Here is a 57671-nt window from a genome sequence, read left to right as displayed (position 1 = left end):
GATATCTGGGACGTGTTCCGCAAGGCCTACCGCCTTGACGAGCCCCAGCGCTTCCACCTGATCGACTGGGACGAGGCGCGCAGCGCCGACGGCACGCGCGTTTTCGCCGGCAAGATCGGCGTCGACGGCAAGGAGCAGTCGGTCTCGGGTCGCGGCAAGGGGCTGATCTCCTCGATCGTCGCCACGCTCGATGAAGGTTTCGGCGTCAAGCTCGACGTGCGCGACTACGCCGAGCATTCGATGGGCAAGGATTCGAACGCCAAGGCGGCCTCCTATGTCGAATGCGTGACCCCCGACGGGCGCGTGATCTGGGGCGTGGGCATCGACGAGGACGTCGCCACCGCGAGCGTGCGCGCGCTGCTGAGCGCGGCCAACGCCGCCGCCTAGGCGCCGCAATGGCGCGCCGCGCCGCTGCCTGAAACGAAATGAAAAATAGGCCGTAGCCGCGCTGATCCACAGCGCCGCTGCGGCCCTTTTTTTTGCGCCCCGAAAACATCCCTATAGGTCAATAGCCTTCCCTATAGGGAAAGTTCGCTCGACACGCAGCTCCGCTCCGCTTATCGTCGCGGCAAAGCAAAACTGCCGTGGAAGAGAGAACCCTGTGACGCACCCCACCTCCCGCCCGCTGCCGGGCGCGCTTGGCGCCTCGCTGCGCCTGCCCGTCATCGCCGCACCGATGTTCATCGTCTCCTCGCCCGAACTGGTCATCGCGCAGGTCAAGGCCGGTATTATCGGCAGCTTTCCGGCGCTCAACGCCCGCCCGGCCAGCCAGCTCGACGATTGGCTGGCGCGCATCACCGACGAAACCCAAGGCTGCGCCGCCCCCTATGCTGTCAACCTGATCGTCCACAAATCGAACACCCGGCTCGAGCAAGACCTCGCCGTGCTTGCCCGGTGGAAGGTCCCGCTGGTCATCACCTCGCTCGGCGCCAAGGCCGAGGTGAACGCAGCGGTCCACGGTTGGGGCGGTGTCGTTTTGCATGATGTGATCGACGATTTCTTCGCGCACAAGGCGATCGACAAGGGCGCCGACGGCCTGATCGCCGTGGCGGCGGGCGCCGGAGGCCACGCCGGACGGCAATCGCCGTTCGCGCTCGTGCAGGAAATCCGCCGCTGGTTCGACGGCCCCTTGGCGCTCTCGGGGGCCATCGCCAACGGCGGCGCGGTGCTGGCCGCCCAGGCCATGGGGGCCGATTTCGCCTATATCGGCAGCCCATGGATCGCCACGCCCGAAGCGCAGGCGAGCGACACCTACAAGCAGGCGATCGTCGATGGGCACGCCGCCGATATCGTCAATTCGAGCCTGTTCACCGGGGTCCACGGCAACTACCTGCGCGCCTCGATCGTGGCCGCCGGGCTCGACCCCGACAATCTGCCCGAAGGCGAGCGGTCGGCCATGGACTTCGGCTCGGGCGGCAACACCGCGGCCAAGGCCTGGAAGGACATCTGGGGATCGGGCCAGGGGATCGGCGCGGTCGACGCGATCGAACCGGTCGCCACCCGCGTCGCCACGCTCGAACGCGACTACTGCGCCGCGCTCGAACGCCTCGCCCTGCGCTGAGGCATGGCGCCTAGCGCCTCCTCGGCCGCCAGCGCGCCGGACGGCGTGGCGCTCCACAGCGCCTCGGCCATCTGATCAAGTTCGGTGAAGTCGCGCAGGACCGGATCATAGCGGTTGAGAAGCGGCCGTTCGCCCCGCGGCGCGAGCAGCCGCCGCCGCAAGGCGCGTTGCAGCAGCGACAGGCGCATCTGGGCCTGAAGCGCGGCCGCGGCGGCGTCGGCCAGACGCTGGCGCGACCAGTCCGCCTCGATCTGCCCGACCCGCTGCGCCACAAGCTCGCTGTAGCGCCGGTGCGGCCCGCGATGCAGCGGCAGTCCAAGACGCAGCGCGGCAACCTCGCGGCAGGGCAGCAGGAGCCCGTTTTCGCGAAAGTCCTCGAACCGGAAACGGTGATCGCCCAATTCGTGGAACATGCGAGCCAGACCATCGTCGGTGAGCAACTGGCGCGGCAGGAGATGGTGGCGCTGAAGCCCCGGATCGTATCCCGGAGCGTTCAGGCGGTTGACGCTGCGAAACGAAAGATACGTGCGTTCGCGGCGCATGCCCCCGTCAATCGGCGCGCCAGACCCATACGCGTTTTCCCTGGCGAGAACGCTCAAGCACGAGCGCGTGATTATCGACCTGGATTTGCGCATCACCGGCCGGAACCCCGTTCGTGACGAGATAGTCGACGACGCGGATCGCCAGCTTGAAATCAGCCGCAGCGTCCCGATCGGGGCCCGCTTCAAGCTGCATTTCGACCCCGGTGAAAAAAGCCAGCCCGAGACTGGCCACGCTGCCGTCAGGCGCCGCCTCGAGCGCGGTCAGGCCAAGCGCCGGGAACGCGCCTCCGGCCAGCCAGTTGAGGACGATGCGCACGAAATAACCCGGTTCCATCGCGCTGCGTGCCGGGGGCCATAGCACCGCGCAGACCGGCAGGCGCGCGGCAAGATTAGCAGCGAGACCAGCCATCGTGCGAATCACCGGCGCCAGCGCGGCGCCTGCGGCGATATGGCCCGCAGGCCCGAGGCTGATGGCCCCGCCACGGCCGCCAAGCGCCTGCGCTACAGTGCCCGGCGCGAACCCGTAGTCATGCCGGGGCACGATACAAGCGGTCCCGCTGGCCGGGCTCAAGCCGCGCACGTCGAACGTCAGCCCGCTGGCCAGTATCTCGACCCACCCTTCCGCTTCGCCTGGCACATGGCTGAGGCTAGCGGGCAAGCCCTCCAGGCCGGTGCCATCGAACAGCGCGGCAAGGCCCGCCTGATCGGGGCGCGCACCACTGGCGAAGACGAACGAAAAGGCCTGATCGTCTGCCGTGAGGTCATGAAGTGGACTGGACTGCGTCACGTCTTGCTATTTCCCGCTCATGACTGCCGATGCGCTGACCAGCAACTAGGCACAATTAAATAGTGTTCGTCGAGTCCTTCGCGTCACCTTTCCCCGTCACAGGATCAAAAGATGCCCAGCGCGAGCCCTTCGGCCATCGCCCTGCCCAATGCAGCGGCCTCATCGAGTACCGCGCGATCAAGCCGCTTGGGTGCCGCAATCTCGGCGGCAGTCTGTGCGCCGGTCACCACGATCATCCTCTCGGCGACACGGCGAAGCCGCCATCCGGTGACGATCCGATCGACTTGCCCCGCTGCGCCCGTGCCGTCCGACCCTGCCGCGATCACGCTGGCATAGGGACGTCCCTCGATCTGGCCAAGCAGCGGGTAGTAGGTGCGATCGAACATGTCCTTCATCACCCCACTGAGCGTGCCCAGGTTTTCCGGCGCGACGAAAACGTACCCCTGCGCACCAAGCAGATCCCCCGGCTCCACCTGCTCCGCCGCGATTCGGCGCACCGCGGTTGCGCGAGAGCCAGCCTCGCCCTGCCCCTGTTCGCCCGCCCCCGCGTCGCTCGCATCCGCCTCGATCGCCCCCGTCTCGACCGCCTCGGCCAGCGCGCGCGACGCACCGGTGCGGCTGTGCCAGATGATCGCGAGATAGCCCATGTACGTCACACCTCCTGCCATCGCGCCCGCGCGGCCCCTTTCCGTGGCGCCGCAGGTAGTCTAACCGCTGCGCCATGGCATCGCGATCCGCAACCGTATTCGGCATCGAACGCTCGCTGACCGGCAAGTCCTGGCTCTGGCGCGGCGGCAACATGGACATCTCGCAAGGGGGCTTTGGGCAAGGCAGCGCGGACGGTCCCGGCGGGCTGGAAGACGACATCGTCACCCAGCTGCTGCTCTCGCGCGGGGTTGCGCGTGAGGATCTGGAACGCCACCGCAGCCCCAAACTCGCCACGTTCCTGCCCGATCCATCGGCCTTCCAGGACATGGACCGCGCCGCCGAGCGGCTCGCCCGCGCGGTCGAGACCGGCGAATCGATCACCGTCTACGGCGACTACGACGTCGATGGCGCGACCAGCGCGGCCCTGCTGATCCTGCTCCTGCGCAGTCTGGGCGTCTCGGCGCGGTACTACATTCCCGACCGTCTGCTCGAAGGTTACGGCCCATCCGGCGAGGCGCTGGTGCGGTTGGCAAAGGAAGGGTCCAGCCTCATCGTCACCGTCGACTGCGGAGCGATGGCCTACGAAGCACTCGACATGGCGCGCGAGGCCGGGGTCGACGTGGTCGTCGTCGACCATCACAAGTGCGCGCCCCAGCTTCCCTGGGCGACCGCGCTGGTCAACCCCAACCGGCTCGACGAAAGCGACACCGCGGCCGCGCACGGCAACCTCGCCGCCGTCGGCGTCGCCTTCCTGCTGGCCATTGCCACCAACCGCACCTTGCGCCAGCGCGGCTATTTCAGGACCCGCCCCGAGCCCGACCTCAGGGGCCTGCTCGATCTCGTCGCGCTGGGCACGGTGGCCGACGTTGCTTCGCTCCACGGGCTCAACCGCGCGCTTGTCGCACAGGGGCTCAAGGTCATGGCCCGGCGCGAGCACATCGGCATGGCCGCGCTGATCGATGCGAGCCGCCTCAGCCGCGCGCCGACCTGCTCGGACCTCGGCTTCGCGCTTGGCCCCAGGATCAACGCGGGTGGACGCGTGGGCGAATCGACCCTCGGCGTGCGCCTGCTCACCACCACCGACCCGGCCGAGGCCGAGGCCATCGCCGCCCAGCTTTCGCGCCTCAACGACGAGCGCCGCGCGATCGAACAGGCCGTGCAGGAAGCCGCCGAGGAACAGCTCGCGCGGCAGGACAACCGCTCGGTGCTGGTGCTCGCGGGGGCCGGCTGGCATCCCGGCGTCATCGGCATCGTCGCCGGTCGGATCAAGGAGAAGACCGGCAAGCCCGCGCTGGTCATCGCGCTTGAGGCCGACGAGGCGGGCCATGGCAAGGGCTCTGGCCGCTCGATCGCGGGGGTGGACCTGGGCGCTGCAATCATCGCCGCGCGCGAAGCCGGGCTGCTCGTCGCGGGCGGTGGGCACGCGATGGCCTGCGGCCTCACCATCGCGCCCGACAAGCTCGATACGCTGGCCGACTGGCTCGACGAGCGCCTCGCCGCCGACGTCGCGCGCGCGGGCGCCAGCCAGACGATCCGGCTCGACCTTGCCCTGGCACCGGCCGGGCTCACCCCCTCACTCGTCGAGACGCTCGAAGGCGCCGGGCCCTACGGCATGGGCTGGCCGGGGCCGCGCGTCGCGGTAGGGCCGGTGCGCGTTCTCAAGGCCGATGTGGTAGGCACCGATCATGTCCGCCTGATCGTGGGTGGGCAGGATGGCGGGCGGTTCAAGGCCATGGCCTTCCGCAGCGCCGAGACCGATCTTGGCCAGGCGCTGCTCCACGCCAGCCAGGGCCGCCGCCTGTGGCTGGCCGGGCGCACCAAGATCGACGACTGGGGTGCGCGTCCGCAAGCCGAACTGCACCTCGAGGACGCCGCTTTCGCCGACTGAAAATCCACAAAAAGCGGGTTTTCGCGAGGGTTTTGACGTGATCCGTCCCCCCTTGTGACCTGGCAATGTCATTTTTCTTCAAGCCGGGGCTTGACCCCCCACCGCACCCCCGCTAGAGGGCCGGTCCTGCCTCCGGCGCAGCTCGGAATGGCCCCTTCGTCTAGCGGTCTAGGACGCGGCCCTTTCACGGCTGAAACACGGGTTCGAGTCCCGTAGGGGTCACCATCCGGTGCGGCGCCTGGCAGGCAGAAAAATGGCTTTTCGGCCCCTTCGTCTAGCGGTCTAGGACGCGGCCCTCTCACGGCTGAAACACGGGTTCGAGTCCCGTAGGGGTCACCATCTCTCGTTCGCGAGGCGGTGTTTCGAAAAGTTCGTTGAAAATGGCTTTTGGCCCCTTCGTCTAGCGGTCTAGGACGCGGCCCTTTCACGGCTGAAACACGGGTTCGAGTCCCGTAGGGGTCACCATCCGGTGCGGCGCCTGGCAGGCAGAAAAATGGCTTTTCGGCCCCTTCGTCTAGCGGTCTAGGACGCGGCCCTCTCACGGCTGAAACACGGGTTCGAGTCCCGTAGGGGTCACCATCTCTCGTTCGCGAGGCGGTGTTTCGAAAAGTTCGTTGAAAATGGCTTTTGGCCCCTTCGTCTAGCGGTCTAGGACGCGGCCCTTTCACGGCTGAAACACGGGTTCGAGTCCCGTAGGGGTCACCATTTCCGGCGCCAGAAAGCGCCTCTCCCCTGATCCATCATCAGACATTTACGTAGCGCTCCCGCGCGTGCTAGCGCGGCACGGCCGCTCATCCTGAGCGCGCCCGGAGACAGGCTGTTGAGCGAACGCGAATTTTCCCGCCTGCGCGCGGTCAGCGATGCGAATCACTTTCCCGCGCTGGACCCGCGCTATCTGCACGAACGTCCGGCTACCGGGCTCGGTCCGCTCGCCCCCGCGCCGCGCATCCTGCTGCTTTACGGTTCGTTGCGCGAACGCTCCTATTCGCGTCTCGTGGTCGAGGAGTGCGCCCGGCTGCTCCAGCTCATGGGCTGCGAAACCCGCATCTTCGATCCCAGCGACCTGCCCTTGCCCGATCAGGTGGCCAGCGACGACCACCCCGCCGTTCACGAACTGCGCGAACACGCGCTGTGGTCCGAAGGGCAGGTCTGGTGCAGCCCCGAGCGGCACGGCCAGATCACCGGCATCATGAAGACCCAGGTCGACCACCTGCCGCTCGCTTACAAGGGCCTTCGCCCCACGCAAGGGCGCACGCTGGCCGTCATGCAGGTTTCGGCCGGGTCGCAATCGTTCAACTCGGTCAACACCTTGCGCATCCTGGGGCGCTGGATGCGGATGGTCACCATCCCCAACCAGTCGAGCGTCGCCAAGGCCTACGAGGAATTCGACGAGGCCGGGCGGATGAAGCCATCGTCCTATTACGATCGCATCGTCGACGTGATGGAGGAACTGGTGCGCTTTACCGTGCTGGTTCGCCCGCACGCCGACCAGCTCGTCGATCGCTATTCCGAGCGCCGCGAGCGCGACCGGCCTGTTGCCACCCCGGCCGACGCTGCAGGCCTCACCCGGCCCTGAGCGCACGGCGACGCGTTTGTCGCATCACCGCTCGGAGGTCAGCGCGAACATCGCCCACGCCAGCCCCGTGCCCAGCAGGAACAACGGCCAGGACCAGAAGAACGGATGGGTGTCGATCGTAGCTTCGTGCAGCTGGAGTATCCCTCCCCGCACGCCTTGCGAGCCAAGCACGCCCGCCACCAGCCAGGTCAGGATAAAACCGGGAAACAGGGCCTTGATGAACGCCATTTCTCACGTCCTTGCAAAACGATAGCGACGCACCCTCATGCCCTCGTACTACACCCCCTTTCCGGTTAAATTACGGCAAAAGCGATCGCGCCCTGTCGGTGCATTTCGCCGTTTCAAAGGAAGCCATCATGCGCCACGTCCTGCGCCAACACCGTGCTCTTCGCGATGACATCGCCGATCTGACCACGCGGCGCCCCCTGCCCAACCCCGCGCTGCCGCAGCTCGATCCGTTTCTTTTCCTCAACCACCATGGGCCCCAGGTCTATCCCCCGCACAACCGCGGCCTTCCCTTTGGCCCACACCCCCATCGTGGGTTCGAAACGGTAAGCTTCATCCTCAAGGGCGAAATGGCCCACCGCGACAGCGGCGGCCATGAAAGCGTGATCGGGGAAGGCGGGATTCAATGGATGACCGCCGGTTCGGGGCTCGTCCACGCCGAAATCTCGCCCGCCAGCTTCAAGCAGACGGGTGGTCCGCTCGAGATCCTCCAGCTGTGGGTCAATCTGCCCGCGCGCCTCAAGTTCACAGCGCCCGCCTATACCGGCCTGCAGCGCGAAGACATCCCGGCGATCGCGGTGCCCGGCGGGACGGTCAATCTCATTTCGGGCACCTTCGGCGGCGACGAGGGGCCGTTCCACTCGCTCACAGGGGTCGCAATGATGACCGTGACGCTTGATGCGGGCGCGCAGCTCACGCTGCCAGCCCCAAGGGGACGCACGGTGTTCCTCTACGTCGTCGCGGGCAATCCGAGTGTCGCGGGCACGCCCGTGCGCGAGGCGCACCTGATCGAGCTCGACCAGGGGGGCGACAGCGTGGACATCGCGGCGAGCGAGCCCGTCACGCTGCTCTATGGCCATGCCGACCCCATCGGCGAGCCCACCGTCGCCCACGGGCCCTTCGTCATGAACACGCGCGAAGAGATCATGGACGCGATCCGCGATTACGAGGCCGGAAAATTCGGCGCGATCCCGGCCTGACGAACCCCGGACATTCCACATGGCCTGTGGACAAATCTGTTCACAGGCCATGGAAACGGCGTGGAGTTACCGGGGACATTCCGCCAGGCACCAGAACGCACGCACAAAAAAGGGGGCCGAAAGGCCCCCTTTTCTCGTCCGGCAAGCCGCGCCTCACTCGATCGGCGGGACCGGCTGGGGCGGCGTGTCGCGGTCCCCCTCATGGACTTCGACCAGGCCGCGGCCCACGTGGCTGCGCGAACGGCTGTAGGCGTAGTACACGATGAGCCCCAGCGCCGCCCAGCCGAAGAACAGGGCGATCGTCTCGAACGACAGGCTGAAGAACAGGTAGATGCAGCCCAGGATCGCAAGCGGCGCCGTGAAGGTGACCACCGGGGTGCGGAACGGACGCGCGCGCGTGGGATCGGTCCGACGCAGCACGAGCACCGCGATCGACACCGCCGCGAAGGCGAACAGCGTACCCGAGTTCGACACGTCGGCCAGCAGACCGACCGGGAAGAACGCGGCGAACAGCGTCACGAAGACGCCGGTCAGGATGGTGATGACGTGCGGCGTGTGAAAGCGGGGGTGCACGCGCGAGAAGAACTCGGGCAGCAGGCCATCGCGGCTCATCACGAAGAAGATGCGGGTCTGGCCGAACATCATCATCAGGATGACCGAGGGCAGCGCGAGGATCGCGGCCGCACCGATCAGCCAGCCGACGAAGGGATAGCCAACCTGCTTGAGCGTCCAGGCGAGCGCTTCCTTCGAGCAGACCACGGCGTTGTCGTGGATCGCCGAGCAGGCGTGCGCCAGCGCCGGGGTTCCGGGCGACAGCGCCTCACCGGCCGCACCGGTCACGGGCTGCGCGCCAACGGTGCCGATCACGCCGGCAGCGACCAGCATGTAGAAGATGGTGCAGATCGCGAGGCTGCCGATCAGGCCGATCGGCATGTTGCGCTGGGGATTGCGGGTTTCCTCGGCCGCGGTCGAAACCGCGTCGAAACCGACGTAGGCAAAGAAAATCGAAGCGGCGGCGGCCGAAATACCGGCAAAGCCCATCGGCGCGAACGGTTCGAACTGGCCGGTCTTGATGACCGGAATGGTCAGCGCGATGAACAGCGTGAGCGCGAGGATCTTGATGCCCACCAGCACCGCGTTGACCGTCGCGCTTTCCTTGGTGCCCTTGACCAGCAGCGCGGTGACCACCATCGCGATGAGCATCGCGGGAAGGTTGATCATGCCGCCGTCGAACGGACCACGGACAAGCTCCTTGGGCACGTCGATCGCGAAACTGGTGTGCAACCAGCCCACGAAATAGCCCGACCAGCCCACCGACACCGCGCCCGCGGCGATCGCGTATTCCAGAATGAGCGCCCAGCCCACCATCCAGGCCACGACTTCGCCCATCACCGCATAGCTATAGGTATAGGCCGAACCCGAAACCGGCACCATGGCCGACATTTCGGCGTAGCACAGCGCCGCGACCGCGCAGACGAAGCCGGCGATGACGAAGGAGAGCATCATCCCCGGTCCGGCCTTCTGCGCCGCTTCGGCGGTCAGCACGAAGATACCGGTGCCGATGACGGCGCCGATGCCGAGCATGGTGAGCTGGAAGGCCCCCAGCGAGCGATGTAGAGATTTCTTTTCCGCTGTCGCCAAAATGGCATCAAGCGGCTTTACCCGTCCAAACATGCGTGGATCCCCGATTTCCTTGATGGCGCGACGCTAACCATCCCGAAATTATTGGCAAGGGGTAAGCAAGAAAAATGCCTCACTCTCAGGCCGCTTGCGCGCGGGTTTCCCCGATTTCCTGATTTCCCGCCCCGCCACAGGGGCCATCCAGCAAGGTTTGCCCGCAAGCGCGCGGAGCGCTAGAAGCGCGCTCATGTCCACGACCTTCCAGCTCGACACCGCCACCAGCCGCGCCCATCCCACGCCTGCGCCGATGAAGCGGCTGACCATTCCGGCCATCCGGCGCCGCAAGCAGGACGGCGTCACTGCCGAACCGATCGTCATGCTCACCGCCTATACCGCGCGCCAGGCCCAGTTGCTCGACGCGCATTGCGACATGCTGCTGGTGGGCGACAGCCTGGGTCAGGTCATTTACGGCCTGTCCTCCAGCGTGCCGGTGACGATGGAAATGATGATCAACCACGGCGCCGCGGTGGTGCGCGGCAGCTATCACGCCGCGGTCGTCGTCGACATGCCGTTCGGCACCTACGAGCAATCGCCTGCCCAGGCGTTCGAAAACGCCGCGCGCCTGCTCAAGGAGACGGGCTGCGCGGCGGTCAAGCTCGAGGGCGGGGCGGCGATGGCCGAAACCGTCGCCTTCCTCAGCCAGCGCGGCATTCCGGTGATGGGCCATATCGGACTGACCCCGCAGGCGGTCAACGTACTGGGCGGCTACAACGCGCGTGGGCGTTCGGCCGCCGAAGCCGACAAGATCGTCGCCGATGCGCGCGCGCTCGATGCCGCGGGTGCCTTTGCCATCGTGATCGAGGGCGTGGTCGAACCGATCGCGGTGGCCGCGAGCGAGGCGATCGCCTGCCCCAGCATCGGCATCGGCGGTTCGGCGCGCTGCGATGGCCAGGTTCTCGTGACCGAAGACATGTGCGGCCTGTTCGAGCGGGTTCCCCGCTTCGTCAAGCGCTACGCCGATATGGCCACGACGATCAGCGAGGCCGCCGAAACGTTCGCCGCCGAAGTGCGCGCCCGCAGCTTTCCGGGTATCGACCAGACCTACCAGCCGCGCGGCGCGTGAACGCCACCTCCGGAACATAGCTGGCCGGAACTCAGCGGAAACGCGACTCCTCGGCCAGTATCGCGCGGCCCTGCGCGATCAGCGCGGTGGGGCCGGCCATGGCCGCCGCCTTGTCGAAGAGCGCCTGCGCATCGCCGCGATGGCGCCCCAGGGCCGCTTCGGCGAAGGCCAGGGCCTGCGTCGCCTCGGGGCTCGCACGCTGGAGGCGGTAGGCTTGCATCGCGGTGATCTGCGCGCTTTGCGGATCGCCCAGCCCGGCCTCGACCAGCGCGAGGTTGGAGAGCACTTGTACGTCGCGCTGCGCTCCGGTGTCACGCAGCCAGGCAAGAATCGCCTCGGCACGCCGATAGTCGCCGCCCGCGATGGCCAGCGCCGCCGCCGCGCGCAGGGTTACGCGGCTGGTCGGGTTCTGCTGCAGCGTGCCCTCCACCAGATCGCGCGCGGCCGAAATTTCTCCTGCCGCGACGAGAGCCTGATAACGCCGCAGAAAGAGGCTGGGCGGCATACGGATCGCGGCCGCGCGCGCGTAGCGCTCGGCCGCATCGCGCGGATGACCCAGCGCCAGTTGCACGTCTCCTGCGCGCGCAAGGCTGGCATAGTTTCCCGGATCGGCCCGCAGCGCGCTCTCGGCCAACTGCGCCGCCGCCGCATCCTGACCACGCGCGAGCAGCTGCCCAATCGGCGTTTGCGCGCCCACCAGATGCAGCACTCCCGCACGCGGACGCGCCGCCGCGTCGAGCCGTTCGCCCGCGGCCATGCGCTCACCCAGCGCTTCGTGGCAGCGCGCCAGAACGGTCAGCAGATAGGGCGAGGCATCGCCGCGCGCCACATCCCCGGCAAAGCGCAGCGTCGCATAGCGGTATTGCCCCGAAAGATAGATCGCGCGCGCCAGCAGGTCCTTGGCCCGCCCGTTGTCGGGCCGCATCCGCAGCAGGGCCTCCAACGCCTCACCCGCCGTCGCCGGGTTGCCTGCCGCCAGTTCGACGATACCGCGCATCAAGAGCCCGCCCGCGCGATCCGTGATCCGGTCCCCGGCCCGGTCGAGCAGACGGCGCGCCAGCTCGAAATTTCCCGCCCGCGCGGCAATTACCGCCTGAATATAGTAAGCCTGGGCGTTCCCGGGATCGAGTTCGAGCACCCGGCGGGTCACCGTCACCGCCTCGCTCGCCCGGTCGAGTTCGCCCAGTGTCGCGGCGTATTGCAGCAGCGTGGGCACATCGTCCTTGCGGATCAGGATCGCCTGCTCGAACCAGGCCAGCGCCCCGACCAGCCCGTAGCGATCGCGCACCAGCTCGCCCTTGAACGTGAGCGCCGGAACATCGTGTGCATCGAGCGCCAGCGCGTGATCGGCCGCCGCGATGGCCAGCGTGTGCTGCCCGCCCGCGTAGCGCAGGCGGCCAATATCAACCCACAGCTCGGGGTCGTCAGGAGTGATCGCCAGAGCCTTGTCGAAGGCCCGGCCCGCCGCTGCCAGATCGCCCTCGGTCCATTCCACGCGCGCCATTGCGCGCCAGCCCAGCGCCGCCGTGTCGCGGGAAAAGCGCCCCTGCCCAAGCCAGTCGCGGGCGCTTTGCGTGTCGCCCTGGTCGAGATAGGCCTCGCCCATCCAGGCCGCGATGTCGCGCCGTGCGGCGCCCTTGTCGAGCGCGGCGCGCAGGCGCATCTCGGCCGCGATGCCATCGCCCTTCGCCAGCGCGGCGCGCGCCCTGGCAATCAGGCCCGCCGGAGCGGCGTCCTCCTGCCCGTGACCGGACCGAACCGCGAGCGGTGAAGCGCCCAGCGCCAAACCGGCCGCCAGCACCAGCCCAGCCCCTCCGCGAAACGCGAACCGGCGCCCCCTGCCCTCTCCGCCAGTTCCGGTCCTTCCACCAGCGCAGGCCCCGGGGCGGGCACCGTCAGGATTGCAGGTCGTACTGCTTGAGCAGGTCATAGAGCGTGGGGCGGCTTATCCCGAGCATCTTGGCGGTGCTCGAAATATTGCCTTCGCTGCGCGCGAGCGCATGGCGGATCACCTTGCGATCCGCCGCTTCGCGCGCGGTCTTGAGGTTGAGCGCATTGATCACCTGCTCGTCGGGATCGGCCAGATCGAGATCGGTCGCCGAGACCAGCTTCTCGTCGGCCATGATGACCGCGCGCTTCACCCGGTTCTCCAGCTCGCGCACATTGCCCGGCCAGGACCAGGCATCGATCGCGGCCAGCGCATCGGCCGCGAAGCCACGCACGCGTGGGTTCATTTCCGCCGCGTAGCGCGCCAGGAAGGTCTTGGCGAGCAGCGTGGCATCACCCGGCCGCTCCGCGAGGCTGGGAATGCGCACGACGATCTCGGCGAGACGGTAATAGAGATCCTCGCGAAAGCGCCCCTCGGCGATCATCGCTTCCAGGTCCTGGTGCGTGGCGCACACGATGCGCGTATCGACCGCGATCGATTCGCGCGAGCCGACGCGTTCGATCACGCGCTCCTGCAGGAAACGCAGCAGCTTGACCTGGAGCTGGAGCGGAATGTCGCCCACTTCGTCGAGGAACAGCGTGCCCCCGCCCGCCTGCTCGATCTTGCCCGGCGTGGTCTTGACCGCGCCAGTGAAAGCCCCCTTCTCGTGCCCGAACAGTTCGCTTTCGAGCAGGTTTTCCGGGATCGCGGCACAGTTGATCGCGACGAATTGGCCGCGCGCGCGATCGCTCGCGTCGTGGAGCCCGCGCGCGAGCAGCTCCTTGCCGGTCCCGCTCGCGCCCAGCAGCATGACCGAAACCTTGGTGTTGGCCACACGTTCGATCGTGCGCGCGACCTTGAGCATCTCGGGCGCGGCGGTGATCATCCGCCCCAGCACCTTGTCGTCTTTCTCGACCTTGGCGGCGAGACGGCGGTTCTCTTCCTCCAGCCGGTGGAGCTGGAGCGCGCGGCGCACGATCAGGCCCAGCGAATCGATGTCCACCGGCTTCTGGTAGAAATCGTAGGCCCCTTGCGCGATCGCGTTAAGCGCGCTCTCGCGCGCGCCGTGCCCGCTCGCCACGATCACCTTGGTGTCGGGCTTGAGCGCCATGATTTCGTCGAGCACCGCGAACCCCTCGCTCGTCCCGTCCGGGTCGGGTGGCAGGCCAAGGTCGAGCGTGACCACATCGGGCGTCTCGGCGCGCAGCAGCGCGATCGCGCTCGGCCGGTCGCCCGCGACAAGCACCTCGAAATCCTCATAGGCCCACTTGAGCTGCGCCTGCAGGCCCGGATCGTCCTCGACGATCAGAAGTTTGGGCAAGGACTTGGCGTGATCTTGCGGCATCAGGCTACTTTCTGGTCATTCTTCGTGAGGTTATGGTAAAGGTTGGTGGCTTCGCTGAGCGGAATGCGCACGACGAAGCGCGACCCCAGCCCTTCGCGCGATTCCACGTCGAGCCGCCCGCGCATCGCGCGCACAAGTTCGCGCGCCTCGAAGGCCCCGATGCCAAATCCTCCGCTCTTGGTTGACACGAAAGGTTTGAACAGTCCGTTGCGGACGAACTCGGCAGACATGCCGCAGCCCGAATCGAGGACCTCGAAGCGCGCATGCAGCCCGTCGGCGACCACCGAAAGGAACACCGGACTATGCGGCTCGCTCGCATCGAGGCCGTTCTGGACGAGATGGACCAGCACCTGCTCGAGCGAATGGCGGTTGGCGGTAATGTCGAGATCGGGCGATTCGACGAGAACGAACTGGCGGCTGTCGCGGTATCTGGCCGCGATCGCGCCCAGCACCTCGCGCGTGCTGACGATATCCAGCTTGTCCACCGCCCCGGTGCCGTAGCGCCCGAGGCGGGCGATCAGCGCGTTGAGCTTTTCCGAGGAATTGCGCAACGTCACCAGCATGTCGGCACGAAAGGCCGGCTTGTCGGCGTGAAGCTCGGCGTTGCGGGCGAGCAGGCTGAACTGGCTCGCCAGGTTCTTAATGTCGTGCATCACGAAGGCGATACGGCGATGGAAATCGTCGAACCGGTTGGCTTCGGCAAGCGCGATCTGGCTCGCGTTTTCGGCCAGATAGCTCGCCACCTGCTGGCCGATCACGCGCAGCAGGTCGAAGTCCTCCCAATCGAACTTGCGCACGAACTGGGGGCGCGCCAGCACCACGGTGCCGACCAGCCGCTCGTAGTGCACCAAGGGGATCACCGCCCAGGCGCGCGTGTCACCGAGCAACCAGGGGGGCGTATCGAGCTGCGGGGTGCCCTCGCCGTCGATCCCGGCGTCGCGGATCGCGTCGAGATCGACGATGAAGCCGGTGCGTTCGAGGTGCGATTGGCTCTGCATCGACATGGCGATGGCCGGAACCTCGATCTCGGCCCAGTTCCAGCGCGCGGCCAGCGTCATCTCGCCCTGGTCGCTGGGGGTGAGCAGCAGGCCGGCCGGGCTTTCGAACAGATCCGCGATCGACTTGACCACCCGCTCGCCAAGCGGCGCGGCCTCCTCGCCGCCGCTGCCGATGGTGCGGGTAAAGCGCAGCCATTCCTCGCGATAATCGTAGCGGTGCTGGAAGAAGTGCTTGGCCAGCGTCACCTTGAGCCAGCTGCGCAAGCGGCGCGAGGGCAGCACGACGAAGGCGATCGCGCTTGCCAGCGTCAGGAACGCCAGCTCGATCAGCCGGGCAAAGTTGCCACCCGCATAGGACAGCCACTGCGCCACCGCGACCATGCCCACCAGATAGGCGCCGATCACCAGCAGCGAAAAGGTCTGAAAGGTCACCGCGCGCGAGGGGCGAATGCGCAGTTCGTCCCGGTTTCCAGCCGCGGCAAGACCGATGAACAGTGCCAGGAACAGCGTCGCCAGTCCGCGAAAGGCCGCGATCTCCGTGGGCCAGCCCCCGGCCAGGTAGGAAATCGTGTAAAGGTTGAGATCGAAGGCCCAGAGCACCGCAAGGCCGATCGTTGGCCAGCGCAGTCCGGACCGCGCCTCGTGCGAACAGCCCGCGTAGAGGTTGTGCACGAGCACCAGCCCGCCCACCGTGACCAGCAGGCGGAACATCACGTTGAACTCGAACGCGACACGCTGCGCCGAAATCGGCAGCGCGACGTTGAGCAGGCCGTAGTCGATGCAAAGGTGAAGCATCTCCACGAAGCACAGCGCGATGATCACCGGGCGGATCGGCGCCAGCGTCGTATCGCGCCCGTCGCCGCTGAACAGCCGCAGCACGACGACCAGCCAGGCCAGATTGCGCGCACTCTCGAACAACGAGGCGACGATCGGCGGCAGGGTCCCGGTGGCGGCGGCGGCGAGCGTCAGGCTCCAGCACGAAGTCACGAAAAGCGCCGCGAGCACCATCGCACCGGTACGCCCGAGCCGCGCGCGGCGCGGCCAGAGCCACAGCCCGGCCGAAGCCGCGGCGATCGCGCCGGTCAGGTCGAAGGCGACGCCAACCGTCGTCCACAAATCGAGGAAACCCGCCTCGATCATCGCGCCCCCTCGCTCCAGATCACCACGCGAAGGGTCTGGAGCAGGATCAGCAGGTCGAGGAAGGGGGTGTAGTTCTTGGCGTAATAGAGATCGTATTCGAGCTTGTTGCGCGAATCCTCGACCGAGGCGCCATAAGGATAATTGATCTGCGCCCAGCCGGTGATGCCCGGTTTGACCATGTGGCGCTCAGCATAAAAAGGAATGTGTTCCTCGAGATCGGCGACGAATTCGGGCCGCTCGGGACGTGGGCCAACAAAGCTCATCTCGCCCTTGAGCACGGTCCAGGCCTGGGGCAGTTCGTCGATCCGGACCTTGCGGATGAACTTGCCGATGCGGGTTACGCGTGGATCGTCCTTGGAGGCCCACTGCGCGCCGCCCGCTTCGGCATCGGTGCGCATCGAGCGCAGCTTGATGACATCGAAGGGCACGCCGAACAGACCCACGCGCGACTGGCGGTAGAACGCAGGCCCCTTGCTGTCGAGCCGGACCAGCAGCGCGAAGAGCACGATCACCGGCCCGGTCACGACCAGCACCAGCGAACTGGCGCAGATGTCGAACACACGCTTGGCCGCGCTCGAGATGGCGCGTCCGGACGAAAAGCCGTCGGAGAAGATCAGCCAGCTCGGGTTGACCGAGGCCAGGTCGATCCGCCCGGTCTCGCGCTCGATGAAGCTGGAAAATTCATTGACGTGAACACCGGCGGTCTTGATCCGCAGCAGATCCTTGAGCGGCAGCGCGTTGCGCCGTTCCTGCAGCGCCACAACGACTTCGCTGATGCCCAGTGTCTCGACGTAGCGGGTGAGGTTGTCGATCTCGGCACGCGGGACCGCACCGGCAATGCGCGACTCGGCATCGTTCATGTTGACAAAGCCAGTGACGGTAAAGCCACTTTCGGGACGCTCGCCCAGCTCGCGTACGCGCTCGGCGCGCTCACCCGTGCCGAGCACCAGCACCCGGTGGCGAAACGCGGCCGAACCGAACACCGCGTGGAACACCAGGCGGTTGAACATCAGGAGGACGATCGCGATGGCCATCGAATAGGCCAGCGTCGAGCGCCAGAAGTGCGACCCCTGGACCACGAAATCCACGAACGAGAGCGCGATGATGCCAAGCGAAATCGCAACCAGCAGCCGCGCCCCGGCAAAGCGCATCGAACGCAGCGCATCCGAGCCGTAGACGCCGACCGCCACCATCGCGAGCAGCATGATCACCGCAAAGGCCCCATGCGCCCCCACGCGATCGAGCACACTGCCCGCCGCCATGCCGATCTGCGCCGCGCGCAGCCGCCAGGACGCTTCGTTCGCCAGGATCAACAGCACGAAATCAACGGCGCAAAGCAGGATCACGGCGTAGGATATGTAATGTTTGAAAAGACGAACCATCGTCCGCGCTCGCCACCCTCTTGTCCATTAACTCTTCCCTGCCCTGACTAGGGCAAAGGCGTAAACTGTCGGTAAAGCTAACACATATGCGCGGACAATTCTTTGCCAATCGGCACTTTTCCGCGGCCGATCCGTCGCGCAGCCGCGCGGTCCGGGGCTCGGACCGACCGTGCAATGTCGGCGCGCTTTACACGCAGACCCTCTTGGGCCGACACCACAAGGCAATCCGCCATAGCGCGAATGCAATCCTTTGCTAACCAAACCCGCACACCACGCCGATACGCCTTTTCGGCTAGGGCCTATGGCCATGTCACGCATTCATAAGCGCCAGGGAGCCCGCGCCGGGATCTCGCTCAAGACGATGTCCATGCACTTCGCCGTCGTGACCCTGGCCGTGACGGCGGGGCTGGCCATGTTCGCCGACGACGAGCGCACGCCGGACGTTGGCGGCGGCGCGGCGATCGCGCAGGCCAGCACGACCGCGCGCCCGGACGCCATCAGCCGCGCCGTGCACGGCGAAAGCGCCAACAGCATCGTCAACCGCACCAACGAGACACCTGGCAGCTTCGGCCCCGATGAGGGTCCCTCGGCCGCCAGCGCAAACTACGGCTATGCCCAAAGCGCGGGCGCTGGCTACGAGATGGGCTCGACCCTGCCTCCGGGCCTCAGCCCCTACGCGCTGCCTACCTCGCTGCCGCCCGGCATGACGCTCGAACAGTGGCTGGCGCTAAAGGAAAATATGGGCGAGATGCAAACCGCAGGGCTGCCGCAGGTCGTCCTGTCCGCAGCGGACGTGCAGACGCTGAACGCCAACGGCGCGAGCCAGCCCCCGGCGCCGTCCTCGCACTGAACCTAGCGTCCCTTCGCAAGGGATCGGGAATTCGGCCGCCGTTCCGATGTCAGCGCTTGAGAATGTCGAGCGCGGTCAGCGTCAGCGTCTGCGCGCCCGATGCGATGACCTTGTCGGCCTCGGGCGCCCATAGCGCGCTGTGGAGCGAAGGCAGCGGCGGACCGCCCGCCTGCGCCGCCGCCCAGGCCTTTTCGGGCACTCCGCCGACCCAGAAGATGATCGACTGGATGTGGTTTTCGTCCGCCCGGCGGAACTCTCCGAAATCCTCGCCTCCCATGACCGACGGCAGGACCGAAACCGCCCCCTCGCCCATCTGACCCTGGAGGCGATCAACCGTCGCCTGGGTGAATTCCGGCGAATTCCACGTCGCGCGGGTGTTGTGCGGATCGACCGTGACCACCGGCAGGTCTGCCTCGGCCACGCCCGAGGCAAGCGCTTCGCCGCGCGCGATCCGCGCAATACCGTCGAGCAGCTGCTTGCGCGTGGCATCCGAATAGCTGCGCACGGTCAGTTCGAGCTTGGCCTCGTTGGGAATGACGTTGTGCTTGGTCCCGGCGTGGAAGGAGCCGACGGTGACCACCACCGGGTCCTTGGGATCGATTTCACGGCTGGCCAGCGTCTGCAATTTCATGACGATAGAACTCGCCAGCACGATCGGGTCGATGGTGGTGTGCGGGTAGGCGCCGTGGCCGCCACGCCCCTTGACCAGGATGTCGACACTGTCGACGTTGGCCAGCGCCCAGCCCACCGCTGCACCGACCTTTCCAGCCTCCATGCCGGCCGAATCGTGGAAGGCCAGCGCATAGTCGGGCTTGGGAAAGCGTGTATAGAGCCCGTCAGCCAGCATCGCCCGCGCGCCCACGCCCATTTCCTCGGCGGGCTGGCCGATCATCACCAGCGTGCCCGACCAGTCCGCCTTGCGCGCCGACATCAGACGCGCGGTCTCAATCCACGCGGTCATGTGCGTATCGTGTCCGCAGGCGTGCATGATCCCGCTCTCGACACCCGCGGTCGACACACCGCGCATCTTCGAGGCGAAGGGCAACCCCGTTTCCTCGGTCACCGGCAAGCCGTCCATGTCGGCGCGGATGAGCACAGTGGGACCTTCGCCATTGCGCATCACCGCAACCACGCCGGTACCTCCCACGCCCTCGGTCACGGTGAATCCCGCCTTGCGCGCAGCCTCGGCCATGATCCCGGCGGTGCGGTGTTCCTGTTCGCTCAACTCAGGATGCGCGTGGAGGTCACGGTAGATCGCCATGAGCTGCGGCATGTCACCGGCAATGGCTCCGGCCAGCGCCGCACTCTGCGGCGATTGCGCCAGGACGGGCGAAGCGGTTGCCAGAAGCGAGCCTGCAAGAAGGCCCAGACGAAGCGATGCGTGAAGTCCCATGGCCAGGCAAGCTATGCGAAGGACACCAAAAGGCAAGCCCTGCCAGACGCTTCGCCCGCGCGATCGTGGTGCCCCTGGCCCGACTCGAACGGGCACGCCTTGCGACAAACGATTTTGAGTCGTTCGCGTCTACCATTCCGCCACAGGGGCAGCAGATGAGGTCGAGACGCTTAGCCGTACCGCTCTCGGCGTTCAAGGGGCCAATCGTGGCTTTTTGCGTGGAGCATCAAGAGGCCAGAGCAGGCCTGGGCTGTTCCGAGCGTTCAAAAGCTCCAGTCCAGCGCGACGTGGAGGAGTTGGCGCTTCATCGCCCCCTTGCGCGAACCAATCGAGCCGATTTCGAAGCGCGGACCGCCGGGCTGGGGCATGTAGCGCAGGCGCAGCTTGATCGGCGCATCGCCCGCCTCGGGCGGCGCACCAAGTTCGAGCCGCGCGCTGCGCGCCCGCAGCGCGCCGCTAAGCGCGCCGGACCCCAGCGCACGCATGTCGAACGCCGCACCCGATGCGCCGATACGCGCATCTGCCGGGCCGGGCAGACCCGCCTGCGCCTCCGCTTTGCCAGCCATAACGAGCAAACAGCCCGCCATGCCCAAAGACCATGTTCGTCGCACCGCCATGCCGGAAACAATATCCGGTGCCTGCGAAAGTTCCGTGGCGCGGCGATGGCACTAAAAAGACAGCCGCCCCGGAACGAACCGGAGCGGCTGACTGTGATAACCAAAGCGCAGATCATTACCGCCCCCCGAACGGGCGCGGAACCTGCCGATCAGTCCTTGAGCGCGTTGGCCAGGAGCTTGTGGAGGCGCGAGTGCAGCGTGTCGTTGCCGGCCAGGATCTGCTCGTCGCAATAGGGCAGCGAACGGCCCTTCCAGTCCGACACGAAACCGCCCGCTTCGCGCACCAGAAGACAACCTGCCGCGGTATCCCAGGGCTTGAGACCGGCTTCCCAGAAGCCTTCATAGCGGCCTGCCGCGACCCACGCGAGGTCGAGCGCGGCCGAGCCGAAGCGGCGGATACCCGCCACTTGTGGCGCGATCGACTGATAGATACGCGACCATTCGGCCACGTTGCCATGCCCGGCGAAGGGAATACCCGTAGCGATCAGGCTTTCATCGAGATGGCGCCGCGAGGACACGCGCAGACGCGCATCGTGCAGCCAGGCGCCGCGGCTCTTTTCGGCCCAGAAGCTCTCGTCGGTGATCGGCTGGTAGATGAGGCCGGCGGTCACTTCGCCCCAGCCCTTCCCGTCAAGGCGCGGTTCCTGCACCGCGATCGAGATCGCGAAGTGGGGAATGCCGTGCAGGAAGTTGGTCGTCCCGTCGAGCGGATCAACGATGAAGCGCGGCTTGGTAGGATCGCCCTCGATCGTGCCGCCTTCCTCGAACAGGAAGCCCCAGTCGGGGCGCGCCGCGCGCAGTTCGTCCCAGATCGTGCGCTCGGCGGCTTGGTCGGCCTTCGAGACGAAGTCCGCAGGACCCTTGCGCGAGACCTGAAGGTGCTCGACTTCACCAAAATCGCGACGAAGGCGGCCGCCAGCCTTGCGGGCGGCCTTTTCCATGACGCGGATGAGACCGGAAATTGCGGCCATAACCTTTACTTGCTCCTACCGCCGGACGGGACCGGCGCATCAATATACCAATGGACCGGCCATCACCACCCGGTGAGGGCGCTCAGCGTCCCTTCATGCCGGGCCCGGCCTTGGCCGGAGCCTTGGCTGCGGCGGCCGCGGCCTTGGGCTTGTAACCACAGATGAGCGCCATCACGTCGAGCACTTCGTTGGGCTTGTCGAGATGGACCTTGCCCGCGTTCTGCGCGATGGTGTTGTCCATGGCGGTGGTGATCTTGTGCAGCGAATTGTCGTACAGGCAGCCGACCAGGCGCTGCTTGACCGTATGGTCCACCTTGTCGGAGTGCAGCGCGGCGTAGAACACGTCGAGATAGAGCATCACGTTCTTCGTGTCCGGGTTCTTCGCTGGCGTACCGGCCACCGCCGGAGCCGCGACCGGCGCGGGTACGGCCGCCGAGGCCGCGGCACTCGCCACGACCGGCGCGAGCGCCAGCGTCACAGCCGATGCCAGTGCGCCCACGCGTTCGACAATTCGCTTGCTCATGATCAATCCGCCTTCTTCACGTAAGCCTTTTCGTAGACGTCGACGACGATGCGCGTACCGCTCTCGATGTGCGGCGGAACCATGACGCGCACACCGTTGTCGAGCACGGCGGGCTTGTAGCTCGACGAGGCGGTCTGGCCCTTCACGACGGCGTCGGCCTCGACGATGGTGGCTTCGACCTGCTCGGGCAGCTGGACCGAGATCGGGCGTTCTTCCCACAGCTCGAGCGCGACTTCCATGCCGTCCTGGAGGAAGGCTGCGGCATCGCCCACGAGATCGGCCGGCAGGTTGATCTGCTCGTAGGTCTCGGTGTCCATGAACACCAGCATGTCGCCTTCGGCGTAAAGGTACTGGAAGTCCTTGGTGTCGAGACGGACCTTCTCGATCGTGTCGGCGCTGCGGAAACGCACGTTGGTCTTGCGGCCATCGATGAGGTTCTTCATCTCGACCTGCATGTACGCGCCGCCCTTGCCCGGCTGGGTGTGCTGCGTCTTGGCAACCTTCCAGATGCCTTTTTCGTATTCGAGAATGTTGCCGGGACGAATGTCGACGCCGCTGATCTTCATGAAAACCTGCCTTCGATGGGAAAGAGCTGACTGGTGCCTGCGCCGTGCAGAGGTTGGTTCTGTGGGCGCAGCTGCAAATCCTGCGCCCCTTAGACCAGCGAGACGGGCATGGCAATTGCCTCGCGCCGATGCTAGCGAGCGGGACATGATCCGCACCCTCGAACCTGTCCACTCCCTGTCTCGCCCCGCCTTCGCTCTGGCGGCCCTGCTTGCGCTCGCCGCGCTCGTCCCCGGCACGGTGGAGGCCGCTGTCGCCGAGCCCGCGCCGCCGCCGGTTCCGGGCGGCCGGATCGACACGCTGAGCCTGGGCCGCTACACCTGTGAGAAGCCGGGCGATGCGGGCGGTCTCATCGGCGAGCCGATGCCCGCGTACAACTTCAGCATCGTCAACGCCTCGAGCTACAAGGCCGGTGGCGTGCGCGGCAGCTACCTGCTCACCGGCGACGATGTGGTGATGACCGGAGGCAAGCTGCAGAACATGCGTTTCAAGCGCGTGTCCAGCGGCTTCCTGCGCCTCGCGGACCCCGCCACGCCCGCCGATGCCATGCGCTGCGTGCTCGCCGGACGCAAGTAACCAGCGCCCCCGCGACCGGTCCCCGGAGCCTTTTGCCCGCTGACGGTTTTCCCTTCGCGACACGCGCCGCCGCACGGCGCGCGCGCCCGCCCTGACGGCGGGTTCAGGCGATGGGGTTCAGGAACATGACGGGCACGATCACGATCGGTATTCTCAACGATAGCGCCGATCGCGGCGGGCCGATGGGGCTCGACGACGGCGGCCCCGGCGATCTTGCCGGATGGATCGAGCGCGAGGCCCGATCGCTGATCGAGGCCGGACGGCTTTGCGGCTCCGTCGCGATCGTGCACGCTTATGCGCTGGGGCTTCCCGGTGGCACCGCCGATGCGCTCGAGGCCGCTTACCGGCGGCTCGCCGAAACGCCGGTCGATCTGGTCATCGGCCCGTTCGTGGGCGACAACGCGCGCGTCGCCGCGCCGCTCGCCGAGGCGCTGCGCCTGCCCACGCTCATCTGCACCGACGAGGATCGCGCGCGCGGCCGCCACGTGTTCCAGTTGCAGACCGGCAACCCGGCGCAGGAGGCCGCCCTTATTGCCGGGCATCTGCGCACGCTGGAATGCCGCGCGCCGCTCGTCGTCCACGATGCGACGCCGTTTGGCGAGCGGCTGGCAAGGCAGTTCGCCGGACAAGGCGCACTGCACGGTTTTGCGCCTTCCGCCATCGCCGCGCTGGACGAACGACCCGAGCCGGCAGCGCTCGATACAGTGGTAGCCGCTGCGACGGCGCCGCACAGCGCCCCCTCTTGCGACGCTCTGGTCTATCTCGGCCAGGGCCACCCGGCGCGCGCGCTGGCAGCCCGCCTGCGATCCGCCGGATTTACCGGGCCATGCCTCACCAACTGCGCCAGCGCCGCCGCGATCACGCTAGACGCCGCCGCTTGCGAGGGCTGGTTCCACGTGGCGACGGTAAGCGTGCGCAACCCGGTTCTGGCGCGCGCGCTCGAAACCCATGCCGCGGCCCTGCAGGACGCGCCCTCCATCGCGCTCGGCCACGACGTCGCGCGGCTGGTCGGCGAAGCGATGGCGCGCGCGGTCGGGCCGGGCCGGTCGGGACTGCGGCTCGGGCTCGAACAGGTCACCTGGCTCGACGCTGCGCACGGCGATCCGGGCACCAAACTGGGCTTTGGGGTCTACGAACGCGCGGCGCTGCACGGCCCCTATCTCGTCATGCGCCAGTGGCGAGGCGCACAAAGCGTCGATGTGGGCTGACTGACGGACAGTTTTTCCTTGTATTCGGCGCCTTTTCCATGCGTTGAAAGATCATGGCCCATTCCCAGACACCGAGCGATGGCACCACCGCGCTCACCCACATCCGCAAGAACATCGTGCTTTACGGCGCGCTCGCCGCGAACCTTGGCATCGCGGTCGCCAAGTTCGCCGCCGCGACGATCAGCGGCTCCTCCTCGATGGCGACCGAGGCGATCCACTCGCTGGTCGACAGCGGCAATCAGGTCCTGCTGCTCTACGGCCAGAAGCGTGCCGGTCGCCCGCCCGATGCCGAACACCCCTTCGGCTACGGCCGCGAGCTCTATTTCTGGGCGCTCGTGGTCGCCATCCTGATCTTTGCCGTCGGCGCGGGCGCCTCGATCTACGAAGGGCTGGCCCATATCCGCAAGCCGCACGCGGTCGAAGACCCGACGCTGAGCTATATCGTCATCGCCATCGCCTTTGCCCTCGAAGGGTCGAGCTGGTTTCTCGCGATGCGCGAATTCAACGCCGCGCGCGGCCGCCAGAGCTGGTGGAAGGCGATCCGGCGCAGCAAGGACCCGGCCGCGTTCATCGTCCTGTTCGAGGACAGCGCCGCGCTCATCGGCCTCGCCATCGCCGCGTTGGGGGTGTGGGGCAGCGTCCATTTCGCCGATCCGCGTATCGACGGCGCGGCCTCGGTGCTGATCGGGCTCGTCCTGGCTGCTGTCGCGGTACTGCTCGCGCGCGAGGCCAAGGGACTGCTCATCGGCGAAGCGGCGGACCCGGCGCTGATCCGTGCGCTGCGCGAGACCGTGGCGGCGCATCCCGCGATCGTCGCGGTCAACCACGTGCGCACGCTGCACACCGCACCCCAGGCGATTTTCGTCGCGATAAGCGCCGATTTCGAAGACAGCGTCACGATGGGGGACGCCGAAACGATGATCGAGGATCTCGAACAGCGTCTCAAGCGCCTCTCGCCCTCGATTTCCTCGATCTACATCCGCCCGGAGAAGCGCGAGGATGCGGTCGTCGACTTTACCCAGCCCGCGCCGCAGTCCTCGTTTTAAGCAGCGCGAGCCCGCGCCACCGCGTTCAGGACGCGGCGGCCTGCCCCCCGGTGGCAACCCCCGCAAGGCTCGGCCGCACGCAGTTGCGGCCCGCGTCCTTGGCCCGATAGAGCATTTTGTCCGCGCTCCCCATTGCCGCGACGAGCCCGCGCGGACCGTTCAGTTCGATCGGCGCGACACCGATGCTGACCGTTGCGGCAATCGTCTTTTCGCCCAGCTCCACCGGCGTTTCGGCAATCGCCGCGCGCAGCCGCTCGGCCACCTCGATCGCGCCCGCGTAGCCCGTTTCGGGCAGCAGCACGGCGAATTCCTCACCGCCCATGCGCCCGACCAGATCCTCGCGCCGCGCGGCGGAATCGATCGACCGGGCGATCGCGACCAGCACCGCATCGCCCGCCAGATGCCCGTGCCGGTCGTTGACCTGCTTGAAGTGATCGACGTCGATCAGCAGCAACGACAACTTGCGTGCGTGGCGGCGCGAGCGCTGGATTTCGGCCTCGGCGCGCGCCGTAAACGCCCGCCGGTTGAGCACCCCGGTCAGGTAGTCGCGGTCGGCCATGGTGAGCAACTGCGCGACATGGCGCGAAATCGAACGCTCCATCGGCCGGAAGATGAAGAACGCCTCGAACGTCAGCGTCATCAGGACGATCAGCAGGATCGCCCACTGGATGTCCTCCATCCGCTGCGTGCGCCCTTCGCTGACAGACTGGTGGATCGACACGACCTGCTCGAGCCCGGCCAGCAGCGGCCCGCGCGCCAGGTCCGCCAGCGTACGCAAGTCCGCCATTTCCGCAGGATTGGCCCGCACACGCTTGGCGCTTGGGCGCTCGAGAATGCGCCGCGCGGCATCCAGATAGCGGCGCGTCAGCCGGTCGACATCGCCCGCGCCGTAATAGACGTCGGATAGCCGCCGTTCACCGATCGAGGCCGCCCCGGTCCCGCTGGCGAGCGCGCGCAGCGTTTCGTGCGCCCTCGCAAACTGGTCGATCGCGTCGGCCAGCGGCGCGCGCGCCGAGGCGTTGCCCAGATGCAGGTCGACCGCGAGCCCGTTGATGCGCTGCGAGAGCATGCGCTGGCGCCCGCTCATGTTGATGATTGCGGCAGAGCCCTCGTTCGCGCGCAAGGTCTGGGTGAGCACGAGGTGCGAGATGATCGTCAGCAGCGCGATCAGGGCGAGTGCGACGATATAGCGCAGCGTCAGCCCGCGCGAGGAATACTGTGCCATGCGACCCCTGAACCCATTATCCCGTCCGTTCAGGCCATCTATGGGTGCAAGCGATTTAATATTAGGTAATCATACCTAATCTTTCCCGCGCATCCGCCCCGAAAGCGGTGGATGCGCGGGAAAAGGATCAATAGATCCCGCCCTGTTCCTCGACGAAGTTGTTCGAATTTTCCTGTGCGGCGTGTGCCGCCGCGTCCTCGCGTGCCTTGCGGGCGTTGTCGATCTCCGCGATCAGCGCGTCGCGTCGCTTGGTGAACTCGTCCTCCGCGGTGTACTGGCGCGGTTCGGTATCGGGCTTGAAGGCCTCCCAGATCACCGAGGCCTTGGGATCGTTGGTCGGCTCGACACCCATGACCTGCTTGCCGGTCACGCGGTCGATCCGCACCATGCGCACACCCGGCGGGGCAATCATCGGCTGCTGGCTCCAGCGCTCACGCGTGGCCTCGACCACATCCTTGAAGATCGGCGCCGAAATGCGCCCGCCCTGCGCCCATCCGCCCAGCGAACGCGGACTGTCGTAGCCGACATAGACGCCCCCGACATAGTCCTGGTTGCCGCCCATGAACCACACGTCGGTCGGCCCGTTGGTGGTGCCGGTCTTGCCGAACAGCGGCAGATTGAGGCTGCGCAGACGCACCGCGGTGCCGCGGATCACCACGCCCTCGAGCATGTGCACGGTCTGGTAGGCGGTATCGGCGTTCATCACCTGCTTGCCCTTGTGTCCGATGCGCGGCATCGGCTTGCCGTCCCATTCGGGCATGTTGCAGCCATCGCAGGTGCTGCGATCGGCCTTCCAGATCACCTTGCCGTTGCGGTCCTGAATATAGTCGATCACCGAGGCAGGGTACTGCACCCCGTCGTTGGCCAGCGCCGAGTAGGCATTGGCCATGCGCGCTACGGTCGTCTCGCCAGCGCCCAGGGCAAAGGAGAGGTACGGCTTGTAGTCCCCGATCCCCATCGTCCGGAAGGTCTTGATGACCTTGCCCATGCCGATGTCGTTGGCGATGCGCACGGTCATCAGGTTGCGCGACTGCTCAAGGCCCCAGCGCATCGTGTGCGACCCCGCGCCGCCTTCATTGGCGAAGTTGCGGAAGCACTTCTGGCCCAGACGACCGCCCTGGTAGACGCAGAACGTCCCGTCGAGCACTTGTGTCGCGGGGGTCATGCCATTGTCGAGACCGGTCGCGTAAACGAACGGCTTGATCGTCGAGCCGGGCTGGCGTTCGGCCTGGATGGCGCGGTTGAAGGAACCCAGACCGGAATCGAAACCGCCCTGCATCGCCATGATCCGGCCCGACCACGGCTGTTCCATGATCATGCCACCCGACACTTCCGGAATGATCTGGACCGCATAGGTCCCCGCCGAAACCGGCGCGGCGGCGACGAAGTCACCCACGCGCGCCTTGGCCGGGATCGCGGTCAGGGCCGCGATGTTGCCGTCGGCAAAGCCGATCCGTCCGCTGCCACTGGCCGCATCGAGGATCACGCCCACGCGCCAGTCCTTGTAGTTGATCGTCTTGTTGGAGACGATCAGCTGGGTCTGCCAGTTGTCGAGATCGTTGATGTGCGCGATGGGCCCGGCCCAGTCGCGGCTGCCGTGGTAGCCGATCAGCCCCTTGCGCAGCGCATCGCGCACCGCGTGCTGAAGCTCGGGGTCGAGCGAGGTACGCACCCACAGACCGCCCGCGTAGACGCTGTTGGGGCCATCCTCGGCCTTTTCCCCATAGCGCTCGATCAGGCGACGGCGCACTTCCTCGACGAAATAGCCGTTGGCCGGATCGTAATCGGGGCCACGCTGGGTGACCAGGCCAAGCGGCTCGGCCTTGGCTTCGTCGGCCGCCTGGCGGGTGGCCCAGCCGTTGCGCACCATCTGGTCGAGCACCCAGTTGCGGCGTTCGATCGCGCGATCCTCGGCCTTCTTGCGGCCGTAGACTTCAGGCGCGCGCGGCAGGATGGCAAGGAACGCCGCCTGGCTCAGCGTCAATTCGTCGACATCGCGGTCGAAATAGGCGCGTGCGGCGGCCTGCACGCCGAACGAGCGGCGACCGAGCGGGATCTGGTTGAGGTAGAGTTCGAGGATCTGCTGCTTGGACAGCACCCCCTCGATCCGGCGGGCGAGCACCATTTCCTTGAGCTTGCGGGTCACCGAATAGGCATCGCCGATCAGCAGGTTCTTGGCCACCTGCTGGGTGATGGTCGAGCCGCCCTTGGCGCGCACGCCCGAACCATACTTGCGTGCATAGTCGATCACCGCACCGGCAAGGCCGCCCAGATCGACCCCGCCATGGGTCCAGAAGGTGCGGTCCTCGGCCGAGAGAAAGGCGTTGTAGACCTGCGGCGGGATGTCCTGGAAACGCAGCTGAACACGTCTTTCACGCGCGTAACTGTAGGCGATCTCGCCATGAATATCGCGCACCATCGTGGGCAGCGGCGGCTGGTAGGCCAAGAGCGACTTGGCATCGGGCAGGTCGCGGGTCATCGCAATCCACAGCCCGGCCAGCACGACGAGCCCGGCCAGACACAGATAACCGAACCGCCGAAGCCACTTGCGCTCGCGCCAAAGCGTGCTGATTCGCCCACCCAGTCGGCCGGCAAATCCCCGCGAGGCTCCGCGGCGAAGGCTGAAGCGGGCATCTTCGGGCGTGTCCGGGCGCGATCGGGCGCCGCTCTCGGTGGTCTCTTCGCTCATCGTGATCGCCCTCTAGCACGCCCTTTTCGCGCAAGGCCAGCCGCCTTGGCACCATCCGCCGATTTCCCCGCGGCTTTCGTCACGCGCGAAGGCCCGCACGCCGGCCCCGTCCGGGCTGACCCCGGTCAGCGCCTGTACCCGTCGGCCCTTGCTGCAGTCACGTTCCGGCCTTGCGCGCAAAGAAGCGCCGGATCGCGCGCGAGGCGGCATCGGCGACGACCGCCTGCCCTTTCCGCGAACTCAGGAACGCGGCATCATCGGCGTTGTTGATATAGCCGGTCTCGAACAGCACCGAGGGGATGTCCGGCGCCTTGAGCACCGCGAGCGCGGCGGTCTGCGCCCGACGGCGGTGCAGGCGAACGCCCGCACTCGTCAATTCGTCGAGCAGCAACCCCGCCACACGCGCCGAATCCGCCTGGGTTCCGCTCTGCGACAGGTCGAGCAGGATCGCGCCCACCCGATCGGAGGTATCGGCAATCACGATGCCATTGATGCGCTGCCCTTTTTCCGCGCCGGTCTGGCGCGCGCTGGCGGCGAAACGCTGCGCCGCCTCGTCGTTGCCCTTTTCGGACAGGACATAGGCACTGGCCCCGCGCGCCTGGTCGCTTTGCGCGCTGTCGGCGTGGATCGAGAGAAACAGGTCGGCGTTCAACCGGCGCGCGATCGCAGGGCGGTCCGACAGCGCGATGAACCGATCGGTGTCGCGGGTCAGCGCCACGCGCACGTCGCCGTGGGCAAGCAGGTCGTCGCGGATCGCGCGGGCGATCTGGAGCGCGACGCGCTTTTCCTTGAGCGCGCCCTGCCCCGCCCCCGGATCGAACCCGCCGTGCCCCGGATCGATCACCACCAGCGGCACGCTCACATCGCTCGGTCCCTCGATCGCGGGAAGGTCGGCCGGGGCATCGAGCGCGGGAAGGTCCATGCGTACGACATAATCGTACCCGCCCTGCCCCCTGACCAGCGTATGGTTAAGCACGAGCACGAAGGCCAGCACCGCGAGCGGCGCCGTCAGCAGCAAGCCTATCTGAACCCTACGCGCCATGACAGCGGGTTGGTTAAGCGCTCATGCGTCCGGCGGCAATCCTCGCAGCAGCGCGTTACCCCGGTTTTCATTCCCGCCGCATACATTCGTTCGCGTATCCAAAAACCCTCACGGGCAAACCTTGTGCGCAAAACGGCACGCGCCAAGCGCGCCAGTACGGCACCTTGCGACGCAGGAGGCAAGGGACGTGGCAAGTAACTTGCCGTGCGGGAACTTGAATGCTAGGCAATTTGCATCCGCGACTGTCATCGTCGTTCCGATAGGGCGCTGCCGCTTGAACGGCACGCCGCACAAGGATCACGTTGACCGAGTTGCGCGGGAAGAATTGAGCCGGTCCTGTCGGGCCCGGCTCCAACAGGTTGACGCGAGAGATGAGAAGCCAACTGCCGCTTTGCCAGCCGACGCCCGTACGGGCGGTGGCGGTGTGGCCGCAGAATTGGGCGTGTTCGGAATCGCCACGCAAACTTCCACTCGCAGAGGCAATGACTGCCATTCGGGCAGTGCACGTTCACACGACACTCGGGGCGATGGATTGCCCCGACGCTTGTTTCCATCCGGCCGCTAACGGGAAAGCGGGTCCGCTCACGGACCCTTGCCAGACATATCCCGGCGGCCACCATGACAATCGACGCGCTCTCCAGGCTGATCCGGCCGGACGGCGGCGCGTCCGGAGAATTACCAATGGCAACGCGCATGCTCATCGATGCGCGCCACCCGGAAGAAACGCGGGTGGCGGTACTCAAGGGAAATCGCATTGAAGAGTTCGATTTCGAATCGACCGAACGCAAGCAGATAAAGGGCAACATCTACCTCGCGAAGGTTACCCGCGTGGAGCCTTCGCTGCAGGCCGCGTTCGTGGACTTCGGCGGCAACCGTCACGGTTTCCTCGCCTTCAGCGAAATTCACCCCGACTACTACCAGATTCCCAAGGAAGACCGTGAAGCCCTCCTCGCCGAGGAAGCCGCGCACGCCGAGGAAGAAGCCGCGCTGCGCGCCAGCGAGGCCGATGACGACGAGGACGAGGACAACGGCGAAGACTACGAAGACGGCGGCCTGACCGAAGTCGACACGTCCGAGAAGGACGATGTCGCCACGATCGAGGACGGCGCGGTCGAAAAGGGCTTCGAAGACAGCGACGAAGACGACGATACGGAGCGCTCGGACGGGCGTGGCCGTCGTGGTCGCCGCCGCCAGGGCAAGGCGCGCTCGAAGGAAGCCGAGGAACTGCGTTCCAAGCGCCTCGCGCTGCGCCGCCGTTACAAGATCCAGGACGTGATCCACCGCCGCCAGGTGCTGCTGGTTCAGGTTGTCAAGGAAGAGCGCGGCAACAAGGGCGCGGCGCTCACCACCTACCTCAGCCTCGCTGGCCGTTACTGCGTACTCATGCCCAATTCGAGCCACGGCGGCGGCATCAGCCGCAAGATCAGCTCGGCGTCGGACCGCAAGCGCCTCAAGTCGATCATCGCGGAGCTCAACCTGCCCCGCTCGATGGGCTGCATCGTGCGCACCGCGGGCCTCCAGCGCACCAAGACCGAAATCAAGCGCGACTTCGATTACCTCGCCCGCCTGTGGGACGAACTGCGCGAAAAGACGCTCCACTCGGCCGCCCCCGCGCTGATCCATTCGGACAGTGACCTGGTCAAGCGCGCGATCCGCGACATCTACAACCGCGAGATCGAGGAAGTCGTCGTCGAGGGCGAGGAAGGCTTCCGCGCCGCCAAGGACTTCATGAAGCTGCTCATGCCCAGCCATGCACGCCGCGTGAAGCCCTACTCGGACCCCGTTCCGCTGTTCCAGCGCTACGGCGCCGAAGACCAGCTGACCGCGATGTACGACCCCGTCGTGCAGCTCAAGTCGGGTGGCTACATCGTCATCAACCCGACCGAGGCGCTGGTCTCGATCGACATCAACTCGGGCCGCGCCACCAAGGAGCACGGCATCGAGCAGACGGCGGTCGCCACCAACCTCGAGGCGGCGCGTGAAATCGCCCGCCAGCTGCGCCTGCGCGACATGGCCGGCCTCGTCGTGATCGACTTCATCGACATGGAGTACGGCTCGAACGTGCGCAAGGTCGAGAAGGCGATGAAGGACGCGCTCAAGAACGACCGCGCGCGCATCCAGGTCGGCCGCATCTCGAGCTTCGGCCTCATGGAAATGAGCCGCCAGCGCCTGCGCACCGGCGTGCTCGAGGCGACCACCCGTTCGTGCCCGCACTGCGATGGCAGCGGCCTCGTGCGCACCGCCAGTTCGGCCGGCCTTTCGGCGCTGCGCCTGATCGAGGACGAAGCGGCCAAGGGCAAGGGTGTGGTCATCTCGCTCTTCGCCAGCACCGAAGCGGCCGTGTATCTGCTCAACGCCAAGCGCGCGGACCTCGCCGACATCGAGGCGCGCTACGGCGTGGCCGTCGAGGTCATCCCCGAGGGTGAGAACGAAGGCGCCAAGATGCGCGTTGGCTCGTCGGGCCCGCGCAACGACTTCGTGCCGCGCTTCGACCCGATCGCACAGGACGTCGAGGACGACGACTATCCCGAGGAAGAGGACGAGGAGTTCGAAGCCGAGGAACTGCGCGAAGCCGACGAGGACGATGGCAACGCGCGCCGCAGCAAGCGCCGCAAGCGCCGCCGCAACCGTGGCGGCCGCGACCGCCGCGAGGACGGCGTGGAGACGGCGGATGACGCCGTTGAACCCGCCGACGACGCGGACGAAGGCACCGAGGACGAAACCGACGAGGCGCCTTCCCAGGCAGCCGCCGAAGACGCCGACGCGCCGCGCAAGCGCCGTCGCCGTGGTGGCCGCCGTCGCCGTGGCCGCCGCAACGCCGAGGGTGAAGGCGAAACGCTTGCCGAGGACGGCAGCGATGCCGAAGCAAACGAGGACGGCGAGCCGTCCGCTGACGCTTTTGCCGAGGACGCTCCCGCCCCTGCAGCCGAGCCCGACGTGACCGTCGAAGCAGACGTGGCTGCCGAGCCCGAAGCCGTGGCCGAGGTTGCCGAAGAGGCCGCCCCCAAGCCCAAGCGGGCCCGCACGCGCCGCAAGAAGGCCGAACCGGTCGCAGCCGAGGCCGTGACCGAGGAAGCACCCGCAGAAGCGGCCGCCGAAGTCGCGCCCGTCGAAGCGGAGGAAAAGCCCAAGCCCAAACGCACCCGCCGCAAGAAGGTCGAGCCCGTTGCCGAGGAAGCCGCCGTCGAAGCGGTTGCCGAAGCCGCTCCGGCCGATGCGGAGGAAAAGCCCAAGCCCAAGCGCACCCGCCGCAAGAAGGCTGAGCCGGCTGCCGAAGAGGCACCCGCCGAAGCGGAAGCCGCTCCGGCCGAAGCCGAAGTGAAGCCCAAGCGCACGCGCCGCAAGAAGGCGGAACCGGTTGCCAAGGAAGCGACCGACGACGCAGTGACCAGCACCGCCCCGGCGCCCGAAGCCGCGGCGCCCGTCGAAGCTGAAGCCGAAGCCGAGACCCCGGCCGAAGCCGACGCGGCAAACGAAGCCGCCGCGCCGCGCCGGGGATGGTGGCAGCGCACCTTCGGCGAATAATCGCCGCCGGTCGGCTCACGCCGCACCAGGCCCAAAAAACGAAAAGGCCTCCCGAGCGATCGGGGGGCCTTTTTGCAGCTGCGCCGCGCGCAGCCACATCATGCAAGGCAGCGCTCTCCTGCAATTGCGAACGACACGCAACGACTCACGCGCGGCAGCCATTACCGATATCCCAAAAAGGTCCGACAGGTTGGCACCTGGACTCGCAGCACCCTTCCCCAGAGCGCGCAAACCGCCCTTAGCCCCGCTTTAAGCGCCGGGAAATGCAACGAACGCACTCAGCCCCCCTTGCCCCACGCGGTTGAATCGCTAGAGGGGAAGCAACGACGCGGCGTATGCCGCAATGCAAGATAACGGGGATTCGTTCATGGCGCAGTTCACCCTTCCGGCCAACAGCAAGATCAAGAAGCAGGGCCACGTCCACAAGGCCGAAGGTGCGACCCGCGTCAAGAAGTTCACCGTCTATCGCTACGACCCGGACTCGGGTGAAAACCCGCGCTACGACACTTTCGAGATCGACCTCGACAACTGCGGCCCGATGGTTCTCGACGCGCTCATCAAGATGAAGAGCGAGCAGGACCCCACGCTCACCTTCCGCCGTTCGTGCCGCGAAGGCATCTGCGGTTCGTGCGCGATGAACATCAACGGCGCCAATGGCCTGGCCTGCACGACCGCGATCGAAGACCTCAAGGGCAACGTGCGCATCACGCCGCTGCCGCACATGGACGTGGTCAAGGACCTTGTTCCCGACTTCACGCATTTCTACGCGCAGTACGCCTCGATCCGCCCCTGGCTGCAGACCGTTTCGACGACGCCTTCGGGCAAGGAACGCCTCCAGACCCCCGAGCAGCGTGAAAAGCTCGACGGTCTCTACGAGTGCATCCTGTGCGCCTGCTGCTCGACGTCGTGCCCGAGCTACTGGTGGAACTCGGACAAGTTCCTTGGCCCCGCCATTCTGCTCCAGGCTTACCGCTGGCTGGCCGACAGCCGCGACGAAATGACCGGTGAGCGCCTCGACGAGCTGGAAGATCCGTTCCGCCTCTACCGCTGCCACACGATCATGAACTGCTCGAACGTGTGCCCCAAGGGCCTTTCGCCCGCGCGCGCCATCGCCGAAATCAAGAAGATGCAGGCCGAGCGCCAGATCTGATCGGCGTCCGGTCCGTTCCGCTGGCTTACCGCGTCCGCTGCGCCATGTCTCGCCGTGCCTTTTCTCATGACGCCATGGCAGGATTGGTCCTGCCCATGGCGACCGGGGTGCACACGCTGTGACGGCGATGCTCGAACGCTACGAAGCGCTTGTGGCGACGGGCGAACTGCGCGCCGACCCCGAGCAGGCCGCAGCGGCCGAACGGCTGAACCAGCTCCAGCGCGACTTCTACAAGGCGCGCAGTTCGACGGGCTTTCTCGGCAAGCTGCTGGGCAAGAAGCCCCAGAGCCCCCGCGGGGTCTACATGTGGGGCGGCGTGGGGCGTGGCAAGTCGATGCTGATGGACCTGTTCCACCAGACGCTCGACATTCCCGACAAGCGCCGCGTCCACTTCCACGCCTTCATGCTTGAAGTGCATGCGCTGCTCAACGAGGAGCGCAAAAAGGAAAGCGGCGATCCGATTCCGCCGGTGGCCGCCACACTGGCGCGCAACCTGCAGTGCCTGGCCTTCGACGAGATGGTCGTCAACAATTCGGCCGATGCGATGATCATGAGTCGGCTGTTCACCCACCTCATCCTCGAGGAAGGCGTGACCATCGTGACGACGTCGAACCGCGCGCCCAAGGATCTCTACAAGGACGGGCTCAACCGCGAGCACTTCCTCCCGTTCATCGCCCTCATCGAGCGTGAGCTCGACGTGCTGACGCTCAACGGCCCGACGGACTATCGACTGGAGCGCCTGGGCGGCATGGCGACCTGGCACACCCCGCTGGGCGAAGAAGCGACCGAACAGACCCGCGAGGCCTTCTACCGCCTGACCGACTACCCGCCCGAAGATGCCGACCATGTCCCGCCCGCGGACATCGACGTGGGTGGCGGGCGCATGCTGCACGTCCCCAAGAGCCTCAAGGGCGTGGGCGTCTTCAGCTTCAAGCGCCTGTGCGCCGAAGCGCGCGGCGCTTCGGACTATCTGGCCATTGCGCGCGCCTATCACACGGTCATCATCGTCGGCATTCCGCGCATGGGCCCCGATCGCCGCAACGAGGCCGCGCGTTTCGTCACGCTGATCGACGCGCTCTACGAAAACAAGGTCAAGCTGATCGCGGCAGCGGATGCCGCGCCTGAAGAGCTCTACGAAGCCGGGACCGGCCGCTTCGAATTCGAGCGGACCGTCAGCCGCCTCAACGAGATGCAGAGCGCGGACTACCTGGCAATGGGCCACGGCGACAGTTGATCGCCCGCTTTCGCGTTACCATTCGCGAATCGGTTAGCTAACGAAACGATCCAGCGAAACCCATGCCGGGCGTAAAATCTCGTCAAAACTTGTCCATCATCGATGCAATTCGAGCCGCATCGTGACCGACATCACGGTTAATTTCGAATAAAGGGCGCAAAAAGCCCCGGTCAAACCCAAAGAAAAACCCTCGGAAAACTCGCTAAAGTCTCCCGAGGGCCTTTCGTTTATTGGGCAATGATGTCCGAAAACATCATTTCAGCGTCCAATTAGGCGCCGAGAGCGCCCCACCAATAACCACCAAACATTGCATTTCCCCATGTGAACCGTCGCTTATCTGCGACAGCTAACATGGATAACGATCCGTTAACGATGTATCAACGAATTTTTAACCAATTTGGCGGTGTGAATTTCCTGTAACCCGCTCCAGCATGTCCCGAAACGGGACTGGACGGCCGATATAGTAGCCCTGGACGATGTCACACCCCCGCTCCTTGAGCATTTCCATGCCCCGCGCGGTCTCAACCCCTTCGGCCACCACGGTACGGTCGAGCGAATGGGCCATGTCGATGATCGACTGCACCAGGACCAGATCTTCCTTGCTGGTCTCCATCAGCGAGACGAACGAACGGTCGATCTTGACCTCGCTCGCCGGCAGGTAGCGCAAGTATTCGAGGGTCGCGTTGCCGGTGCCGAAATCGTCGATCGACAGCCGCAGCCCCGAATGCACCAGGCGCTGGAGCATCTGGTACGTGCGCGAGCTGCGGTCGAGCCGGTCGGTCTCGGTGATTTCGAGGATCAGGCGGTCGCTCGGCAGGCCATGGACCGCCAGAATGTCCGAGATCATCCCCGGCAGGCCGGGATTGCGCAGCAGTTGCGCCGAGATGTTGACCGACATCGTCATGTCGATGCCCTTGCGCATCATCTCCACCCCGCACCGCACCGCATCGTCGACGACGAAACGCGTGATCCGCTCGATCCGATGGAACTCCTCGGCGATCCGGATGAACTTCTCGGGCGAGATCGGCCCGCGATCGGGGTGTGTCCAGCGTACCAGCGCTTCGGCGCCGCAGATGCGACTTTCGCGCAAGTCGAACTTGGGCTGGTAGGCAACCCAGACCTCGCCATTGTCGATCGCGCGGTCAAGCGAGGTCAGCAACGAGATTTCCCACTGCGCCTCGTGCTTGCGGCTGTCGTGCTGGTAGACCAGTTCGTCGTTGCGCACGGCTTCCTCGGCCGACTGCATCGCTCCGGCAACGCGCGCCGACAGCGGGCGATCGAATTCGGAATCGACACCGCAGTTGAACGACAGGTCGATGTCGAGCCCGCCGACCTGAATGCCGTTCTGAACGATCCGGTGAAGCCCCTCGAGGTTCTCGAACAGATCGAACGTGCTGCGGATCGAGGACAGCCACATGAACATGCCGCCTTCGTGGTAGACCGTTACCGTGTCGTCGCTGATCCGGATGCGGCGCACGATCTCGCGCGCGACGCTCGCCTCGACGGTTTCGGCAAAGCTGCCGATGATCGCGCCGTAATTGCGGATCTTGAGGGCGACCAGGATGCGGTTGGACTTCTCGTCCGAATTGCGCAGCGCCTGAACGCTCGGCAAGCCCGAGCCGGTGTTGGTCTCGCTCGCGACTTCGACACGATCCAGGCTGCGCATACGCAGGACCGCGATCATCGCGACCACAAGCGCGGGCGCCACGTCCATGCGAATGCGCAGGTAGTCGAGCAGGAACGGCGCGGCAACGATGACGGTCAGCAGCGCGGCCGAACGCTTCCAGTCGAGCACGCGGCCGCGGCCCGTACCGGTGACGATGATCGCAACGACGATTAACAGCGGCAGTAGCCAGCCATAATTGCGGGGTAGCCCCTGCATCAGGGTTTCTGCAGCGATCGCCTGAAGATAGCCGCCGGGGATCGTCCCATACTGTCCAGGGACCTTGTGGATGTCGTTGTAGGTAACCGCAGCCGGCGCGATGATGATGTCCTTGCCGCGCACGGTCGATGGATCGAAATTCCCGTTCAGGACGTCGATGTAGCTGAGGCCGGGGATCGAGCGGACATCGATCGAAAAGTCGGGAAGGAAGAGTTCATTCGTTCCCTTGCTAACGCCGGCGATCTTGGCCGAAAGCGTCGGAATTCGTCCGTAGGGACTCTCCGATGAGTAGGGAATCTCCAACCCGAGATTGAACGGATGGTGCAGGGTCAGCAGCGAGATCAGGCTGGATGCATCGACGAACTGCTTTTTGGGCAGCCGTCCCGCATAATTGCCCACCGGGCCATCGCCACTGGGCAAGGCGCCAATGAAAACCTTACCCCGGTTGCTGCGCAGAACATCGAGAAACCGGGCGCTCTGCGCCGGCGTGGACTGATCGGGAATGCGGCGATCGAAGAAAATGCGCCTTGCCCCGGCCTTCAGCAGCGAATTGAGAACCTGCGCGTCGTCTCCACGATTCACGTCCAGCGAATCAAGGGCTTCGAGCGTTCGATCGTCGAGCAGCACCATCACGATGCGACCGTTCGACGGGTGCAGGCGCAGCGGCGTGCGGAAGTTGCGCAGCACGTCCTCGACAATGACGCTGAGCCCGCTCGTGCCCAGCACGAGGCCGGTTACCGTCGCCCAGAAGACGATACGGAAGCGCGCGCTTTTCCAGATCTGGCGCAATCGGGCCATCATCTCAGAACGGGCTCCCCTGTCCGGGCCGTGGGGTCGAAAGGCAATCGACGTGCAGCATCACCGCGGCCGCATGCCGCTCCGGTGCCTCGGAAATGAAACCAATCTTCGTCATGGACGTCCCGTGGTGACGCTAGGTTTCTCCGGAGTAACCGTAAGTTCCTAAGAATATGTGTAGTTAACCAAGGTCCGCGCCTCTCGGACGCAAATCGGACCAAAAACCCGAAAACGCTTGCGATTCAGCCAAGTCCCAACTTGGTAAACGACCGATCGAGCATCGTAAGTTGCCACAACAGACGTGCATAATCGGCCTGGCCCGCGATATGCGCCTCGACCATCCCCTCAAGCCGGGCGGAATCGAACCATCCCGTCGCCGCAAGCGCCTTGCCCGAGGCGATACCACGGGCCGTTTCGCGCAACGGGCCGCGAAACCATTGCGCGATCGGTGTCACGAAACCCTGCTTGGGGCGATAGAGGACCTCGTCGGGCAGGCTGCGCGCCATCGCCCGCTTCATCAGCCACTTGCCCTGCCTCCCGCGCACGCGCAGCGATTCGGGCAGACCGGCCGCAAACTCGATCAGACGGTGATCGAGCAGAGGTTCGCGCGCTTCCAGGCTGACCGCCATGCTCGTCCGGTCGGTCTTGGTGAGGATGTCGCCGGGCAGCCAGACCTTGAGATCGGCGTATTGCGCCCGATCCAGCCCCGATCGCGCGGGCGCCGCGCGCATTCGATCGATAAGCGGCTGTTCGGCACGATAATCGCCGCGCAGACGCTCGAAATCAGGCGTGTAGAGGCGGCTACGCAGCTCGGGCGGGGCATAGGCCAGCGCGCGCGCATAGCCTTCCTCACTGCTCCCGGCGAGCGCCAGCAGCGTCGTTTTCGCGCGCAGCGCTCGCGGCGCCCAGTCGGCCTTGGGGTAGATCGCGCCGAGCCCGCCGAACACCGGCGCGCGCAACGCCTGGGGCAGCAGCGCGCGCACGCGATCCTCGCCATGCTGGAAGATATGCCGCCGATACCCCGCCAGCGCCTCGTCCGCACCATCGCCCGACAGCGCGACGGTGACCGATTCGCGCGCGAGCTGGCACACCCGCCAGGTCGGCAGCGCCGAGGCATCGGCAAAGGGCTCGTCGAACATCTCGGCGAGCTGGTCGATCGCGCCGTAATCGTCCGCCGACACCACCCGCGTGGCGTGATCGGTGCCGAACAGCTGCGCGACCTTGCTGGCATAGGCGCTTTCGTCGAGCGCGGCGCTATCGAACCCGATCGAGCAGGTGCGCACGGACTGATGGCTGATTTCGGCCATCAGCGCGACCACGCTCGAGCTGTCCACCCCGCCCGACAGGAAGGCCCCCAGCGGCACGTCCGCGACCATGCGCGATTCGACCGCCCGGCGCAGATGGTAGAGCAGCTCGGCTTCGAGATCCTGCGCCTTGCCCTTGTGGCGATCGGCGAAGGAGACATCCCACCACTGGCTGGGCGCGGGCAGCGGCGCGCCGTGACGCAGCAGCAGCCAATGGCCCGCGGGCATCTTGTGCACGTTCTTGAGAAACGCGCGGCTGTCGGGGACATAGCCCCAGGTCAGATAGTCCTCGACCGCCAGCGGGTCGATCTCGCGCCGCATCAGCGGGTGGGCAAGCAAGGCCTTGAGTTCGGAACCGAAGATCAGACTGCCGTTGCTCAGCTGCGCATAGTGGAGCGGCTTCACCCCGAGACGGTCACGCGCCAGGAACAATGTACGCGCCTCGCAGTCGTAAAGCGCGAAGGCGAACATGCCCTCGAGCCGCGTGACGCATTCGGGGCCCCAGCGCTGCCAGGCGGCCAGGATCACCTCGCTGTCGCCATCGGTGCGGAACACCGCCCCCATCGCCTTGAGCTCGGCGCGCAGCTCGCGGTAGTTGTAGATTTCGCCGTTGAAGACGAGCATCGCACGCGCGTCCGCTGCGGCCATGGGCTGCGGCGAACCGGCCAGATCGATGATCGAGAGCCGGCGGTGGCCGAGCCCGACACCCGGCCCGGTCCAGATCCCCTCTCCATCCGGCCCGCGGTGGGCCAGGGCATCGCACATCGCGCTCAGCCGCGCGGGATCGACGGGCTTGGGCGTATCGAGGTGGAAGATACCGGCAATTCCGCACATGGCGCCTCTCCTATCGTCCTGCCGCGATGCGGTCTATCCAGCTGGCAAGCGGCCCGCTCGCCGCGCGAAACCGCGCGATACGCGCGGCAGCGTCGTGCCGCTCGCCTTCTTCGGCCGACAGGATCAGCAGCGTCGTCGGTTCGGCGCGCAGCGCCATCTGGTCGGCGATGACCGCCAGCTTGAGCTCGAGATTGCTGCCCGAAAGCAGCCCGCCGTTGCGATACCAGGTCTGCGCCAGACGCTCGACCCGCCCTTCGGCGAGCAGACGTTCGCCCCGCCCCTGCTCGATCCCCGGTGCCGAGGACTGCCACGACCAGGACGTCTCGGGGGTCAGCGCCCCCTGCCCGAAGCCCCCCGCCTCGCGCCCTTCGCCTTGTCCCGAATAGAGCGCGACGAAGACATCGACCGTCGCGCCGGAGGCATCGGCGTAGCGCCCCAGCAGGCGGTGCTCGCTCCCCTGGGCGAGCGGTTCCCACCACACGCTCGGCGCGTAGGGCACCCGCGTCCAGCCGGGCACGTCGGGCAAGACGATCCGCGCGGGCAAGGGCGCGGCCAGATGATCGCCGCGATAGGCCCACAGCTTGACCCCCGCGAGCGCCGCAAGGCACAACGCAAGCGCCAGGACCGGGCTTAGCCGCATGCGCCGTTCGGCCCGCGCCAGCACCCTATTGGCACGCAGCGCGGCAATGTCGATCATCGGCGCCTCGCTCGGCCGGTCGAAGAAGCGCCAGGCCCCCAGGATCACCAGCGCCAGCACGATGGCAAAGAAGAACCAGCCATAGACGATGTGGTCAAACCCGGCCGCAACCCGCGTACCGACGATCTGCGCCGCGTAGATCGTCCCCCAGGCGCGCACCCCGTTGGCGAGGATCGGAACGACGAGACAGGCGAGCAGGAGCACGCCGCGCCGCCGCCAGCTGACGAAACAGACATTGGCCGCAAGCACGCCAAAAGCGATCATCGCGATGAGGAACTTTACGCCCGAACAGGCCTCGGCCACTTCGAACAGCCCGGCGGGGGTATCAATGAAGACCCCGTCGATCACCGCCGGAATGCCGCTGGCATGGGTAAGAGCGATGGTGATGTGCGCGGTGATCGTCTGGAGCGACTTCACCATCTCTTCGCCGAAGGGAACGATGAACACGAGATAGCACAGCGGGAAAAGCAGCGCGGCGCTCACCCGCAGGCCCAGCAGCAGTGGCACGCTGGCCGCGAGCAGCGCCACGGCGCCCGCCTGGCGCACGAGATCGAAGCCCGATACGCCGCCCAGCAGCCACAGCAGCGCCGCTCCTGCAAAAAGCACGAGGCCAAGCGCCGAAGCCGCCGGCTCCAGCTGCGCCAGTTCCCGGCGCCGCTGCCAGACCAGCCAGACCTCGACGATCGGGATCAGGATCATGTGGTTGTAGGTGGAAATATCCCACCACTGGCGCACCATCGCCATCCAGTCGGACGCGAAGACCACGAAGAGGAGCAGCCACAAGGCGCCCAGCCGAACGAGCGGCACGCGCCAGCCCGGCACGATGGCAAGACCGCGCATGATCGGGGCGGAGCCCGCAGATCCCGTGTCAGCCACCGTAAACCCTTTCCTCAGCCCTGCGATCATCCTCGCCCAGCCCACACCATGAGCCCAGCCCGGCGAGCGCGGCGGACCAGCTGGCGTTGGCAACGATCCACTGGCGGGCGGCATCGCCCATCGCGCGTGCCTGCGCCGGAGCGCTGGCAAGCGCAATCACCGCCTCGGCCAGCGCGGCATCGCTGCCCGCGATACGCCAGTGGCGCCCATCACTTGCCGCAATACCGGTGGCGGCCCCGCGCGAAAGGACCACGGGAAGGCCCATGGCCATCGCTTCGAGCACCTTGTTCTGGACCCCGCGCGCGATGGACAGCGGCACCAGCGCCATGTCGGCTGCGGCGAGGAACGGGCGCACGTCGGCAACGCGGCCCCACACCGTAACGCCCCCGATTGCGCCCAGCGCTTCGACCTCGCGCGTGGGATTGCGCCCGACGATGTGCAGGCTCGCCTCGGGAAAAACCGCACGAACCGCGGGGAGAACAGCGTGGGCGGCGCGCAGCACGGCCTCGACGTTGGGGGCATAATCCATCTGCCCGGTAAAGACGAGACGCGGGAAACCGGCCTCGGCCATGCCCGGATCGGCCATCACCGCCCCCGGCCTGAAGGTCTCGGCATCGATCCCGTTGCCCATCGCGTGGACCGAGGCGAGCGGCTGCGGCAGGCGTGCGCGCAGCAGTTCGGCCTCGGCCTCGCTGACCAGGAGCGTTGCATCAGCCCGCGCGGCGATGCGCGCCTCTTCGGCCGCGAGCAGCCGGGCCTCACGCGCTTCCAGCCAGGCTCGCGGACCGTGCCCGGCCTTGGCGTAAGCTTCGAACTTGGCCGAATCGACGTCGACCAGATCGGCCACCACACGTCCCTGGAAATCCTTCGGGACGTATTGCGCCATCTGGCCCGAGAAAATGTAGATTGCCGAGACCGGATGCCGGGCGAGCACGCGGGCGACATAGCCCGCGATCCGGGCATCGTGAAAGGCGCAAAGGCTGACCGGGCGGCGGCGAAGCAGCGCCTCGCCCGCCGCGCACGCCAGGGGCTTGCGCCGCGCGACGAGGCAGTGGCTTTCAGCCAGCCTGGCCAGTTCGCCCTCATGCGCCCAGTCGGCCGCATCGTCGGCAAAGGTCGCGACGTGAACCCGCGCACGCCCGGCCAGCGCACGCAGCACGTGGTGCGAGCGGATCTTGTCCCCGCGATCGGGCGGGAACGGCAGGCGGTGTGCCAGGAACAGGATATCGCCCACGGGCTCGTACCGTCCTCAGCCGATGCCGCGCGCGATAATCGGACCAAGCCGGTTGGCAAGCCCCAGCGGCAAACGCTGCCAAAGGCGGATCTGCAAGGCGAGCTTGGCGCTGGCCGGATTGGCCTCGCGGCGCGGCGCACCGGGCGCGGTCCAACTGGCATAGGTCAGTGGCTCCGGCTCGAAGCCCCAGTTGCGCTTGAAATGGTAGGCACCGCTCTGGGTCTTGGAGCGGCCGAAATCGAACCGCGTCATGCCGCGCCGGCGCGCGTGGAGCATCAGTTCGTAATACATCCGATCGTTGGCCCGCAAACGGCGCGCCTCCCAGGTGCCCCCGCCCCAATAGGGCATCACCGCGCCTTGATGGTAAACGCTGAGCACGCTGGCCACCGCGCGGCCTTCGTGGGTCACGGTGAGGATGTCAGCCTCCTCGCCAAAACCATCAAGTACGCTGTCAAGCAACGCGCGCGGAAAGACCGGAGTGCCAAGGTTGCGGTAACTCTCGCAGAACACCGCGTAATGCGCGGCGCGATCGGCTTCGCCGCGGCCGACATGCACGGTGAGATCGCCCGCCAGGCTCTTGCGCACTTCGGCGCGCTGCTTGCGCGGGATCGCGGTCAGTTCGGCCGCATCGTCCGTGGCAAGATCACGCGCGAAATTGCAGTGCGAGGCGCCTTGCAGCGCCCAGCCGCCAGCCGCTTGGGGCAAAGTCCCCCCACGCAGTTCGATCGCGGGACAAGCAAGGCGGGCCGCCAGTTCCTCGAGCGCGGCGAACAGCGCGGGTGGATCGGCGCCTTCGCTGGCCAGCAGCCCCCCGCCCACGGCGAAGCCCGAGGACGCAAGCACCGCGCCGAACACCGGCGATACGACATGGTCGAGCGGCATCAGCGCGACAAGCTCGCCCCCGCGTTCCTGCACCAGCGCATAGGCCGTGTTTCCCGTCGCGCGGGCGACCGAAACGAACCAGGCCGGACGGTGGAACGGCGTTCCTTCGTCATGAAGCGCCACGAACGCCTCGAGCCGGGCAATCTCGTTGGGATCGCTGAGATCAACGAGGCGTTCCCGCAACATGCCTATCGCGAACGGCGCGTTCACGCCGCCATCCTGACCGGGTTTTCCGCTTCGCGCCGGGCGAGTTCGTCCATCCGCCCCCACGCGAAATCACGGGTCAGACGGCGCAGCTTGGCCTCCATGCGCGCGAGGTTGGTGTAGTGGCGGAAGCGCGAGCGCAGCGGCGCCCCGGCGACGCGCGGCTGCTCGGGATCGATCTCCCAGGGGTGGAAATAAAACACCGCCGGGCGCCCTTCCTCGCGGTTGACTTGCGCAATCGCCCAGCGGGTAAAACCATAAGGCAGGACGCGGAAGAAACCGCCGCCGCCCGCTGCCAGCCGCCGTTCGCCGAGCCGCGCGGTGGTCACCGGAATTTCGAGCAGATCGTGCCCATCGACCGGATGGAACGCAAAGCGCGGCGCCTCGCGCCAGCCGTAGTGATCGTGGACCACCGGCGCCACGCTCGAGCTGTAGGCATAGCCTTCCTCGGCCAGCACCCGGTGCGCCCAGGGGGTGCGCGCGTCGATCGAGAAGCTGGGCGCGCGGTAACCGCGCACCACCACACCCGAGGCATCCTCGATCGTCTTGCGGCTGCGCGCCAGATCGGCGCGGAAAGTCTCCGGGGTCATGCGGAACACGCGTTCATGATCCCAGCCATGGCTGGCGATTTCGTGCCCGGCCGCGGCGATGCGGCGCATCATCGCAGGCGCGCGCTCGGCGATCCAGCCCAGCGTGAAAAAGGTGGCCTGAACCCCCGCATCGGCGAACAAGGCCAGGATAGCATCGCAATTGCGCTCCACCCGCAGCGAGAGCCCCGCCCAGTCCTCGCGCGTAATCACGGTCTCGAACGCGCCGACCTGGAACCAGTCCTCGACGTCGACCGAGAGGCCGTTGACCGGCGCGCCGCGCGCCGCTGCCTGCATTTGCCCGTTCATGGGGTGCGAACCTCCGTTGCGCCCTTGGTCCTGTCCGCACGGGCGCCTGCGCCCGGCCACGATGCCCGTGGGATCACGCCGCCGTGCGCTGCCCTTCGCCGCTCTCGATCCATTCGATCAGCATCGTCAGCACGTGGCGCAAGGTGCGCTCCTGCTCGCCCAGCCGGGCTTCGAGCTGGGTTGCGTGCGTGGTCACGTCGGCAAGCTGCGCCTGGAGCGCGGCGACGAGTTCGGCCGTGGCCGCGCCATCGACGCCATCGTCCGCTTCGGCGCGCGCGGCCTCCCGCTGCTCGGCCGCGTTGGCGAGTTCGACGACGGCCTGCTGAAGCTCGGAAATCTGGGCATCGCGATCGGCCAGCGCGTTCTCGATCAGCGCCACGGCCGCGGCCGCATCGAGCCCGCCGCCACCCGGCGTGGATGGCCCGGCCGGAGCGGCTTCCTCCAGTGAACGCACTGCACCCGCCTCGCCGCTTCCGGCCGCAGCGGCGGCGCGATCGGCCTGGAACAGCTGGGTTGCGGTGGGCAGCGCGGCCGAGGCAGTGGGCGCGTCGAAGGCGCGCTGCGGCTCGGCGCCCTCGGCGCCCGGTTCGTAGCCGTGGCCAATCGTGCCATCGTCCTTCATCTCGTCGAGCACTTGCGTGAGCATCGCACTGTCGATCCGGGTGCGCTGGTCGACCGAACCAAGCAGCAACAGCCGGTTGGCAAGCTGGTTGATCCGGCGCGGAATGCCGCCGGTCGCCTCGTAGATCCCCGAGAACACGCGCTGGTCGAAGCTGGGATTGCCCTTCCAGCCCACGCACGACAGGCGGTGCTCGATATAGGCCTGGACTTCCTTGGGCTGCATCGCGGTGAGATGGTGGGTGGCGATCACGCGCTGGCGCAATTGCTCGAGCCGGTCGCTCTCCATCAGCGTGGTGCGAAATTCGGGCTGGCCAAGCAGCAGCGTCTGGAGCAGCGGGTGCGAGCCAAGCTGGAAGTTGGAGAGCATGCGCAGCTCTTCAAGCGCGGTGATCGAGAGGTTCTGCGCCTCATCGACGATCAGCAGCGAACGGCGCCCGGCGCGCGCTTCCTCGTGCAGGAAGGTCTCGATCGCGGCCAGCGCGGACGCCTTGTCGTGCCCATCGACCGCGAGCCCGAAGGCGCGCGCGACGACATGGATGATCTCCTCCCCGTCGAGCGCGCTGGTCACCACGTTGGCGGCCGTCATGCGGCCCGGATCGATCGTCGCCATGAGGTAGGCGACCAGCGTCGACTTGCCCGAGCCGATCTCCCCGGTTATCGCCACGAACCCTTCGCCCTGCGCGAGGCCGTAGCCGAGATAGGACAGCGCCTTGCGGTGGGTCACGCTCTCGAAATAGAACGTGGGATCGGGGGTGAGCTGGAAGGGGCGTGCCTCGAGCCCGTAAAAATCATCGAACATCGCGAAGGTCTCCCTCGAACTCAGAAGTTGTAGCGCAGGCCAGCCAGCGCGGACGCCGACCAGATATCGTCAAGCGAGATCTCGTCATAGCTCACTCCGTACAGGGACAGCGCCACCGATCCGCGCAGGCGCGGGGTAATCAGACGGTAGTATGCCGCAGAAGCGCCAAATGCGGAAACATCCGATTGCGCCGCGTAGTTCGACACGATCCAGTTGGCATAAGCCGTGGTGGACCACCCCGCCCGGCGGCCGAGCGGCCCCGAGAGATAGGCCGTGATCCAGTAGTTTTCATCGACCGTGCCGTTCGCACTGGCCAGGATCGTGTCCTCGGCGCCGAGATAGCGGCGCCGGTCGTACCCAAGCCCGAGCCCGGCGCGCAGGCGGCCGATCTGCATGGTATAGCTTGCCGCCACGCCGCGCGCCCGGAACGCCGAGGAGCGCACCGCGCCCAGCACGCCGGTCAGGCAGTTGCTGCCTGCAAGCGTATCGACACAGCCGCTCAGCTCGCCCGTCACCGGATCGCGCACCGCCTCGAAATCGTCCGACAGGCTGGCAAGCGCGTTGTTCACCTGTCCACCGAACCCGGCGACGTTGTCATAGACAGTGATGCCCAGATGCTTGCGATCGTCGGGCGAATAGGCGAGCGTTCCGCCAAAACTGGTCGAACCGTAACGCCGCCCGAAATGCGCCGAAAGCGAGGTGCGCGGGCTTGGCCGCCACATCACCGCAACGTCCCACAGGATGCCCGAAACATCATAGGAGAGCTGGCGCGGCGAACTCTTGTCGGTGACGTACTGGCCATCGCTGCCGACCACCGCATTGCCATCGCCATCGTAGAGCACGTCGCGGTTGGAGATTTCGACATCCTCGTAACCGATCGCGCCCACGACCCGCGTCGTGCGGTTGACCGGCACGGTCACCATCGCGCGCGCCTGCATGTCGCGCACGCGCTGGTCGTAGGCGGACATATCCTCCTGGTAGAAGCTGCCCCCGACGCCAAGGCCCACCGGTGCGATTGTGCCCGGTGCGAACCCGGCCTGGAGATCGGCCGACTGGATCACGCTGTCATAGATCACGTCGACAGGATCGCTGTCCGCGCTGGCTTGATAGGCGTTGTTCTGATCAATGCGGGTGTATCCCAGGCGATAGCTGCCCGCGACGTCGAGCTTGCCGACCTGCGTCTTTACCGCCGGACCACCATAGACCGAATAGGTCTGCCGGTCGCTGCCGCGCGTGCCCGAACCCGAATAGTCCATCTGCGTCGCAAGCGCCCCCGCGTCGAGCGAGAGGCCGGGCGTAATCAGCGTCGAGGCGCGTGCGACCCCGCTCACGAGGTCCGCATCGCGCGTCTTGCCCCAGCCGATCTGGCGGGCGTAACGCGCCGAGACGGCAATCGCGGTGTTGCGCCCGCTGATCGCCGCGTCCACCCCGGCGGAAAGCTGGGTGTAGGTGAGCACGTCATCGCCCGGTGAAAGCTGCGCGGTCACGACCTGATCGACCTCGATGTAAGGCGTCACCTCGAACTTGCGCCTGGAGCTGTGCCCGACCTTGCCCGACGGGCTCGTCCCACCGGAGTCGAGCGCCGAACCGGCATCCGATCCCGATCCGGTATCGTATCCCAGCGTCTGCGCAAACAGCGTTGCGGGTACGGCGGGCACGGCCAGCACCAGCGCACCAAGCGCGCAGCGCGTGGAGAGACCGAAGGAAACGCGCATCGCCATCAGTCCTTGTACCCATAATAGGAACCGAACCGCCGTCCGCTGGGGCTGAACTGCACCGCATTGAGCAGGAGCTGGACGTTGGGGCACCCCTCCAGCAACTTGATCGCATCCTCGAGCGCGCCCTGTCCGGTCTTGTCGGCGCGCACGATGACCACCGCCTGGCCGACATGCTTGGCCAGTTCGGCTGCGGGCGATGCCGCGAGCGCCGGGGGCGAATCGAAGATCACAATGCGGTTGGGCGCCCCCTGGGTGAGCCGGTCGAGGACCCGTTTGGCGCGCGAACTGGACAGGTATTCGCTGTCGGTGTTGGTATCCTCGCCCGCAGGAAGCACCCATAGCCCCGGAATATCGGTGCCGAGCACGAAATCGGCAACGTCGAGCGCCGGATCGACCAGCGCATCCATCAGACCCGGCCCACCGGGCAGGCCGAGCATCGAGAGCACCGACGGCTTGGCGAAATCAGCGTCGACAAGCAGCACGTCGCTTTCCTTTTCCGCCGCGATCGAGAGCGCGAGGTTGAGCGCGCAGTAAGTCTTGCCCTCGCCCGGATGCGGCGAACCGATCAGCACACGCTGCGCGATCGGTCCGGCCTTCTGGCGGCGCAGGTCGGCGGCCTGGAGCAGGAGCTGGCGCTTGACGATGCGGAACTCTTCCAGAAGCGTCGTCACCTGCCCCTCGGGCACGATCAGGCCGCTGTCGCGCAGCCGCGCGCGGTCGATGGGATGGCGCGTTGCAGAAAACACCACCGGTTCCACGACCGGGTCGGGCTCGGCTGCGGGCGGCGGCGTAACAGGAAGCGGCGTCGAAGCCGGTGCGCTGGTCGGCGCGGCCGCCTCCTCGCTCACCCGCGCGCCCGGCGCGTTGTCGTTGCGCACGATCTTGGCCTTGCTGCGCGCGGCGGCCTTGGCCGCGACTTCGGGCGGCAAGGGGTCGGGACGCGCGATGAAGCTGCCGAAATCGAACCGGCGCGCGGCGCGCTCGATCAACGAGCCGCGCGGGTTCGGCGAGGCATCGCCCGCGCCTTCCCCTTCGCCTTCGCCGTCCGGCGCGGTTCCGCCGACGGGGGCGTCGTCGCGGGGCCCGTTGGTCGTGTCCTGGGGGACCGGCTTCTTGCTCTGTTCGCTCATGTCGCTGTCCCCGCTCACGCCACCATGCCCCGCTGGACGAATTCCACCGCCAGCAAGACCAGCAACAGACACCCCAGCGCGGCCGAGGCCCCGTAGAAATACTTCAGACGCCGCCGCCGCAGCGCCTTCACCTGATCGGTCAGGTTCTGCGAGATCGCGCCGAGTACGGGAAGCCCCGTCGCGCGCTCGAGCCCGGATGTCGTGGCAAAGACCGAACGCACCTTGCTTAAGCCGAACGCCAGCGCACAGCCGCCGCCCAGCCCCACGATCAGCACGCCCACCAGCAGCAGCGGACGGTTGGGCGCAACCGGGGTGCGCGGTGTCGTGGGCGGATCAACAACCTCGAACTTGACCGCCTCACGCTCGGTCTTGACCTCGCCGCGAATGCGCAGTTCCTCGCGGTCCTGCAGGAGCTTGTCGTATTGCTGGCGCAGCACGTCGTAGTCGCGCGCGATCCGCTTCGCGTCGGCGGCGAGTTCGGGATTGGAAATGGCCGCCGCGGTCATGCTCGCGACATTGGATTCCAGCGCCGCACGGCGCGAGATCAGCGCCTGCACGTTGGCGGTGCGTTCGGCCAGGATCGACTGGAGCGAGGTGTAGGCCGGATTGGGCACGCCCGCGCTGCCGGTGCGCACTTCGGCCGCGGCCGCGACCTTGAGCTGCGCGACCTGGTTGCGTGCGGCAATCACGTCGGGGTGGTTCTCGGTGAGGCCACGCGCGCGCATGCCGGCAAGATCGGACTGCGCCTTCATCAGCGCGGCCTGCGCCGAACCGGGCGTATCGCCGCCGGGCAGCATCCGGGGCGTGCTGGCGATCTGGCCGACGATCGCGGCCTTGGCGCTCTGCGCGGCGGCGAGGTCGGCATCGACCCCGCGCATTTCGGCCTGCGCGGATTCGAGCCGCTGCCCTGCCATCGAGCCGCCATCGGCCATTTCGGGATGTTGCGCCTCGAACGCGGAGCGTTTCGATTCGGCCGCTTCCAGCTCGCTCTCGCGCTGCTTGAGCTGCTGGTTGAGGAACTGCATGCTCTCGGCCATGTCGCCGCGATTGCCCGAGAGGTTTTCCTCGCGGAAGATGTCGATCAGCTTTTGCGCGACGTTCTGGGCGAGCCTCGCGTTTTCGGCATCGGAGAACGAGGACTTGTTCGCGGTCGCCTTGATCTCGAACAGATTGTCCTGCTGCGAGGTGACCGAGACGGTCTTGCCCAGGGCCAGGACTGCCGCTTCCATCTGCTTGGGCGAATCGATGCTGTCGCCCAGCCGCGTCGCGCGCACCACCTTCTCCAGGTTGACCGCGCTGGTCAGCGTCTGGCGGATGCGTTCAATGTCGCGCTTCTTGTCGGCAACGCCGATCCCCACCTGCTGCGCAAGCGCATCGTCGAGCTGGATGAAGATGCGCGCGCTCGACTGGTAGGAATTGGGAATGAGCGCCACCGCCAGCCACCCCACCAGGCAAATCGCCCAGGCGCATCCCAGCGCGATCCAGCGCCGGTGCCAGACCGAGTGGAGCGCTGCGAGCAGTTCTTCGTAGAGGGTGTTCATGACGCCGCGCGCTTCCTCAGAACATGCTCTCAGGGATAATGATCACATCGCCCGGCGCGAGCATCACGTTGGCCTTGCTGTCGCCATCCTTGAGCAGGTCGGACAGGCGCAGGCGGTATTCCTTCTGCTTGCCCGTGGTCTTGTCGAAGCGGATCAGCCGCGCGCGGTTGCCCGCAGCGTATTCGGACAGGCCGCCCACCGCGATCATCGCATCGAGCACGGTCATGTTCGCGCGATACGGGATCGATGCCGGCTTCGCGGTCGCCCCCACCACGCGGATCTGCTGGCTGAAGGTGCCCGAGAAACTGTCGACGATGACCGAGACCAGCGGGTCCTCGATATACTGCGAAAGCTGGAGACGGATGTCCTCGGCCAGCATCGAGGGGGTCTTGCCCACGGCGGGCATGTCGGTGATGAGGGGCGTGGTGATGCGCCCGTCGGGGCGGACCTGAACCTTGGTGCTGAGGTCCGGGTTGCGCCACACGAAAATCGTCAAGTTGTCGAGCGGTCCGATCACGTATTCCTCGCCCGGCCCTTCCTGCATGGCAACGAAGGTCGCGGGCGGCAGCTCGGGAACACCCGAGGAGCCCGCGCAACCCGACAAGGTCAGGCAACCGATCGCGCAGCTGGTCACAAGTCCGGCAAGGCGGTTAAACAACATGAACTCTTCCCTATTTTTCACCCGTCGTGCCTTCCCGCTTCGCGAAAACGTCGCGGAGCACGGGCAAGACCGGGCAAAATCCAACTATGCCCTATCCCGAAAAAGGGTGAACATTGCGTTAGCTTTACGCACTAACTCTTGGACGGTCCCAAATCGAGACACTTGATAACCCAAAGTGGTGCGCCGCGTTCAGACCAGTCTTTCCAGCGCTGGCCCCTGCCCCAGAAACAGGGCCGGGCTGGCGCTGGCGCCATAGGCTCCGGCGCAGAACACCGCCACCAGATCGCCCACCTCGGCCCGCGGGAATCCGCCCTTTTCGGCAAGCTTGTCGAGCGGGGTGCACAGGCACCCGACGATCGAAGCCTCTTCCTCGACCGGCGCGTCAAAGCGCGTGGCGATGGCGCATGGGTAATTGCGCCGGACCACCGTACCAAAATTGCCCGAGGCCGCGAGCTGGTGGTGCAACCCCCCGTCGGTAACCAGAAAGGTCTCGCCATGGCTCGTCTTGCGATCGAGAATGCGGGTGAGATAGACCCCCGCCTCACCCACCAGATAGCGCCCCAGTTCCATGCAGAAGCGTGTCCCGGCGAGCACCTCGGGCAGCGTCTCGAAGCGCTCGCCCAGCCGCGCGCCCACGTCGCCAAGGTCCACCGGGGTATCGGAGGCGAAGTAGGGGATGCCCAGCCCGCCGCCCAGGTTGCAGCGGGGCACGGCGACCCCGCTCTCCTCACCCAGCCGCGCGGCAAGATCGAGCGTGCGCCCTTGCGTTTCCGCGATCGCCCCCGCGTCGAGCGCCTGGCTCCCGGCAAAGATGTGAAAGCCGCACCACTCGGCCCCGCTGTCAAGGATGGTGCGCACCAGCGCTCCGGCCCGGTCGGCATCGACGCCGAAAGGCTTGGCCCCGCCGCCCATCTTCATGCCCGAGCCCTTGAGGTCGAAATCGGGATTGACCCGCAGCGCCAGCCGCGGGGTCATGCCCAGTCGGTCGGCCAGCGCGAAGGCGCGCGCGGCCTCGCCCTCGGATTCCAGGTTGAGCGTCACGCCGTGGACGATCGCCGCCTCGATCTCGGCGTCGCGCTTGCCCGGCCCGGCAAAGCTTATCCGCGCCCCGTCGACGCCCGCCGCCAGCATCGCGCGCAGCTCCCCGCCCGAGGCGATGTCGAACCCGTCGACCAGGCCCTGCATCAGATCGAGGATCGGCGCGAAGGGGTTGGCCTTGATCGCGTAATGCAGCGCCAGACGCGCGGGCATCGCGGCGCGAAATTCGGCGATCCGCGCGCGGATACGCTGGCTACTGTAAACGAACAGCGGGGTCTGCCCGGCGGCCTCGACCAGCTGCGTCACCGGTTGCCCAGCGATGGCAAGAACACCCCCGATACTCTCGAAGCCGGGCGGGATCGGGCCGAGCGGCTTCATCCGCGTGCTCCTTCGTCAAGCGCCTGGAGAAGCGCGGTCTTGAGCCCTGTCCGATCGATCTTACCGTTGGGGCCGATGGGAAGCGCGGCGCGCCAGTGGATGGCCTTGGGGTGCATGAAGTTGGGCAGGTCCTGCATCAGGCGGCGGGGCAATTCGTCGGCCGCCGCTTCGGCTGAAGGCGCCGCGCGCACGACGAGGTGAACCGCCTCGCCCAGACGCGCGTCGGGAAGGCCCAGCGCCACCGCCTCGGCCACCAGCCCGCTGGCCAGCGCCACATCCTCGATTTCCTGTGGGCTGATGCGATTGCCCGCGCTCTTGATCATCGCATCGCGCCGCCCGACGAAAGTCAGGAACCCCTCGCCATCGCGGCGCACCCGGTCGCCCGACCAGACCGCGATCCCGCCATAGCGCGAAGCGGCGGGCGCGGGACGGTAGCGCTCGGCGGTGCGCTCTGTGTCCTGCCAATAGCCCTGAGCGACGAGCGGGCCGCAATGGACCAGTTCGCCTTCGGCACCGTCGGCGGCGATAGCGCCCGCATCATCGATCACCAGCACTTCGGCGTGGGGGACGGCCTTGCCCATCGAGGTCGGCCGCGCATCGATCAGCGCCGGGTCGAGATAGGTCGAGCGAAACGCCTCGGTCAGCCCGTACATCGCAAAGAGCCGTGCTTCGGGAAACATGGCGCGCAGCCGCCGGACGAGATCGACGCTGAGCGCGCCCCCGCTGTTGGTGAGACGGCAAAGCTGCGCGGCGACCGCGCGCGGCCAGTCGAGTTCACACAACTGGACCCACAGCGGCGGAACGGCCGCCAGCGTGGTGATCGCGTGGCGGTCCACCGCCTTCACCACGTCGCGCGGCAAGAGATAATCGAGCGGGACCACACAGCCACCGGCAAGCCAGGTCGAAAAGAGCTGGTTCTGCCCGTAGTCGAACGCGAAAGGCAGCACCGCGAGCGTGCGGTCGGCCTCGGTCAGTTCGAGATAGGACGCCACGCTCTCGGCCCCCAGCCAGAGGTTGGCGTGGCTGAGCATGACCCCCTTGGGCCGCCCGGTCGAGCCGCTGGTGTAAAGGATCGCGGCCAGCGCTTGCGGGTCGGCCGTCGAGGCCTCAAGCACCGCATCGCGCGTGAAGGCCGCCGCAAGCGCCTCGCCTTCCGCGATCACCCGGCACCGCTCGGGCACGTCGCCCTCACCCAGCGTCGCCGCGCGCGCCGGCGTCGCGATCAGCATTGCGGCACCGCTGTCGCCCAGAATATGCGCGACTTGCGCGCGCTTGAGCAGCGGGTTGACCGGAACGTGGACCAACCCTGCACGCGCCGCCGCAAGCGGCAGGAGGCAGGTCAGTTCGCCCTTCGCCGCCCAGCTGGCGACGCGCGCGCCGGGCTCACCGACTTCGGCCCTCAGCCAGCCTGCAAGAAGCGCGACACGCGATCTTAAGGCCTTGTAGTCCAACACCCCTTCGCGCAGCACCAGCGCGGGCGCGGCATCGGGCTGATGCGCGATGACATGATCGATCGGACGCGGCGTTGCGGGCCGATCGCCGGCTGGCGTAGGAAGGGGCATCGCACTCATGGCCTTGGAGATAACCGCACAATCATGAACACTTCGGTTGTCGCCACCGCTTATCACCGCGACGTGCGCGAAGTCCAACCCACCAGCGCGCTTGGGCACAGGCTTTCCTCCGCCTGTGAACATGCGCCGTTCGACCGGCTGGCCTGGTGGCAGGCGCTGAGCCAGCATTGTGGGCTGGACGGATCGCTCCACGCCGCGCTCGATGGGGAGCGCTGCGCGCTGCTCGCGCTCATGCCCGCCGGGCCCGGCCATCTGACCGCGCTCGCCAACTGGTACACCTTCCGCTTTCGCCCGATCGGCGCCGAGCACGAAGACCTGCTCGAACGCCTCGCCCGCGATCTCAAGCGCGCCGCGCGGCACATTACGCTAAGCCCGGTTCCCGCCGAGGACGGCAGCGCGCAGGCGCTCGAACGCGCGTTCCGGCGCGCCGGATGGTGGGTATCATCGCGTGCCTGCGACACCAACCACACGCTCGATCTCGCCGGGCGCGATTACCAAAGCTACCTCGCCACCCGCCCCGGCCCCTTGCGCACGACGCTGAGACGCAAGGCGGGCAAAGTCGACACCCGCATCCTCACCCGCTTCGATGCCGGGGCCTGGGAGGCTTACGAGGCGATCTATGCCGAAAGCTGGAAAGGCGCCGAAGGCAGCCCCGCCTTCCTGCGCGCCTTTGCCCAGGCCGAAGGCGCTGCCGGACGGCTACGGCTTGGCCTCGCCTACGACAAGGCGGCTCCCACCGCCCCGCCCATCGCCGCGCAGATGTGGACCATCGAGGGCGGCACGGCCTATATCCACAAGCTCGCCCACCGGGAGAGAGCGCGCGCGCTCTCGCCCGGTTCGGTGCTGAGCGCGGCGCTGTTTCGCCACGCCATCGACGTGGACACGGTGCGCCAGATCGATTTCGGCACCGGCAATGATCCCTACAAACGCGACTGGATGGAGACCGTGCAGCCGCGCTATCACCTGGAAATGCTGCTCCCCACGCGCCTTGCCAACGCCCCCCGCCTCGCCCGGCTGCTGGCCCGGCAGGCCCGCGCGCGCCTTGCCGCCGATCGCGCGTCCGGCTAGACGCGCCGTCTGGACACAACCGCCTGCTTCGAGAATCCGATGGCTGATACGACCGACCTTACCTTGCGTTCCATCCTGACCGACGTGCTCGGCCTCGCGCCGGGCCAAGCGGCGGGTTTCGAGCCGGACACCGGCCTTTTCGGCCACCTGCCCGAGCTCGATTCGATGGCCGTCGCCGGGCTCCTGACCGAGATCGAGGATCGCCTCGGCATCCTCATCGACGATGACGAGATCGACGGCGAAATGCTCGAGACCTACGGCGCCCTGCTCGCCTTTGCCCAGGCCAAGCGCGCGCAGGCCGCCAAGGCCTGAGCCGCGCCGGGCCGCCGCTGATGACGCCGGTCCTCTGGCCCTGCCCCACTTTCAAGGGTCCGAGCGCCTGCGAATACGCGCTGTGCCTGGGCAACGGCACCGCAGGCCGCGTGCTCATCATTCCCGCGCTGTTCGACGAGGGCAACAAGCTGCGCCGCTTCACCGTCGAGACGATGCGCGCGCTCGCGCAGGCCGGGATCGCCAGCGTGCTGCCCGATCTTCCCGGCTGCAACGAAAGCCTGCAACCGCTCGAAACGCAGACACCCGCGCGCTGGGCGGAGGCCATACGGATGTGCGCAGCCCATTTCGAGGTCGATCTGGTGCTCGGCCTGCGCGGCGGCGCGCTGTTCACCCCCGCCGACCTCCCCGCGCTGCATTACGCCCCGACAAGTGGCGCGACGATCCTGCGCCAGTTGCTGCGCGCGCGGATCGTCAGCGCGCGCGAGGCGGGGTACAGCGAAACCCGCGACGCGTTGGCGGCACTGGCGCTGCGCGATGGGATTACCCTCACCGGATACCGGCTCGGCGCGCGATTTTTCGCGCAATTCGAAACCCTGACCCCAGCCCCGGACACCCCGCTTATCGAGCAGGCCACACTGCCGGGCGGCGGCCTTTGGCGGCGTGCCGAGCCGTCCGAAGATCCCACCCAGGCGCGCGCACTCGCGCACATGGTGGCCGATCACCTGGCCGGTCTGGCCAAATGAGCGGGCGCGAGCACCTCCTGTTCGCCTGCGAGGGCAGCACGCTGATCGGCACGCTCGATCGGGCAGCGGGTAAAACCGCGCTCCTCATCGTGAGCGGGGGCAACGAAACCCGCGCGGGCGCGTGGGACGGGCAGGCCTGGCTGGCCGCGCGCGTCGCCGCCGCCGGTTGGC

At 66.9% G+C, this 57671-nt stretch carries 46 protein-coding genes, 6 tRNA genes and 1 pseudogene (1 of these 53 running past the window's edge); 22 read left to right on the top strand and 31 right to left on the bottom strand.

Features of this window, described 5'->3' with window-relative positions:
- A protein-coding gene (gene leuA, locus MTR62_RS03135; RefSeq protein WP_244016844.1) for a 2-isopropylmalate synthase crosses the window boundary here: on the top strand, nt 1-387 show its end. Its footprint begins 1284 nt before the window's first position; 387 of the gene's 1671 nt are visible here — the last part of the coding sequence; its start codon lies beyond the left edge, outside the window; it ends in the stop codon at nt 385-387.
- Between the two features lie 289 nt (nt 388-676).
- Nucleotides 677-1561: an NAD(P)H-dependent flavin oxidoreductase gene (locus MTR62_RS03130; RefSeq protein ID WP_244016923.1), complete on the top strand. Its 885-nt coding sequence runs from the start codon at nt 677-679 to the stop codon at nt 1559-1561.
- Here MTR62_RS03130 and MTR62_RS03125 read toward each other — a convergent pair.
- The 3 genes from MTR62_RS03125 to MTR62_RS03115 all read right to left on the bottom strand — a co-directional run bounded on the left by MTR62_RS03125 (nt 1525) and on the right by MTR62_RS03115 (nt 3558).
- Nucleotides 1525-2103, bottom strand: a complete 579-nt coding sequence (locus tag MTR62_RS03125) for an AHH domain-containing protein (protein WP_244016842.1) — start codon at nt 2101-2103, stop codon at nt 1525-1527. The genes MTR62_RS03130 and MTR62_RS03125 overlap by 37 nt on opposite strands.
- A 7-nt stretch (nt 2104-2110) precedes the next feature.
- On the bottom strand, nt 2111-2890 hold the full coding sequence (locus tag MTR62_RS03120) for a hypothetical protein (protein ID WP_244016840.1): 780 nt from the start codon (nt 2888-2890) through the stop codon (nt 2111-2113).
- Between the two features lie 104 nt (nt 2891-2994).
- On the bottom strand, nt 2995-3558 hold the full coding sequence (locus MTR62_RS03115) for a flavodoxin family protein (protein WP_244016838.1): 564 nt from the start codon (nt 3556-3558) through the stop codon (nt 2995-2997).
- A gap of 53 nt (nt 3559-3611) precedes the next feature.
- On the opposite strand from MTR62_RS03115, the gene recJ reads away from it, so the two are divergent.
- From recJ to arsH, 7 genes are all read left to right on the top strand, one after another.
- On the top strand, nt 3612-5426 hold the full coding sequence (gene recJ, locus MTR62_RS03110) for a single-stranded-DNA-specific exonuclease RecJ (protein WP_244016836.1): 1815 nt from the start codon (nt 3612-3614) through the stop codon (nt 5424-5426).
- Between the two features lie 149 nt (nt 5427-5575).
- A tRNA-Glu gene (locus MTR62_RS03105) sits at nt 5576-5651 on the top strand.
- Between the two features lie 38 nt (nt 5652-5689).
- A tRNA-Glu gene (locus MTR62_RS03100) sits at nt 5690-5765 on the top strand.
- Between the two features lie 50 nt (nt 5766-5815).
- Nucleotides 5816-5891: transfer RNA gene (locus tag MTR62_RS03095), tRNA-Glu, on the top strand.
- Between the two features lie 38 nt (nt 5892-5929).
- Nucleotides 5930-6005, top strand: a tRNA-Glu gene (locus MTR62_RS03090).
- A gap of 50 nt (nt 6006-6055) precedes the next feature.
- Nucleotides 6056-6131: transfer RNA gene (locus MTR62_RS03085), tRNA-Glu, on the top strand.
- A gap of 115 nt (nt 6132-6246) precedes the next feature.
- Nucleotides 6247-7002, top strand: a complete 756-nt coding sequence (gene arsH, locus MTR62_RS03080; RefSeq protein WP_327194373.1) for an arsenical resistance protein ArsH — start codon at nt 6247-6249, stop codon at nt 7000-7002.
- 24 nt (nt 7003-7026) lie between these two features.
- Here the strand turns inward: arsH and MTR62_RS03075 are convergent, their stop codons facing one another.
- Nucleotides 7027-7230 carry a hypothetical protein gene (locus tag MTR62_RS03075; RefSeq protein WP_244016834.1) on the bottom strand — a complete coding sequence of 68 codons (204 nt, stop codon included), beginning with the start codon at nt 7228-7230 and terminating at the stop codon, nt 7027-7029.
- 128 nt (nt 7231-7358) lie between these two features.
- On the opposite strand from MTR62_RS03075, the gene MTR62_RS03070 reads away from it, so the two are divergent.
- Entirely contained in the window at nt 7359-8207 is an 849-nt protein-coding gene (locus tag MTR62_RS03070) for a pirin family protein (RefSeq protein ID WP_244016832.1), read from the top strand.
- A gap of 153 nt (nt 8208-8360) precedes the next feature.
- Here the strand turns inward: MTR62_RS03070 and MTR62_RS03065 are convergent, their stop codons facing one another.
- A complete protein-coding gene (locus MTR62_RS03065) occupies nt 8361-9881 on the bottom strand; it encodes an amino acid permease (protein WP_244016830.1) in 1521 nt (506 codons plus the stop codon).
- Nucleotides 9882-10074: 193 nt separating this feature from the next.
- On the opposite strand from MTR62_RS03065, the gene panB reads away from it, so the two are divergent.
- Nucleotides 10075-10950, top strand: coding sequence for a 3-methyl-2-oxobutanoate hydroxymethyltransferase (gene panB, locus MTR62_RS03060; RefSeq protein ID WP_244016828.1), 876 nt, complete (start codon nt 10075-10077; stop codon nt 10948-10950).
- 31 nt (nt 10951-10981) lie between these two features.
- Here panB and MTR62_RS03055 read toward each other — a convergent pair whose 3' ends face one another.
- The 4 genes from MTR62_RS03055 to MTR62_RS03040 all read right to left on the bottom strand — a co-directional run bounded on the left by MTR62_RS03055 (nt 10982) and on the right by MTR62_RS03040 (nt 17742).
- On the bottom strand, nt 10982-12751 hold the full coding sequence (locus MTR62_RS03055) for a tetratricopeptide repeat protein (RefSeq protein ID WP_244016826.1): 1770 nt from the start codon (nt 12749-12751) through the stop codon (nt 10982-10984).
- Nucleotides 12752-12845: 94 nt separating this feature from the next.
- Nucleotides 12846-14222, bottom strand: coding sequence for a PEP-CTERM-box response regulator transcription factor (gene prsR / locus MTR62_RS03050; protein ID WP_244016824.1), 1377 nt, complete (start codon nt 14220-14222; stop codon nt 12846-12848).
- Nucleotides 14222-16360 carry an XrtA/PEP-CTERM system histidine kinase PrsK gene (gene prsK / locus MTR62_RS03045; protein WP_244016822.1) on the bottom strand — a complete coding sequence of 713 codons (2139 nt, stop codon included), beginning with the start codon at nt 16358-16360 and terminating at the stop codon, nt 14222-14224. Before prsK ends, prsR begins: the two co-directional genes overlap by 1 nt.
- Complete coding sequence (locus MTR62_RS03040) at nt 16357-17742, bottom strand: TIGR03013 family XrtA/PEP-CTERM system glycosyltransferase (RefSeq protein WP_244016820.1); 1386 nt, start codon at nt 17740-17742, stop codon at nt 16357-16359. Before MTR62_RS03040 ends, prsK begins: the two co-directional genes overlap by 4 nt.
- Before the next feature lie 307 nt (nt 17743-18049).
- Between MTR62_RS03040 and MTR62_RS03035 the strand changes: the two genes are divergently transcribed.
- Nucleotides 18050-18592 carry a hypothetical protein gene (locus MTR62_RS03035; protein ID WP_244016818.1) on the top strand — a complete coding sequence of 181 codons (543 nt, stop codon included), beginning with the start codon at nt 18050-18052 and terminating at the stop codon, nt 18590-18592.
- 49 nt (nt 18593-18641) lie between these two features.
- Here MTR62_RS03035 and MTR62_RS03030 read toward each other — a convergent pair whose 3' ends face one another.
- The 6 genes from MTR62_RS03030 to efp form a co-directional block, all read right to left on the bottom strand.
- Entirely contained in the window at nt 18642-19985 is a 1344-nt protein-coding gene (locus tag MTR62_RS03030; protein ID WP_244016816.1) for an amidohydrolase, read from the bottom strand.
- 66 nt (nt 19986-20051) lie between these two features.
- Nucleotides 20052-20135, bottom strand: a tRNA-Leu gene (locus MTR62_RS03025).
- Between the two features lie 113 nt (nt 20136-20248).
- Nucleotides 20249-20551, bottom strand: a complete 303-nt coding sequence (locus MTR62_RS03020; protein ID WP_244016814.1) for a hypothetical protein — start codon at nt 20549-20551, stop codon at nt 20249-20251.
- A gap of 200 nt (nt 20552-20751) precedes the next feature.
- Nucleotides 20752-21573 (bottom strand): inositol monophosphatase family protein, encoded by an 822-nt coding sequence (locus tag MTR62_RS03015; RefSeq protein ID WP_244016812.1) that lies wholly within the window; start codon nt 21571-21573, stop codon nt 20752-20754.
- 82 nt (nt 21574-21655) lie between these two features.
- Nucleotides 21656-22096 (bottom strand): hypothetical protein, encoded by a 441-nt coding sequence (locus MTR62_RS03010; RefSeq protein WP_244016811.1) that lies wholly within the window; start codon nt 22094-22096, stop codon nt 21656-21658.
- 2 nt (nt 22097-22098) lie between these two features.
- Entirely contained in the window at nt 22099-22662 is a 564-nt protein-coding gene (gene efp, locus MTR62_RS03005; RefSeq protein ID WP_244016808.1) for an elongation factor P, read from the bottom strand.
- 145 nt (nt 22663-22807) lie between these two features.
- Here efp and MTR62_RS03000 point away from each other — a divergent pair, with 145 nt between their 5' ends.
- From MTR62_RS03000 to MTR62_RS02990, 3 genes are all read left to right on the top strand, one after another.
- Nucleotides 22808-23236 carry a hypothetical protein gene (locus MTR62_RS03000; protein ID WP_244016806.1) on the top strand — a complete coding sequence of 143 codons (429 nt, stop codon included), beginning with the start codon at nt 22808-22810 and terminating at the stop codon, nt 23234-23236.
- Between the two features lie 125 nt (nt 23237-23361).
- Complete coding sequence (locus tag MTR62_RS02995) at nt 23362-24444, top strand: ABC transporter substrate-binding protein (RefSeq protein ID WP_244016804.1); 1083 nt, start codon at nt 23362-23364, stop codon at nt 24442-24444.
- Between the two features lie 53 nt (nt 24445-24497).
- Complete coding sequence (locus MTR62_RS02990) at nt 24498-25490, top strand: cation diffusion facilitator family transporter (protein ID WP_244016802.1); 993 nt, start codon at nt 24498-24500, stop codon at nt 25488-25490.
- 25 nt (nt 25491-25515) lie between these two features.
- Here MTR62_RS02990 and MTR62_RS02985 read toward each other — a convergent pair whose 3' ends face one another.
- The 3 genes from MTR62_RS02985 to MTR62_RS02975 all read right to left on the bottom strand — a co-directional run bounded on the left by MTR62_RS02985 (nt 25516) and on the right by MTR62_RS02975 (nt 30446).
- The gene (locus MTR62_RS02985; protein WP_244016800.1) at nt 25516-26715 is read right to left on the bottom strand and encodes a diguanylate cyclase; all 1200 of its coding nucleotides are present in this window, start codon (nt 26713-26715) and stop codon (nt 25516-25518) included.
- A gap of 127 nt (nt 26716-26842) precedes the next feature.
- On the bottom strand, nt 26843-29404 hold the full coding sequence (locus MTR62_RS02980; protein WP_244016798.1) for a penicillin-binding protein 1A: 2562 nt from the start codon (nt 29402-29404) through the stop codon (nt 26843-26845).
- A gap of 157 nt (nt 29405-29561) precedes the next feature.
- Nucleotides 29562-30446: an N-acetylmuramoyl-L-alanine amidase family protein gene (locus MTR62_RS02975; protein WP_244016797.1), complete on the bottom strand. Its 885-nt coding sequence runs from the start codon at nt 30444-30446 to the stop codon at nt 29562-29564.
- Between the two features lie 681 nt (nt 30447-31127).
- Here MTR62_RS02975 and MTR62_RS02970 point away from each other — a divergent pair.
- The 3 genes from MTR62_RS02970 to zapE all read left to right on the top strand — a co-directional run bounded on the left by MTR62_RS02970 (nt 31128) and on the right by zapE (nt 36355).
- Nucleotides 31128-33971, top strand: a complete 2844-nt coding sequence (locus tag MTR62_RS02970) for an Rne/Rng family ribonuclease (protein WP_244016796.1) — start codon at nt 31128-31130, stop codon at nt 33969-33971.
- Nucleotides 33972-34338: 367 nt separating this feature from the next.
- Nucleotides 34339-35121, top strand: coding sequence for a succinate dehydrogenase iron-sulfur subunit (locus MTR62_RS02965; protein WP_244016795.1), 783 nt, complete (start codon nt 34339-34341; stop codon nt 35119-35121).
- 118 nt (nt 35122-35239) lie between these two features.
- Nucleotides 35240-36355, top strand: coding sequence for a cell division protein ZapE (gene zapE / locus MTR62_RS02960; protein ID WP_244016794.1), 1116 nt, complete (start codon nt 35240-35242; stop codon nt 36353-36355).
- Nucleotides 36356-36743: 388 nt separating this feature from the next.
- Here the strand turns inward: zapE and MTR62_RS02955 are convergent, their stop codons facing one another.
- The 13 genes from MTR62_RS02955 to MTR62_RS02895 all read right to left on the bottom strand — a co-directional run bounded on the left by MTR62_RS02955 (nt 36744) and on the right by MTR62_RS02895 (nt 55407).
- Nucleotides 36744-39038 (bottom strand): EAL domain-containing protein, encoded by a 2295-nt coding sequence (locus tag MTR62_RS02955; RefSeq protein WP_244016793.1) that lies wholly within the window; start codon nt 39036-39038, stop codon nt 36744-36746.
- 236 nt (nt 39039-39274) lie between these two features.
- Complete coding sequence (locus MTR62_RS02950) at nt 39275-41170, bottom strand: XrtA/PEP-CTERM system amidotransferase (RefSeq protein ID WP_244016792.1); 1896 nt, start codon at nt 41168-41170, stop codon at nt 39275-39277.
- Nucleotides 41171-41180: 10 nt separating this feature from the next.
- Nucleotides 41181-42743 carry an exosortase A gene (gene xrtA, locus MTR62_RS02945; RefSeq protein WP_244016791.1) on the bottom strand — a complete coding sequence of 521 codons (1563 nt, stop codon included), beginning with the start codon at nt 42741-42743 and terminating at the stop codon, nt 41181-41183.
- Nucleotides 42736-43977, bottom strand: a complete 1242-nt coding sequence (locus tag MTR62_RS02940) for a TIGR03087 family PEP-CTERM/XrtA system glycosyltransferase (RefSeq protein WP_244016790.1) — start codon at nt 43975-43977, stop codon at nt 42736-42738. Before MTR62_RS02940 ends, xrtA begins: the two co-directional genes overlap by 8 nt.
- A gap of 15 nt (nt 43978-43992) precedes the next feature.
- Nucleotides 43993-45069: a FemAB family XrtA/PEP-CTERM system-associated protein gene (locus tag MTR62_RS02935; protein ID WP_244016789.1), complete on the bottom strand. Its 1077-nt coding sequence runs from the start codon at nt 45067-45069 to the stop codon at nt 43993-43995.
- Entirely contained in the window at nt 45066-45959 is an 894-nt protein-coding gene (locus tag MTR62_RS02930) for an XrtA system polysaccharide deacetylase (protein ID WP_407672587.1), read from the bottom strand. Before MTR62_RS02930 ends, MTR62_RS02935 begins: the two co-directional genes overlap by 4 nt.
- A gap of 73 nt (nt 45960-46032) precedes the next feature.
- Nucleotides 46033-47379, bottom strand: coding sequence for an XrtA/PEP-CTERM system-associated ATPase (locus MTR62_RS02925; RefSeq protein WP_244016788.1), 1347 nt, complete (start codon nt 47377-47379; stop codon nt 46033-46035).
- A gap of 20 nt (nt 47380-47399) precedes the next feature.
- Complete coding sequence (locus tag MTR62_RS02920; RefSeq protein ID WP_244016787.1) at nt 47400-49094, bottom strand: TonB-dependent receptor; 1695 nt, start codon at nt 49092-49094, stop codon at nt 47400-47402.
- Between the two features lie 5 nt (nt 49095-49099).
- Entirely contained in the window at nt 49100-50245 is a 1146-nt protein-coding gene (locus MTR62_RS02915; RefSeq protein ID WP_244016786.1) for a P-loop NTPase family protein, read from the bottom strand.
- Nucleotides 50242-51768 carry an XrtA system polysaccharide chain length determinant gene (locus MTR62_RS02910; protein WP_244016785.1) on the bottom strand — a complete coding sequence of 509 codons (1527 nt, stop codon included), beginning with the start codon at nt 51766-51768 and terminating at the stop codon, nt 50242-50244. The genes MTR62_RS02915 and MTR62_RS02910 overlap by 4 nt, the downstream gene beginning before the upstream one ends.
- 16 nt (nt 51769-51784) lie before the next feature.
- Nucleotides 51785-52429 (bottom strand): XrtA/PEP-CTERM system exopolysaccharide export protein, encoded by a 645-nt coding sequence (locus MTR62_RS02905; RefSeq protein ID WP_244016784.1) that lies wholly within the window; start codon nt 52427-52429, stop codon nt 51785-51787.
- Nucleotides 52430-52618: 189 nt separating this feature from the next.
- Nucleotides 52619-53845, bottom strand: a complete 1227-nt coding sequence (locus MTR62_RS02900) for a pyridoxal-dependent decarboxylase, exosortase A system-associated (RefSeq protein WP_244016783.1) — start codon at nt 53843-53845, stop codon at nt 52619-52621.
- A complete protein-coding gene (locus MTR62_RS02895) occupies nt 53842-55407 on the bottom strand; it encodes an acyl-CoA ligase (AMP-forming), exosortase A system-associated (RefSeq protein WP_244016782.1) in 1566 nt (521 codons plus the stop codon). The genes MTR62_RS02900 and MTR62_RS02895 overlap by 4 nt, the downstream gene beginning before the upstream one ends.
- A gap of 33 nt (nt 55408-55440) precedes the next feature.
- On the opposite strand from MTR62_RS02895, the gene MTR62_RS02890 reads away from it, so the two are divergent.
- From MTR62_RS02890 to MTR62_RS02875, 4 genes and pseudogenes are all read left to right on the top strand, one after another.
- Nucleotides 55441-56484: a GNAT family N-acetyltransferase gene (locus tag MTR62_RS02890; RefSeq protein WP_244016781.1), complete on the top strand. Its 1044-nt coding sequence runs from the start codon at nt 55441-55443 to the stop codon at nt 56482-56484.
- A gap of 39 nt (nt 56485-56523) precedes the next feature.
- Nucleotides 56524-56796 carry an acyl carrier protein gene (locus tag MTR62_RS02885; protein ID WP_244016780.1) on the top strand — a complete coding sequence of 91 codons (273 nt, stop codon included), beginning with the start codon at nt 56524-56526 and terminating at the stop codon, nt 56794-56796.
- A gap of 20 nt (nt 56797-56816) precedes the next feature.
- A complete protein-coding gene (locus tag MTR62_RS02880; protein ID WP_244016779.1) occupies nt 56817-57500 on the top strand; it encodes an alpha/beta hydrolase family protein in 684 nt (227 codons plus the stop codon).
- Nucleotides 57497-57671: pseudogene (locus MTR62_RS02875) on the top strand (hydrolase 1, exosortase A system-associated); the annotation flags it as partial. The gene MTR62_RS02880 and the pseudogene MTR62_RS02875, both read left to right, overlap by 4 nt.

This window comes from Novosphingobium organovorum (genome assembly GCF_022832435.1).
Taxonomy (GTDB): Bacteria; Pseudomonadota; Alphaproteobacteria; order Sphingomonadales; family Sphingomonadaceae; genus Novosphingobium; species Novosphingobium organovorum.
This window is presented reverse-complemented; position numbering and strand designations above follow the sequence as displayed.

Coding starts and splice junctions, on each gene's coding strand:
- MTR62_RS03000 (WP_244016806.1), top strand. CDS start 22,808: ATGATCCGCACCCTCGAACCTGTCCACTCCCTGTCTCGCCCCGCCTTC.
- MTR62_RS03130 (WP_244016923.1), top strand. CDS start 677: ATGTTCATCGTCTCCTCGCCCGAACTGGTCATCGCGCAGGTCAAGGCC.
- MTR62_RS03010 (WP_244016811.1), bottom strand. CDS start 22,096: ATGAGCAAGCGAATTGTCGAACGCGTGGGCGCACTGGCATCGGCTGTG.
- MTR62_RS03030 (WP_244016816.1), bottom strand. CDS start 19,985: ATGGGACTTCACGCATCGCTTCGTCTGGGCCTTCTTGCAGGCTCGCTT.
- prsK (WP_244016822.1), bottom strand. CDS start 16,360: ATGATCGAGGCGGGTTTCCTCGATTTGTGGACGACGGTTGGCGTCGCC.
- MTR62_RS02975 (WP_244016797.1), bottom strand. CDS start 30,446: ATGGCGCGTAGGGTTCAGATAGGCTTGCTGCTGACGGCGCCGCTCGCG.
- MTR62_RS03040 (WP_244016820.1), bottom strand. CDS start 17,742: ATGGTTCGTCTTTTCAAACATTACATATCCTACGCCGTGATCCTGCTT.
- MTR62_RS02910 (WP_244016785.1), bottom strand. CDS start 51,768: ATGAACACCCTCTACGAAGAACTGCTCGCAGCGCTCCACTCGGTCTGG.
- MTR62_RS02970 (WP_244016796.1), top strand. CDS start 31,128: ATGGCAACGCGCATGCTCATCGATGCGCGCCACCCGGAAGAAACGCGG.
- MTR62_RS02885 (WP_244016780.1), top strand. CDS start 56,524: ATGGCTGATACGACCGACCTTACCTTGCGTTCCATCCTGACCGACGTG.
- MTR62_RS02890 (WP_244016781.1), top strand. CDS start 55,441: ATGAACACTTCGGTTGTCGCCACCGCTTATCACCGCGACGTGCGCGAA.
- MTR62_RS02955 (WP_244016793.1), bottom strand. CDS start 39,038: ATGATGGCCCGATTGCGCCAGATCTGGAAAAGCGCGCGCTTCCGTATC.
- MTR62_RS02925 (WP_244016788.1), bottom strand. CDS start 47,379: ATGTTCGATGATTTTTACGGGCTCGAGGCACGCCCCTTCCAGCTCACC.
- MTR62_RS03070 (WP_244016832.1), top strand. CDS start 7,359: ATGCGCCACGTCCTGCGCCAACACCGTGCTCTTCGCGATGACATCGCC.
- MTR62_RS02950 (WP_244016792.1), bottom strand. CDS start 41,170: ATGTGCGGAATTGCCGGTATCTTCCACCTCGATACGCCCAAGCCCGTC.
- MTR62_RS02895 (WP_244016782.1), bottom strand. CDS start 55,407: ATGCCCCTTCCTACGCCAGCCGGCGATCGGCCCGCAACGCCGCGTCCG.
- MTR62_RS02985 (WP_244016800.1), bottom strand. CDS start 26,715: ATGGCACAGTATTCCTCGCGCGGGCTGACGCTGCGCTATATCGTCGCA.
- MTR62_RS02965 (WP_244016795.1), top strand. CDS start 34,339: ATGGCGCAGTTCACCCTTCCGGCCAACAGCAAGATCAAGAAGCAGGGC.
- efp (WP_244016808.1), bottom strand. CDS start 22,662: ATGAAGATCAGCGGCGTCGACATTCGTCCCGGCAACATTCTCGAATAC.
- MTR62_RS03035 (WP_244016818.1), top strand. CDS start 18,050: ATGTCACGCATTCATAAGCGCCAGGGAGCCCGCGCCGGGATCTCGCTC.
- MTR62_RS03125 (WP_244016842.1), bottom strand. CDS start 2,103: ATGCGCCGCGAACGCACGTATCTTTCGTTTCGCAGCGTCAACCGCCTG.
- MTR62_RS03020 (WP_244016814.1), bottom strand. CDS start 20,551: ATGGCTGGCAAAGCGGAGGCGCAGGCGGGTCTGCCCGGCCCGGCAGAT.
- MTR62_RS02880 (WP_244016779.1), top strand. CDS start 56,817: ATGACGCCGGTCCTCTGGCCCTGCCCCACTTTCAAGGGTCCGAGCGCC.
- recJ (WP_244016836.1), top strand. CDS start 3,612: ATGGCATCGCGATCCGCAACCGTATTCGGCATCGAACGCTCGCTGACC.
- MTR62_RS02900 (WP_244016783.1), bottom strand. CDS start 53,845: ATGAAGCCGCTCGGCCCGATCCCGCCCGGCTTCGAGAGTATCGGGGGT.
- MTR62_RS03065 (WP_244016830.1), bottom strand. CDS start 9,881: ATGTTTGGACGGGTAAAGCCGCTTGATGCCATTTTGGCGACAGCGGAA.
- MTR62_RS02995 (WP_244016804.1), top strand. CDS start 23,362: ATGACGGGCACGATCACGATCGGTATTCTCAACGATAGCGCCGATCGC.
- MTR62_RS02905 (WP_244016784.1), bottom strand. CDS start 52,429: ATGTTGTTTAACCGCCTTGCCGGACTTGTGACCAGCTGCGCGATCGGT.
- MTR62_RS03015 (WP_244016812.1), bottom strand. CDS start 21,573: ATGGCCGCAATTTCCGGTCTCATCCGCGTCATGGAAAAGGCCGCCCGC.
- MTR62_RS02920 (WP_244016787.1), bottom strand. CDS start 49,094: ATGCGCGTTTCCTTCGGTCTCTCCACGCGCTGCGCGCTTGGTGCGCTG.
- MTR62_RS03075 (WP_244016834.1), bottom strand. CDS start 7,230: ATGGCGTTCATCAAGGCCCTGTTTCCCGGTTTTATCCTGACCTGGCTG.
- MTR62_RS02980 (WP_244016798.1), bottom strand. CDS start 29,404: ATGAGCGAAGAGACCACCGAGAGCGGCGCCCGATCGCGCCCGGACACG.
- MTR62_RS03115 (WP_244016838.1), bottom strand. CDS start 3,558: ATGGCAGGAGGTGTGACGTACATGGGCTATCTCGCGATCATCTGGCAC.
- MTR62_RS02990 (WP_244016802.1), top strand. CDS start 24,498: ATGGCCCATTCCCAGACACCGAGCGATGGCACCACCGCGCTCACCCAC.
- panB (WP_244016828.1), top strand. CDS start 10,075: ATGTCCACGACCTTCCAGCTCGACACCGCCACCAGCCGCGCCCATCCC.
- prsR (WP_244016824.1), bottom strand. CDS start 14,222: ATGCCGCAAGATCACGCCAAGTCCTTGCCCAAACTTCTGATCGTCGAG.
- MTR62_RS02930 (WP_407672587.1), bottom strand. CDS start 45,959: ATGAACGGGCAAATGCAGGCAGCGGCGCGCGGCGCGCCGGTCAACGGC.